We start from the raw sequence: 56,059 nt of genomic DNA on the forward strand, positions 1-56,059 counted from the left end.
CGCGGTCGCGCTCGGACTGTTCTGCCTGGCAACGGCAGCGCTGTTCCACACCAATTTCGCCAGTCAAAATGAGCTGCTGCATTTCGAAAAGGATTTTGCCATAGCCGGCGGCATGTTCGTCCTCGCCGTTTCCGGCGCGGGTGCGATATCCCTCGACAGGCTGCTGACCAGCTTGGTGAAGCGCCGGCAACAGGACAGTGAGACGGTTGCGGCACTCATGGCGGCGGGTAGCCCGCTGTCGGTGGGCGATATCAAGCTGCCGTTCTAAGCGGGAATGCTCGGGAAATGGCTGCTGCCGCTGCTAAGCATTGGCAGCAGCAGCCTGATTGTTGGGCAGCGGCAGCCTATTGTTGCGGACACCCTTCCGCTGCGGTAATCTGGAGCCCGATCGGACGAGAACCGTGCCCGCTGTCGCGATGGCTTTCACTCTGTTTCCGTCTCGGCAGATTGTGAACTCTTTAACAGACCTCGAAGCCGAAAGCTGCGTTGTTGTCGGCAATGGGGGTGCAGCGGTTAAGGGATTTGCCATGCTCCGACTTTGCGGATTCATTGCAGTCTTCATCCTCGCGAGCCTCGTGACTTTCGAGGCCTGCGCCGATCGAAGGGTTGCCCTGGTGATCGGCAATTCCGACTACCTAGAGATTCCGGCGCTGAAGAATCCGGCCCAGGACGCCGACGACGTGTCCAACACGTTTCGACTGGCCGGTTTCGAGGTTTTCGTCGCCAAGAACCTCACCAAGCAGCAATTCGAGGCCCAGTTCCGCGACTATCTGGCCGCCGTTGATGGCGCCGACCTGGCTGTCGTCTACTATTCCGGGCACGGCTTTCAGATCGGCGGCGAAAACTTCCTGATCCCGGTCGATGCCTCGTTGAAAAAGGCGGCCGACATCGAGGTCCAAGCCATCAAGCTCAACGATGTGCTGGAGCAGTTGCGTTCGAAATCGAAAATCCAGGTGATCATCCTCGACGCCTGCCGCAACAACCCCTTCCCGCGCAACAATTACTGGCTGCGGGACCAGCTTGTCACCGCGGGCACCAGCGGGCTGGCGCAGGTGAGAAGCTCGCTGAACACGCTGATCGCCTTCGCCACCGAACCCGGCGCGGTCGCCTATGACGGCAGCGGCGACGTCAGCCCGTTTTCGTCGGCGTTTTCGCGGCGTGCGCTTGCCCCGAACCAGGAGATCCACACGGTCATGTCGGCGGTGCGCCGGGATGTGGTGGAGGCCACGAAGGGCTTGCAGGTGCCTTGGGAGAACTCGTCGCTCATCGATGACGTTGTGCTGATGCGCCGCAGCAACCGGCCCTCGCTGCCGCCGGTACTGGAAAAGGTGGTGTTGTCGGGGGTCGGCCCTGTCGATCTCGGCCTGCCCGAACCCGTMGATGTCGACGGCGGCAGCATCACCATCAGCATCGAAAGGCCGCCCGCTTTGGGACGGCTGATGCTGGACGGCAAGGCTGTCGCGACGGGCGAGCCGATCCAGGGCAAGGACATGCCGCGCCTGCAGATGGACGTCCCCAAGGGGGGCGCCGCGCAGGATGAGGTGGATATGCTGGCCTATGCCACGCATGACGAGTGGGGCAACGGAACCCAGGGGCTCCTGATATTCCGCGTCAAAAGCGGCGAAGGTGCTGCGGGCCAACAGGTCATGGCCTCGCTAGAGGCGAAGCAGAAGCAAGAGGTGCTGGAGCGCGGCATTCATATCACCGGTGCCGCCGAGGCCATCGAAAACCGCAACATCGATGTTCCCGTCGGCGTCGGCCCGGTTGCGCTGAATCTCGATTTCCCGACGGACGATCCGGCGGTCAGCCTGAAGGTTTCGGGGTATCCGGCCACCGGAACGCTGTCGCTGCCGGATCGAACGCTGTCGCCCGAGTCGAGCCTGATGGCCGGTGAAGTCGACCGCTTGCGCTACGAACCCCAGATCGGGGCCGGCGCGCCGGTCGAGGTCGGCTTCGAAATCCGGGCCGACAGCAGCACAGCCAGACCTGCCGCGATGAAACTGTCGCCGACTGTCGATCCGTGCGATACGGCCGCCGGCGAACCGCTCGACCTGCAAGGGGTGGTTCCCGGCCTGCTGCCCAATGAAATCGGCACCAAAGCGGTGGAGGTCTGCGAGGCCGCGGTGAAGGCCTATCCCGATGTGCCGCGCTTCCGCTACGAACTGGGGCGTGCGCTGCTTGCGGCCGGCAAGGTCGAGGAAGCAAAGACAGCCGTCGAAGACGCCGCCAAGAAGGGGCACGTGCGCGCGCTCTATGAACTCGGCTACCTCTACGCGACAGGCACCGCAATGGCCATCGACCGTACACAAGCCAACTCCCTCTACAAGGCGGCAGCCGACAAGGGCGATCCCTACGGGATGATGGCGTGGGGCCGCGCTCTGTTCAACGGCCACGACGTCAAGCCCGACGCCTCCAAGGGTCTGGATCTGCTGCTGAAGGCGGCGGCAATGGGGCACACCTATGCCATGAACGAGCTGGCCGCGATCTTCACCGAGGGCCGCAACGGTGTGCCCGCCGACGCGGCGCGCGCCGTTGCCTTCCTGCAGGCCGGCGTGCAGCGGCAGGACATGTATTCGATGAATCTGCTCGGCCGCAACTACCTCAGCGGCCAGGGTGTCGACAAGGATCCGAAGACGGCGCTGGGGCTTTTTCAGAAAGCGATGGACCTCGGCCAGCCCTATGCTCCGGCCAGCCTTGGGCGCATGTACCGGGACGGCATCGGCGTGGAGCAAAACCTCGCCGAAGCGCAAAGACTGTTTGAACTGGCAACCACGCGAGGCGATCACTCCGGCGCTTATGATCGCGCGGCCCTCGAAATGCAAAAGGGCGACAAGGCCGATCAGACCGTCGCCGTGCGTTTCCTTGCATTCGCCGTAGCGCTCGATCTCCGCAAGGAGCTGCCGGACGCCCCGAAGGTCCTGGCGCAATTCGGCGCGAAGCCGAAAACGGCGGCGTTGAAAGAGTTGCGCCAAGAGCTCAAGTCGAAGATCGCCGCGTCCGGCTCGCTGGACGCTCAGTTGGTCAATGCGGCCAGGGCAGTCTGGGAAGAAGCCAATCCGCGTCGGGACTTGTTTTGAACAACGAGGAGGCAATCGTGGGCAGGGCATTGAAGCAAGCATTCATCGGGACAATTCTATCCGGCCTCCTGGCAGGGCTCATGGGCTGCACGTCCTTGTTGCCCACGGCTGAACCAGCACCGCAGCCGACGAAGTATCGGAAGGTCGTTCGCACGACGCCTCCACCAAAGGTCGTCAAGTATAAGAAGGCGGTCGCCAAAAAGGTGGTCACCAAGAAAGTGATAAAGCCAGTCGAGGAAGCCCCCGAAAAGCCACCCCTCATTCCCGCTCTCGGCGGCGGTAGCGGAGGCGGAAGCTCCGGAGGCAGCAGTTGGTGACAAGGTCGCCCGAGACCGCAGGTCGTCCATCAGCGGCAGCTAATTGACAGCTCAGAAGAAACGGCGCTCACTCGCTGCGTAGGTGGATCGCAGCAAAGGCGGGCGATTTTCGACCCGCGGCGTCACCTTGGGAGGATGCCATGCCGACCGTTATTGGCCATCACAACATCATAAAGGACAGCGAGCACTGGCTCTCGTCACCGAAGCGCAAGGAAATCTTCGGCTCACTCGGGATCACCAACATCCGCACGTTCGTCGATCCGCAGAACCCGAAACGGGTGGCTGTGATGATGGACGTACCTGATATGGATAAGCTTGGGGCCCTGATGCAGAGCAAGGCAGCCGCCGACGCGATGGCCCACGATGGCGTGGTGCCGGAGTCGCTGGTGATCCTGGTGGAAGCGAAAGGATAGTTCGCTCAGCCGCTAGGGTCTGTTCCGATATTACAGTGAAGCCAGCCGGCGCGAGCGCKCGCGCCGGGTCCGTGGTGTCGTACGGCTACGCCCCTGTCTTCATCACCCACGCCCGTTGGCACCCTTGGCGGCCCCAAACCGCAAGCCGTCCATCAGCAGCGACACCAGCCGGCGCGAGCGGTCGCGCCAGTCCTTGGTGTCGGGAGCCGAGTAGATGCCGCTCAGCGCGTGCAGCACATCGGAGCTGTCGACGTCGCCACGGATCGAGCCGTCGGCGACCGCCGCGTCGACCAGACGCCGCAAGGCGAGCGTCACCCGGCCCGAGCTATCGGAGAACAGGGTCGAGTTGGTGGTGAGCAAGAGGCGCAGGCTGGTGGCAAGGCCGCGCTTGGTGGCGATGTAGTCGACGAAGCGCTGCATCCATTGTTCCAGCGCGACATCGGCCGGATGATGGCTGGCGAGTTCGTCGGCGGCCGCGCAAAGCCCCTCCACTTCGCGCCTGTACACCACCTCGACCAGATGCTCGCGCGTCGGAAAATGCCGGTATAGCGTGCCGATGCCGACACCGGCCTGGCGTGCGATCTCCTCCAGCGAGGCATCGACGCCTTCAGCGGCGAAAGCCTTTGCCGCAACCTCGACCAGCGCGTCGCGATTGCGCTGCGCGTCGGCGCGCAAGGGTTTTGCTCCGGCGGCTTCGGGTTTGTCGGCAAGCGTGGCGGGCGGCTCTGCGGCCAATTTTTTCTCCAATCGCATTTCCGGGCTTGAACAGCTTACCGCAAGCCCCCAATTAAATAAACGGAGGTGCCTCCGATTTGTGGAGTGCCTTCATCATATAATCAGGGGGAACCGGTATGTCACGTGCTGAGAGCTTGCAAGCCGGCCGCACTGCCCGCTGGAGATTGGCGCAGACGGCGGAGAGCATAATCTCCCCCCTCGAGGGGGAGATGTCGCCAAAGGCGACAGAGGGGGTCGGTTCGACCGGGCGCGACCTCCCGTGGCAGATGGAGGTTAGCGCTCCATGCGAGGCGACCCCCTCTGGCCGCTTCGCGGCCATCTCCCCCTCGAGGGGGGAGATTACGCTCTCCGCCGCCCCTCGCCCGCCCCGACACCAGATCATTCCCCATCCGCGTCAAGCAACTGGAGCCAGACGCCCATGACCACCACAATCCCCATCCATCTCGACATCAACGGACACCACCACGAGCTGGAGGTCGAGCCGCGCGTCACGCTGCTCGACGCCTTGCGCGACCGTCTCGACCTGACCGGCACCAAGAAAGGCTGCGACCAGGGTCAGTGCGGCGCCTGCACGGTGCATGTCGACGGCCAGCGCGTGCTCGCCTGCCTGACCTTGGCCGCCCAGGTCGACGGCCGCGCGATCACGACCATCGAAGGGCTGGCCGAGGCGGACGGCACGCTGCACGCTGTGCAGACCGCTTTCCTCGAACAGGACGCCTTCCAGTGCGGCTATTGCACGCCCGGTCAGATCATGTCGGCGGTGGCCTGCATCCGTGAAGGCCATGCCGGCTCGGATGACGAGATCCGCGAATACATGGCCGGCAATCTCTGCCGTTGCGGCGCCTATCCGCACATCGTCGCCGCCGTGCGCCAGGCGGCACTGGAGGTCGCATCATGAGGGACTTTTCGTATTTTCGCGCCGGCTCGGTCGACGCGGCACGTCAGGCAGCCGCCCTGCCCGGCGCCATGCTGCTTGCGGGCGGCACCACGCTCATCGATCTCGCCAAATGCGGTGTCGCCGAACCACAGACGATCGTCGACATCACCCATCTCAGGGGGCTCGACGCGATCACCGTCGATGAGCGCGGCGCCACCATCGGCGCGCTGGCTAAAATGAGCCACATCGCCGACCATGCCGACATCAAGAGCCGCTTCCCCGCCGTCTCGGAAGCGCTGTGGCAGGCCGCCTCGCCGCAGATTCGCAATATGGCGACCATCGGCGGCAATCTGATGCAGCGCACGCGCTGCCCCTACTTCCGCGATCCCGAAAATTTCCCCGCCTGCAACAAGCGCACGCCCGGCAGTGGCTGTTCGGCGCTCGGCGGCGTCACCCGCGGCCATGCGGTGCTCGGCACCAGCGATGCCTGCATCGCCATGTATCCCGGCGATCTCGCCGTCGCGCTGGTCGCCTTCGACGCAGTGGTCCATCTCGGCGACCGTCAGCTCGCGGTCGACGACTTTTTTCTCCTCCCGGGCGCCTCGCCCGACAAGGAGCATGCCATCCAGCCCGGCGAAGTGATCACCGCAATCAGCATTCCCGGCTCCGCCGCCGCACGGCGTTCGACCTACCTGAAGGTGCGCGACCGGCAATCCTATGAGTTCGCCGCGGCGAGTGCGGCTGTCGGCGTCGAGTTCGAGGCTGACGGAAGGACGATCCGCGACCTGCGCGTGGCGATGGGTGGCGTTGCCACCAAGCCGTGGCGAGCGCGGGCCGTGGAAGCGGCATTGAAGGGCAAGGTGCTGGAGCCTGACACAGTGCGGGCCGCCAGCCTGCTCGCCATGGAAGGCGCCGTCGACCATGGCGCCAACCACTACAAGATCGAACTGGCGCCGCGCGTCGTCGCCCGCGCCATAATCAAAATGGGAGAGACGGCATGACCGTTCACAACATCCGACATGGCGATGCCTCGGACGGCGGCGGCGATGCCGTCGGCGGGCGGCTGTCGCGCGTCGACGGCCCGGCCAAGATCACCGGTGCCGCCAAATATGCCGTCGAGCAGCAACTCGAAGGGCTCGTCTATGCCGTGCTGGTCGAGAGCACGATTGCATCAGGCAAGGTGCGCTCGATCGACACCAAGGCTGCCGAGGCAGGGCCCGGCGTGCTCAAGGTGTTGACGCCCGACACCATCGCGCCGCTGAAAACCGCCTCGGACTGGTTCGGCACACCGCCGCCCGATGTGCCTTATTGTCCGCTGGCGCGCGACATCACCTTCTCCGGCCAGCATGTCGCCGCGGTGGTGGCGGAAAGCTTCGAGCAGGCGGTCGCCGCCGCAGCGCTGGTCAAGGTCAGCTATTACGAGACGCCGGCCATTGTCGACCTCAGCGACGCGAAGGCCGGCGACGGCATACCGATCGCCGCCATGACCAAGGAATGGGGCGATGCGCAGGCGGCGTTCGCCGCCGCTCCGGTCAGGATCTGCGCCGCCTACAACACGCCGCGCGAATACCAGGCGCCGATGGAGCCGCATGGGCTGATCGCGCGCTGGGAGGGCGACCAGCTCACTGTCTGGGAGCCGAGCCAATGGCTGGACGGCATGGCGCGCACCTATGCCGAATGGTTCGGCGTGCCGTTCGAGAGTGTGCGGCTGGTCTCGCCCTATATTGGCGGCGGCTTCGGCTCCAAAGCGCTGGCGCTCGGCCACAGCGCGGTGGCTGCGGTGGCGGCCAAGATGCTCGGCCGACCGGTGAAGCTTGTCATGACGCGGCCGCAGACCTTCACTGGCTATGGCGGACGCGCCGCGACGCGCCAGACGGTGGCGCTCGGCGCCGATGCCGAGGGACAGATCCAGTCGATCGTGCATCGCGGCGTCAATGAAACCTCGATGGACGGCATGTGGGTCGAGCCATTGGGCGTGGTCACCTCGATCATGTATGCGACGCCCAATTTTTCGTCGAAGCAGAATGTCGTGCGAGTGAATTCGGTGGTGCCTGGCGCCATGCGCGCACCGGGAGAGAACCCGAGCGCCTTCGGCATCGAGTGCGCCATCGACGAACTCGCCTATGAGGTCGGCATCGACCCGCTGGCGATACGCCTGAAGAATTATGCCGAACAGGATCCGCACGCGAAAAAAGCCTGGTCGACACGGCAATTGCGCGAAGCCTACGCCACTGGCGCGGAAGCCTTCGGTTGGTCGAAGCGCACGCCCGCGCCGCGCTCGATGCGCGATGGCAACCAGCTGATCGGCTGGGGCGTCGCCGCCGGCACCTATCCGGTGCGGCGCGCCTATGGCGAAGCGATGGTGCGCATTCTCGCCGATGGCTCGGTCGAGGTCGAAAGCTCCTCGATCGACATGGGCCAGGGCACCTACACGATCCTGGCGCAGACCGCCGCCGAGACGGTCGGCGTGCCGGCAGAGAACGTCGTGGTGAAGCTCGGCGACTCGCGCTTCGCCCGCGCCGGTGTCGCCGGCGGCTCCAGGCTGGCCGGCGTCATGACCGGCGCCGTCTACAAGGCGGCGACCGCCGCGCTCGACCAGTTGGTCGGACTGGCGATTTCCGATCCGCGTTCGCCTTTCCATGCGCTGCAGGCCAACACGCTGGTTGTCGCCAACGGCCGCATTGCATCGCCGCGCGGCGACGGCCCTGATGTCTCGATCGCCGAGTTGCTCGCCAGCGTCGGCCGCGACCATATCGAGGCGCTCGGCGACACCATGCCGGTGAATTCGACGGCCGCCGATCGCTACAAGAACTACACCACCATTGCGGCTGCCCTGCCGCACACAGAAGGCGACTATTCCCGCCACAGCTGGTGCGCGCATTTCATCGAGGTGCGGGTCGACGAGGATTTCGGCACGGTGCGCGTGTCGCGCGTGGTGTCGGCGCTGGATTCCGGCCGGCTCTATAACCCCAAACTCGCCGAAAGCCAGTGGAAGGGCGGCATCATCATGGGCATCGGCCAGGCGCTGCTGGAAGAAGGCATCGTCGATCGCCGCCATGGCCGCATCATCAACAACAACCTCGCCGACTATCTGGTGCCGACCAATGCCGATATCCCGGATATCGAGGTGATCTCGGTCGGCATTCCCGACCTGCATTCCTCGGTGCTTGGCGGCAAGGGCGTCGGTGAGCTCGCCATCGTCGGCGTGGCGCCGGCAATCGCCAATGCCGTGTTCCACGCAACAGGCAAGCGCGTGCGCGATCTGCCGATCACGCTGGAGAAGCTGATCTAGGGTAGCGCCGGCGACGAAGCTGCCGATCTCTCCCGCAACGAGGGGATCGGCAACGTCGTCGTCTCTTCGCCCTACTTCGTGTTGATCGCAGAGGCGGGCCTGTAGGTGTCCATGGTCGCTCCGTTGCGGTCTTCGTCGAACAGCGAGGCGCTGCCGAAGCTGGCGCGCAGGCCGATGACGAACTTGTTGGCCCTGGTGTCGTGGCTGAACGTTTCGACTTTCGTCCGTTCGAATTGATAGCGACCGAACAACGACCAGGGCGTTTCGTCGAAACGGTACATTGCCTGGACAGCAACGCCGAACACGTCCTCTTTGACGCTGTATTGCGTTCTGTTGAAGGCGAGCTCGCCATCGAGGCGAAGGTTCTTCTGGACGAAATAGCGCGCCGTGGCGTGCACACCCCATTGGTTGCCACGAAAAGCGTTGATTGTGAGCTGACCTATGCTGGCCTGGCCGTAGAGGGTCAGATTGCCGAGATAGAGCTGGGCTTCCGGACCGACCGCATAATTATACGCCGTCACATTGCTGTCGATGCCGAATGACGTGTAGGCGGCGAAGACGCCGGCGGCGAAGCTGTCGGGATTGCGGTAATAGAAGTGGATCGCGCCGCGGGTCTCGTAAAGCGGGGCATAGTGACCCCATATGCTGTCGTAGGTCACGTCGCCCTGCAGGTTCCAGCGCTGCGCAAACGCAACGTTGACGCGCGCCGCACCCCCACCGGCCCGGGTCGTGTAGTCGTCGCCGACAAAGCGAAGCCCGCCGAGATAGAGTTCGCCGTAGCCGGAAATACGGGGTGTCGCCACCCTCTCCCCGGCTAGCGGCTGGACGGTCTCCTCCGCGTAGGCGGATGTCGCGGCGATCAGTGACGCGACGACGATTGAACAACGATGCATCGAGGCCCTCAAGTGCTAACTGCGATTCTGTTCCGGACAGGGCGCCCGGAGGTGGAAAATGAGCAGCGGATCAGAATTTGTAGGCGACACCGATGCGGATATCGTGCGTCGTCAATTCGATCGCATCCTTGTTGAGAGGAGCCCCGTTGAAGATAGCGTGACGCACAGAGGTGTGGCGGCCGAAATCGGCAAAGCGATATTCGCCGCGAACCAACCAATTGTCGGTAACGGCGTATTCGACGCCAGCGCCCAGCGTATAGCCCTTGATCGTATCCTTGACGTCGGCGTAGGGGACGCCGCCGGGAAGGAACACCGTGGTGTGCCTATACGATCCCACTGCCAGGCCGCCGGTGACAAAGGGTAGCCAGCGATCCACCGCGTAGCCGGCTCGCAGGCGAACGGTGCCAACCGAGTCCAGCTTGAGCACGCCACCGGCGGTAGGATCCTCGACGCCGAGGGCCTGATACACCGTGGTGTCTTTCACGCTGGCGAAGCTGTAGTCGCCCTCGATGCCAAGCACCAACCCGCCGTCGAACTGATGGTTGAAGCCGGCATACAGGCCGCCGAAGCCACCGGACGGACTGTAGTCCCATCCGTAGTTGTCGAAGCTGCCAGCCGCAAAGGTCTGCCCGACCCTTGCGTCTCCCCAGGCGTATCCGGCCTGCGCGCCAACGTAGGCGCCGGACCAGTCGTAGGTAGCGGCAATTGGGAGGCCCTCATTGGCGTCCGCCGCGGACGCCAGGGTAACAGGTGCCAGAAGAAAAGCCGTAGCAAGAAGAATGGTTTTCATCGTTGGTTGCTGTCCCAGAAATGCTTGGCTCCGCGCCGCGCAAACGCCCGGCGCGAGAGTTCTATTCGGTCCGTCAGATCAGAATTTGTAGCTCAGCCCGACCCGCAAGGCGTGCGTCTTGAGATCGATGTTCGACACCGTGCCAGGACCAGAAAGCGGCACCGAGATGTCCTTTTTGCCGAAGTCGGAGTAGCGATACTCGACGCTGGCGATCCACCTGTCGGTGAAGGCGTGCTCAACGCCAGCCCCGACCGTCCAGCCAAGATGGGTTTCGTCGTGGATCGTTATCGCAGCGACGGGGCTGGTGGAGACCACGCTCATTTCATACTTGGCCGCGCCCACGCCCGCAGTGATGTAGGGCAAGGTCCGATCGAAGGCGTAGCCAGCCCGCAGCCTCGCCGAACCTGACCACTTGAGATCGGTCTCGAGCAGCGCACCGGCGCCTGCGAAGGTGCCCACCCCATTTACATCATTGTACGCAAGATCAGCCTCGGCACCGAGCACGAAGCGGTTCGCCAATTCCTGATTGAAGCCGATATGGATGCCGCCAATAAAACCGCTCGGATCGAGGGGCGCGTTTACGTCGTTGCCCCCGCCGCCAGCGCCGATGAAGAGATTGGATTTTCCGGCCGCGTAACCGAAGTGAACGCCGGCTAGAGGCCGGACCAGTCGTAGGCGGCGACAGGCGCGCTCTCACTGATGTCGGCTGCGGATGCCAAGCCGACGGGCGCGAGAATGATGGCTGTCGCGAGAAGAATTGTTTTCATTGTCAATGTGCTGCCCCGAAATGTTGCGTTCCCCGCCGCCGAAATGCGTCGCGGAGATCCAGCTGTTGTCGACGCCCCGGTGTTGCATTGTCCGCCGCCCGCGTCTTGGGCTGGGCCGCACTGGAATTGTCCTGGAACGCGCCGCGGCACTTTCCCGGCCAGTGTGGCCGATCAGCCGCAGTAGATCAGTGCGCCCCGTGCGTGCGTCGGCAAGCTGGCGCCCCCTCCGCAAGGGGCGGTCGGCAGCCTCAGCCGGCCCACCATTGGACTATGACTCGGGAACCGCGAGGGGGGCGCCCATGTCCGAAATGAGTTTGACGAGATCGGCCTGGCGCCGCGTGCCGGTCTTGGCGAAGATCCGGTTGAGGTGCGTCTTGAGGGTGTTCTCGCCGATGCCCAGCGACACAGCGCTTTTGGGCGCGGACAGGCCGCTGCCGATCCTGAGCAGGACCCGCGCCTCCGCGGGGGTCAGGTCGAACAGCGTGGTGAGCACGGCTTCCGGCAGTGGCGAGGAGGACGTCGTGGTCGACACGAAGACAGCGGCACAGGCGGGCCGGAAAGCCGCGCGCGCGGTGCCTTCGGTCAACGGCAAGATATAGGCGACGGCGGGCGGCTGGCCCGGGGCCGAAATGGGCAGGCCTATGCCGCGCGAGCCAAGCGAGGCATCCGCGCTCGCGGCACCGGCGATCGCTTGCTGCAGGGCCACGACCACTGCCGGATTCTGCGCCTGGAGCAGGCCGTTCCTGGACAGAATGGGACCTTGCGCCAAAAGCATCTGTTGGGCAGCCCCATTGGCATGGAGGATTGCGCCATTGGCGCCGGTCAGCACGACAGGGACGGCCAGATGGTCGAGCGCCTGACGATAGAGACTGGCGGTCACGCGGGCCTGATCGAGCAGATCTCCAATCAGGGAAGCACGGCGCAGATGCGGCGAGAGCAAGGCCATGAAACGCTGCTCCTCGACGGATATGATCCCCCTGTCGGCCCGTATGGTGCATCCCATGAGGCCGATACGGTCCGGTGTGTGAACGAATTTGGTGATGCAGCCTTCGCGCAATCCCTGCGGATTGGCCCAATTCTGAAAAAACCGCGTCTGCTGCAGGTCGGCCTCGCTCATTTGCGATAGCGTCGTAACGGGCGTGTCGATATCGCCAACGACCGCGGCCTTCAGCCCGGGAATTGCGTCAAAATCATAATCCTCCTGGAGAACGCGCATCTGCTCGGCATCCCAGGGCGACTGGGCGGCGAAGCGGCCGTGGTTGTCGGCGGTGCTGGCAAGCGCGATGGTGGTATAGGCCGCGTCCATGGTTTCGGTGATCCGGATCATGACCTCGGCCCAGCCGTCCGGATTCAACACGCAATCGTAGATATCGCCTACAATGGAACCAAGGACTTCGCTGCTCAGCCTTTCCACCGTTTCTCCTACACCAGCATGCCCCGCCCCTCTTGATGGATGGCGGGCAAAAATGAAACCAGCAGCATTTTGACAGCGGCTCGATGCAAGGGCACCGATCCGCCTGGAGGATTTTGCTGGCGTCATACTTTCGGGTGACGCCAAGCGCTATTGGGTTCGATTAAGGGGTCCAATCAGCTGAACGCCAAGCCATCAATGTTGCCGGTTATTCCTGGAATGGAAAGCGTCGCGTTAGATTTTTTTGAGACTGCGGGTTTTGCGGAGCGCATCCTTGTCACGAAAGACGGCGTTTTCATCGGCGGATTTGCCGGAGCATCTTGGCGACCGCGATCGATTTTCCCTGCGGCAGGATATCCATGTCGCCGAGATCTGGTCGGTCGAATACGGCATCTCGGAAAAACCTGCATTCGAAGCCACGGCCATCTGATCGGTGGTGCTTGGCCAGATGGCAGGGACAATCAAGCCTATGAGGGATGCTTGCACAGGATTACCTACAATTCCAGCGACCTGATCGGCGGCGAACAAATCCAGAAAGAGCAATGGATCTCATCGCTGACATCCGGTTATGCCCGTCTGCGTGCCGATCCGGCCATCGGCAAATCGTTCGAAGGCGAGCTCAGGATTGTTCGAACTTGCGACGTTTCGGTGGGCACGATCCACGGCACTGTCAAATCGATATCGAGAACCCCTGAAGACATTGCGGCCCAAAGCACCAACAATGTCGTGTTGCTTCTCAATGCCGGGCACTCCCCGCTCAGCGTCGACCAGTCGGGAAGGAGCGTCGAGCTCAGTCCAGGCGCGTCCGTTCTTGTCGAGCAGAGCTCTCCCTCAATCATCCGAGTGAGCGACGGGCAATGCGGCCTGATCGCCGTGCAGACCGATCGCGAACGCGTTCGTCAGCGATATGCAGGGTTTGAGGATCGCCTGATGACGGTCGCGTCTAGCACGATGATGATCAACGCCCTTGTTCGTGCCTATGTCGGCGTTCTGGCCGATGAGAAAGAAGCCGTCTCAACTGACCATGCAGTTCGTGGCCGATCATATTGCCGATCTGATCGCCGCCACCGCTTCCATTGCCGCACCTGTAACGGCGCACGACAACGCGGACGCGCGAGGTCTACGTGCGGTGCGGACGCAAGCGATTCTGACTAGAATTCGCGGCGGCTTCACCGACCCTGTCGGCGCGCTATGTCCAGGATCTGCTTCAGGAGACGGGCGTCAGCTTCTCAGAGCGTGTTCTCGAACTGCGCTTGCAGAGCGCCCACAAGATGCTCTCGCAGAGGCACAATGATGCCATGCGGGTCAGCGAGATCGCCATGATGAGCGGCTTCAGCGACGTGTCGTATTTCAATCGCTGCTTTCGTCGTCGCTTCGGCTCCACGCCAACGGCCGCCAGATAGATCGCGACATGTCTGGAACCGGCCAGGCATTGTCGGCGTGGCGCCGGCGGGCGCCAATGCGGTGTACGACGCGACGGGCGAGGAGACGGGCAGGCGCCGCCGCCGGCTTTCGCCAATCTCCACTCACTTCTGCTCGCCGGGCTGCTTGATGAAATGACTGATAATATCCATCGGCACCGGAAACACGACCGTCGACGAGCGCTCGCCGGCGATGTCGTGCAGAGCCTCGAAATAACGCAGCTGCATGGCCTGCGGCTCCTGAGACAGCATCCTGCCCGCCTCGACGAGTTTTGCCGCCGCCTGCTGTTCGCCATCGGCGTTGATCACCTTGGCGCGGCGCAGGCGTTCGGCCTCGGCCTGCTTGGCGATGGCGCGGATCATGCTCTCGTTGAGATCGACATGCTTTATCTCGACATTGGAGACCTTGATGCCCCAGGCATCGGTCCGCTGATCGAGGATCTCCTGGATATCGCTGTTGAGCTTGTCCCGTTCGGCCAGCATTTCATCGAGTTCGTGCTTGCCGAGCACCGAGCGCAGTGTGGTCTGCGCCAGCTGGTTGGTCGCGGCCATGAAGTCCTCGACCTGAATGATCGCCCGCTCGGCGTCGACGATGCGGAAATAGAGCACGGCGTTCACCTTGACCGAGACATTGTCACGCGAGATCACGTCCTGCGGCGGCACATCCTGGACCACCACCCGCAGGTCGACCTTCACCATCTGCTGAACGAAGGGGACCAGGATGATGAGGCCGGGACCCTTCACCCCGGTGAAGCGGCCGAGCGTGAAGACCACGCCGCGCTGGTATTCCCTCAGGATGCGAATGGCCGCGGACAGGAACATGACCACGACAAGCGCCAGAACGAGATAGGCCACATAACCGATGCTCATTGCCTTGCTCCATCATCAGAGCATGTCGCCCAAAAATGTGCAGCGGTTGGGGACATGCTCAAAACAAAGACTCACCTCCGGCGCCGTACCGTCAGCACGAGGTCCTTGACCTCGGCCACCTCGACGCTGTCGCCCGGTGCGAGCGGTTCGTCAGCCTTCGCCCGCCAGCGCTCGCCCTGGGCCAGCACATGGCCCTCGCCCTGCGACCAGTCGAGGATCTCGGCCGGCAGTCCGTGCATGGCCTGCGCGCCGACGCGCGGAAGGCTCCTGCGCGCCGCCCACAGATAGCTGCCGGTCAACAGCGCCAGGCCAAGCGTCAAGGCCGCGGCGGCGCCGATGACGGCCCACGACATCTCGAAGCCGGGACCCTCGATCTTGAGCAGCATGGCTGCCCCCAGCAGAAAGGCGCTCACTCCTCCCAACCCAAGCACCACGGTAGGGTTGAAGGCCTCGACGATGAGGAAGGCGATGCCAAGCAGCATCAAGGCAAGGCCGGTATAGTTGATCGGCAGGAGATTGAGCGCATAGAGCCCGAGCACGAGGCAGATCGTGCCGATCACGCCGGGCGCGACCGCGCCCGGGCTGGTGAACTCGAAGATGATGCCGTAGACGCCGACCAGCATCAGGACGATGGCGATGTTCGGATCGGTGATGACGGCGAGAAGCCGGATGAACCAGCCCGGATCGAGCGTTTCGACCGGCAGCCCTTTCGTCGCCAGTACCTGCTTCTTGCCTGACACCTCGACCGTCCGCCCGTCGGCCAGCTGCAGCAGTTCTGTGGTGTCGCGGGCGACGAAGTCGATGACATGTTCCTGCAGCGCCGCGTTGGCCGAGAGGCTCGCCGCCTCGCGCACGGCCTTTTCACCCCAGTCGGCATTGCGCCCGCGCAGTTCGGCCAGCGAGCGGATCAAGGCAACCGCGTCATTCGTCACCTTGGCCATCATCGGGTCGCCCGCCGGCGGTGGTCCGGTGGCGTTCTTCTGGTCCTTGCCGGTGTCCTTGTCGCCGCCAGGACCGGGAAGAGACGGCAGCGGCCCGCCGAGCTCGACCGGCGTTGCCGCCCCCAGATTGGTGCCGGGCGCCATCGCCGCCACATGGGTCGCGTAGAGAATGTAGGTGCCTGCGCTGGCCGCGTGGCCGCCGGCCGGCGCGACATAGCCGATGACCGGAACCGGCGAGGCAAGGATGTCGGCGATCATCTCGCGCATCGACGTGACCAGTCCGCCGGGCGTGTCGATCTGCAGGATGACGACCTCGGCGTTTCGCCCTGTGGCGACCGCCAACGCTTCCTTGAGCTGCCTGGCGCTCGCCGGACCGATGGCGCCGTCTATCTCGACGTTCAACGCAACTCTTTCCCGGCCGCCCGCCTGTCCGGAAGAGGGACAAGCGACCACAGCGGCCACGAAAGCCGCGGCAAGAAGGGCCACATGCGCGCGTTTCACGCTCAAAGCTCCTTATACAAGATATGGGTGCGATTTCGCCGAAATCCATGATGCTGAGAGTGGCGCCGGCGATTGGTTGACGGCTGGGCGCGTATTCTCCCTTTCGTGGGGGAGATTTCGCCAAAAGCGACGGAGGCCTCACGTGGAGTGCCAACCTTCTGCTGCCGCAGCAGGTCGTGACCCGGTCGAACCGCCCCCCTCTGGCCGCTTCGCGGCCATCTCCCCCCTCGAGGGGGGAGATTGCGCGCGCAGCCGTTTTCGCCAATTATCGGCTCAGCGCCACGGCATCCGTTGTTCCGGGCAGCGGATGCCGCGATGGCTCGGGAGGGGAGATCATGAGAGGTAGATCAGCAAAAGTCATCGTGGCCGTCGCGGCCGCACTGCAAGCGGCGCAGCCGGCATTTGCGGCGTCCTGCACCTGGACCGCGAAGATGGAGGAAGACGAGGGCGGCAGCGTGCTGACGGCCGAGGTGTGCGGCGGGCCGAAAGCCGATGCGCATCTGATGCTGGCCTGTTTTGACAAGCCGATACTGAGCTACGATCTGGGCGCCGCCGGCCAGCAGCTGGAGCCCGGCATCAGCGCTTCCTTCACCTTCAAGGCCGCCGACAAGAGCATAACGAAGACGCTTCAGCTCGAGGAGATGTACAATTACTTCACGCTGGAATTGTCAGGCCCGACCGACCCGCTGCTCGCTTTGTTGCGGGGCAAGGGCGACGTCACGGTTTCGGCCGACAAATATGGCGAAAACAGCTTTCCGCTGACGGGCTCGAGCGGGGCTATCGGCAAGGTGCTGGCGCAGTGCGGCAAAAGCTCTGCCGGCGATGCCGACTGACGCCCTGCACTCATCCGCGCAGCCGGTCGCGTGCCTCCATCAGGGCGAAGCCCAGCAGATTTTCGCCGCGCCACAATAGCGGGTTTGCGGCACGCTCGTCATCGGCAGCAAGGCCGATACCCCAGACCCGGTCGACGGGGCTCGCTTCGACCAGGACCTGATCGCCGGTCGAAAGCAGAAACGCGCCGAGCGCCTTGCGCTGGCGGAATTTCTCAAAGCTCCCCTCGGTGACGATGCGGTATTTCTCCGCATCCCACCGCGCCGCATCGAAGCCGCTGACCTGGCGTCCAAGCTGTTTGGCCTGCTTCGGGCTGCCTGCGCCGAGGATCTGCGTTGCACGCAGCTCGTCGCCGAACAGGCGCGCCTTGCCGGCCATCATCCAGTGTTCGGCTGTCGGGTAGGTCAAGCCATCGACGCTGAACGGCGCCGGCCACCACTGGCTGAGGCAGGACGCGGTGATGCGGCCGTCCTTGGACGGCTGGTGGCCCCAGAAGAAGAGCAGCTTCGGCCAGGATTTTGCGCGAAAGGCTTCTTCAAGCCAGGATCGATCGTAGATCATGGCGCAGATGGATTGGGGCCAAAGGCTGGTTTGTCAAGGATCGGCCGACAACGCCATCTTGTAACCGAGATGGCTGGCGGTGAAGCCGAGGCGCTCGTAGAAGGCGTGCGCCTGTGTTCGCCCCTTGTCGGTGGTCAGCTGAACGAAGCTGCAGCCGCGGGCACGGCACTGTTCGATCGCCCATTCGATCATCAGCTTGCCGACACCGCGCGAGCGTAATTGCCGCGCGACGCGAACCGCTTCGATCTGGCCGCGCCAGGCGCCCTTCCTGGAAATGCCTGCTAGAAAGGTGAGCTGCAAGGTTGCGACCACTTGCCCGGCTTCGACCGCCACGATCAGCAGCTGGTTGGCATCGGCATCGATGGCGCTGAAGGCATGAAGATAAGAAGGCGCGAGCGGCACGGACGGGTCTTCCCGACCGGCGCCGAGCGCATCATCGGCAAGCATGGCAACGATCGCCGGCAGGTCTGACGCTTGCGCGCGACGGAACTCGATTTCGCTCATCGCGGGGAGACATACGGCGCGGGTTTGGACGTGGCAAGGTCGGTGGCTCGCTGGGTGGAACTGTTGCACACGGCCGTCCCGACAAGGCGTTGAATATTGCGCCCAATAACCTCATTCCTCACATCAAAATCCCTAGCCGCACTCAGTTCAAACTCTAATAGATTCCGGGCGAGATTCTAAAGAAGGATCGCTTAGAAAACATCGCACAAGTCCTGCCAGAAGAGGATGCCTTGATTAGTCGCTCCATTCTCGCCAGTATCGTGCTGGCCACCGCAATGGGGGCCATTGCGGTGGCAACAGCGGGCGCGCCGACAAAGCCGAAGGATAGTCTACCTGGCACCTGGACGGTCAAAGGCGAGTGTAAACGCCTTGTCGTGCGGAACGCGAAGCTGACCTCCGCTTGCACAGGGGAGGTCACGCGAACGAAATCTCCGGACGGAACGATCATTTTCAATTTTTCCGACGGCAAGAACTGGCTGACCTTTCGCACCAAGGAGGCTTCGGCCCGGCTGTGGCAAGGATACAAAACCACTCTCGAAGTCGATGGTGTTGCCTTCGGTCCAATCGGTAGTGAACCTGATTTTACTACCAAGATAGCCGGTGAGTGCTCATATGGAGCTCCTTACTTCGGCCAAGCCGCAATAGGGTGCAGCGCTCTTGTCGACTTCAGGATGTGGGCCTCTACGATCAAAACGGACGGCAGGCTGCCTCTGCCGGTCCGCGAATACATTGCGCCGACGCGCTCCGCACCGTAGCCACCCCTACACCTGCCCACCAATAAACGCCGCCGCGCGCGCCACATGAGTGTCCCTGTGTGTGCGGGCGGCCAGCGCCAGCCATTCGCGGCCGAAGGCGTCGGCGACTTCTGGCTGGCCCTGCTTGAGGCTGATCTCAGCCTGGCTGGCCAGGATTTCCACCTGCAGCGCGGCATAGACATCGGTGTCGCGCGCGCAGCGTCGGCCGGCCTCGCCAAGCCACTCCATCGCTTGCGGCAGCGCGTCCTCGGCGGCATAAGTCAGCGCCAGCGCGCGCGCCACCGCCCCTTCCCAACACGGGTCGTTCATCTGGCAGCTCAGCGCGAAGGCCTCTTCCAGCCTGGGCCTGAGTTCCCGCGCGGGCGCCTGCTGGCGGGTGCGAGACTCGCTCAGCACCGCGACCGGCCACGGCCGGAACGAAATCCAGCGCTGCTCGTCGACCAGCGTCAGGCAATCGCCCAGCCAGCTGTCGGCTTCCGCCAGCCGGTCGGCGGCAAGCAGGCCCCAGCCGCCCAGGCCCAGCGACCAAATCTCACGGCGGCGATTGCCGGCCAAGCGGGCATGCTCCAGCGAGACGGCATAGTGGTCCATGCCGGCTTCGACCCGGCCCCAGTCGACAAGGTTGAAGCCGATGACGCCATGGATGCCGGCCAACGCGTCGCTGTCCTCGGCGAGTTCCTCGGCTTGTGCCAGATAGGCGGCGGCCGTCGGCCGGCGCCCGGCCAGCGCCTCGACATAGCCGAGTTCCCGAAAGGCCGCCGACGCGATGTCGGCGCTGCCGGCCTTGCGTGCCAGCTCGGTGCTCTGGCTGAGCAGGATCGAGCCCTCATCGTCATAGCCCCTGACCGAATGCACCAGCGCGGTGCCGAGCTCGAACGTGGCTGTGGCGCTGAGATGCGGGTCCTTGATTTTCTCGGCGTCGCGGACGGCGCGGCGCAAGCAGTCGATGCCGGCGTCGGCCGCACCGGCGGCAAGCGCCGCGAGCCCGGACTGTATCAGCGACTTGACGAAGGCTTCCGGTGAAATGCCGCCAGGCTGCGAAGCGATGGTGCGCCGCGCGGCACTGCGCAAGGCGGCCGAAGGCTTTTCGCCAAGCTCGGCCAGGAACACCGCCTCGGTTGCTTCGACCTGCTCCAGCGCCGCAGGGTAGCGCCCGGCGAGCGCCAGGCTTTTGACCAGAAGGATATGAGAGCCCTCATCATAGGGGCTGCGCCGCACGCCAAGCTCCGCCAGCCTGACGGCGCGATCATAATCCTCGACCGCCATCGCCCGGATGGTTTCCTGCCTGATCCGGGCCTCGACAATGCCGGCAATACGCTCGCGCTCGACCAGCAGCCAGGTCGAGAATTCCGGGCTGCAGCGCGGCTCCAGCGCACCGAGCAGCGGGCCTGCAAGCTCGACGTCGAAATCGTCGCGATCGAGCCGCAGCACATCGACCTCAATATCCCCGGCAAAATTGCATTCGACCGGATCGCCGTTCAGGCATTCCGAAGCGTTGAGCGCCTTGCGCAATGAGGCCAGACACCAGCGCAGCGAGCCCAGCGGATCGACGGTTTCGGGAAACAGTTCCGACGCCAGGCCGCGGCGGTCGAGTGGCGCGCGCGCTAGCACCACGCGGGCGAGCAGCGCCCAGGCCTGATGGCCACGCACCGGCTGGCTTTGTCCATCGGCATCGAAGATCGCAGGTTCGCCGAGAAGCCTGATTTTTCTGCCCATCGAGTTCCCACCATTCGACAGCAACTGCCCTGCCCGTCGCCCGTGTGACCAAGCGTGTGACGGCCCCGTGCCGTTTTTTCACAAGCCGGCACGCGGGGTCCAACGGCGGCCGGTTCCAAGGCAGCGTCAACGCAATAAACGTCACCGTAACAATGGAGATCGGCACATGCCAACATTCATCATCGAGCGCGAGATCCCGGGCGCAGACAAGCTCAGCCCGGCCGAGCTCAGGGATATTTCGGCGAAGTCCAACGAAGTCGTGGCCGGACTGGGCGAGCCCTACACCTGGGTGACGAGCTATGTCGCCGGCGACAAGATCTACTGCGTCCACGAAGCCGACAGCGCCGACACCGTCGAGCGGCATGCCCGCGAGGGCGGCTTCCCCGCCAACAAGATCACCAAGATCGCTGCGTTCATCGGGCCGGAGACGGCGCACGCCAGGGGCTGAGCCATCGAAGGCTGATTCAGGATCCGGCTCTATCGCTTTGATTGAGCACGATCTTTCTGCGGCAGGCCGGCCCAACCGGCTTGCTGCATTCCCAATGGAGAAACCATGACCATCACGCTCAGAACCATGCTGGCCGCCGTCGGACGCGGCTGGCGCGCACGGCAAAGTCGCCGTCACCTGGAGGCGATGCCCGACTTCATGCTCAAGGATATCGGCATCAGCCGTTCCGACATCGACCGCGTCACCACACACGGCCAGACGCGCGGCAGGTCCCGAGGCTAGGCGGTGTCGCTCAAAGCGTCCCACGCTCCCCTTCCGGCGTCGCCACCAGCAAGGCGGCGGCGGCGTTGGCGGCGGCGATGGCTGCTTCCATCTGATGGCCACGGGCAAGGCCTGCCGCGAAGGCGCCGACGAATTCGTCGCCGGCGCCATGGGTGCTGACGACTTTGACCGGGATGGCGGCCAGCGCGAAGGCCGTGCCCGTCCGATCGCAATAGGCGACGCCCTCGCCGCCGGCGGTGACGATCGCTGAGGGGTAGGCATCGACAAGCCGCCGCGCGGCTTCGGTTGCCCCGGCAAGCGTGTCGACGACCGGGATGCCGGCCAAGAATTCCGCCTCGATGGCGTTAACGATGACGATGTCAGTCAGCGCGATCAATTCGCCGGAGAGTTTCCGCGCCGGCGCGGCGTTGAGCACGACGCGCCCTCCAGAGGCCTTCACCGCGCTCGCGGCAGCGACGTTAGCGGCTTCCGGCACCTCGTTCTGCAGCAAAAGCACAGAAGTCTGCGCGACCACCTCGCCTGCCGCCGCGATGTCGTCATCGCCCAGAATGAGATTGCTGCCGGAGACGATCACCGCGCCATAGTCGCCATCGCTGTCGAAGATCGCCACGCTCATGCCGGAGCCGACGCCTGCCGCCACCCGCACGAAGCGGCGGTCGACGCCGGCGCGATCGAGATTGGCGAGCAGCGCCGAGCCGAAATCGTCGTCGCCGACGGCGCCGATCATCGCCGCGCGCACGCCGGCCCGCGCCGCTGACACCGCCTGGTTGCCGCCCTTGCCGCCGCATTTCGGCTGCCAGGCATGGCCGGTTACCGTCTCGCCCTTGCGCGGGCGGTCGGGCGCGTCGACCATGATGTCGTAATGCAGACTGCCGAACACGGTGACCAGCGGAACCGTCATGTGCCCCGGTCTTTTCGTTTCGAGGTGACCGCAGACATGGTGCGGCCGAGATTTCGCTCCGCCGCCTGATAGTCGCGCTGCGCCACCGCAACGAACAGCGCGTCGAGAATGTTGAGCTGAGCGATGCGGGCCGCCGCGTTCTCGCCCATCAGCGGCGAGCCTTGCGCCGTCGAGCACAGCACGATGTCGGCAATCTGGGCCAGTGGCGAGTTGTCGTAGTTGGTGATGGCCAGCGTGCGGGCGCCGCTCTTGCGGGCGAGATGGATGGCGTCGATGACAGCTGAGGTGTTGCCGGAATGCGAGAAGCCGACGGCGATGTCGTCGGCGCCGAGCAGCGAGGCCGACATCAGCATCATGTGCGAATCGTCATAGACCGAGGCGCGAATGCCGATGCGCAGGAATTTGTGCGAGACGTCGCGCGCGATCTGCGCCGAGCCGCCGACGCCGTAGAAATCGCGGTTCTTGGCGCGGTAGAGCAGATCGGCGGCGCGGTCGAAATCGTCCATGTCGAGAATGGCGAGCGTTTCCTCCAGCGCCTGGATGGAGGTGCGGAACACTTTTTGCACGATCTCGGCCGAGCTGTCGTCGACCGACAATTCCTGGTGCATCTCGGCGGTCGGCAGGCGGCTGTACTCGTAGACGGCAGTGCGAAAGTCGCGGTAGCCGGAGAAGCCGAGTTTCTTGGCGATCTTGACCACCATCGCTTCCGACACGCCGGCCTCCTCGGCGATCTGCTTCAGAGGAATGGTGTCGTCAAAACCGCGCCGGCCAAAAACGGTTTCCACCACCTTGGCCTCGAGCGGGGTGAGATGCGGCATCATCATGCGGATGCGCGGCCCTACGGCTTTCAGATCGAGATTGCTCAACGTCATCCACGTCCCCTCGTCACGCGATCGATAAGCATCGCGGCGAGGATTATAAGGCCAGTTGCAAGCAGCTGATAGAAGGACTGGACATTCATCAGCGTCAGGCCGTTACGCATGGTGCCGAGGATGACGGCGCCCAGAATGGTGCCGACGACGCTGCCCTTGCCGCCCATCAGCGAGGCGCCGCCAATGGCCGCGGCTGCGATGGCGTCGAGCTCCCACAGATTGCCTAGAATGGGTTCGGCCGCACCCAGCCGGCCCATCAGGATCTGCGCGGCAAGTGCGGCCAGCAGACCGGAGATCATGTAGGCGGCGATCTTGGTGCGGGCGATCGGCACGCCGGCGATATAGGCCGCCTCCTCATTACCACCGACGGCGAGCAGATATTCGCCGAACGGGGTCTTCTTGAGGATGATCCAGGCAACCAGCGCGACGAAGGCGACGATGATAACCGACAGCGGCAGCCCGAACAGCGAGCCGTTGAAGATGGCGCGGAAATCGGCGGGCAGGCCGAGCACCGGATTGCCGCCGGTGTAGATCAGCGCCAGTGCGCGATAGGTGCTCAGTGTTCCCAGCGTGACGATGAAGGGCTGCAGCCCGACATAGGCGACGAGCACGCCATTGAGCAGGCCGCAAGCAAGGCCGATGGCGAAGCCGGCGGCGATTGCCAGCGGAAACGGAACGCCGGCGACCAGCATCGAGGCCGAGATGACTGCTGAAAGCGCTGCCGTCGGCCCGACGGAGAGATCGATGCCGCCGGAGATGATGACCAGCGTCATGCCCAGAGCCAGGCAGGCGTTGATGCTCGACTGCTGCAGGATGTTGATCAGATTGCGCTCGGCAAAGAAGCCGGGCACCAGCGCGCCGAAGACGGCGAGGATGACGACCAGGCCGATCAGCGTGCCGGCGTCGCGCATCGAGAAGCGGTGCAGGAAATTCGCCATAGGCCGCGTTGCCGTGTTTTCCGAAATGTCCGTCATCTACTGCCTTGCCTGCTGTCCGGTTTTGCCGGCCTGCATTGTCGTCTGTGGGATGGCGTGCGCGGCGATGGCGTGCTCGCTGAGGTTTTCGCGGCCGAGTTCGGCGGCGATCGTGCCGTCGCGCATGACCAGCACGCGGTCGGCGAGCCGGATCACTTCGGGCAGCTCGGAGGAGACGACGATGACGCAATGGCCTTCGGCGGCGAGTTCCTCAATCAGGTGGTAGATCTCGGCCTTGGCGCCGACATCGATGCCGCGCGTCGGCTCGTCGAACAAAAGGATGCGCGTTCCCGCCGCCAGCCAGCGGCCGATGATCGCCTTCTGCTGGTTGCCGCCGCTGAACAGGCGGATCGGCCGGTCGAGCAGGAAGGGCCGCAGGTTGACGCGCTTCATCTTCTCGCTCGCGACCTGCTTCAGCCTGGTGTGATCGATGACGCCGCGCGGCGCGAACACACCCATCGACGCCAGCGCCATGTTGCTGGAGATGGAGCGCAGCGGCACGATGCCTTCGCGCTTGCGCTCCTCTGGCACCAGGCCAATGCCGGCGGCGATAGCGTCGCGCGGGCTGGCTAGTTTGATCGCCTTGCCGTCGATCTCGACGGTGCCTGATGAGGCACGGTCGGCGCCGGCCAAGAGCCGTAGCAGTTCAGTGCGCCCAGACCCGACCAGGCCGGCAATGCCCAGCACCTCACCGCGATGCAGGTCGAAGGAGATATCACGGACCTTGGTCGCCGAGGCAATGCCGCGCACGCTGAGCCTGACATCGCCCGATGCGTGCGAGTGGTGCTGTTCCTGCGCCAGTTCGCGACCGACCATCATGGCGACGACGGCTTTCTCCGACACGTGCGCGAGATCGACTGAATCAACGACGACGCCGTCACGCATGATTGTGGCGCGCTGGCAGATGCCGAACACCTCGTCCAACTTATGCGAGACATAGACGACGGCAACGCCGTCTCGGGCGAGCCCGGCAATGACTTCGGCGAGGCGGTCGAATTCGCTCGGCGTCAGGCTGGAAGTCGGCTCGTCCATGGCGACGATTTTCGCGCGGTCGAGCAGCGCGCGGGCGATCTCGACGATCTGCCGCTGCGCCACCTTCAGGCTTCCGAGCGGGGCCGCCGGATCGATGGATGGATCAATGGTGGCCAGGGCTTCAGCGGCGCGCCGCTCCTGCTCGCGCCGGGCGACGAAGACACCGCCGCGCGTCAGCGGATGGCCGAGAAACATATTCTGGGCGACGCTGAGCCGCGGCACCTGCTGCAATTCCTGATGGATCATGGCGACACCGGCGGCGCGCGCCGCGACAGGAGTGTTCAGCGTCACCGGCCTGCCGTCGATCAGCACACTTCCCGCTGTCGGCCGGTAGACCCCCGACAGGATGCGCAGCAGCGTCGACTTGCCGGCGCCGTTCTCGCCGAGCAGGCCATGGATTTCGCCGGCGCCGACCGAGAAGGAAACGTCGTCGAGCGCCCGCACGGCCGGAAACAGCTTGGAAATGCCCGCGAATTGCAGCCGGGGTGACATTGGTTGGTTCTCCGGGCAAGGGTACCGACCGGTAGCAGCCGGCACCCGCCCTGTCTTTGTGCTACTGGCCTGCCGCAGCGTCCTCGAGCAGCGCCTTGCGCACGGCGTCGCCGGCGCCGGAATAGCGGTCGGCATTGTCCTTGGTGATCAGCGCCTGTGGAGTGGCGACGACGCGCGGCAGCTTCTGCCCGGCCACCAGTCGCAGCGCCGATTCCAGCGCCACCTCGCCGGTCAACACCGGGAAGCTATCGACCGTGCCGGTCAGCTCGCCGGCGCGGATCGAGGCGTAGGCGTCGGAGATGCCGTCGGTGCCGAAGACGGCGACCTTGTCCTGCAGGCCAGCGGCCTTGACCGCCTCGACAATGCCCAGCGCCATGCCGTCATTGTTGGCATAGAAACCGATCAGGTCGGGGTGCTGCTGCAGGATGTTGGTGGCGGCGTCATAAGAAGTCTGGCGGTCCCAGTTGCCGGGAACGCTGGCGACGACCTCGAACTTGCCGGCCTCGGTGATCGTGGTCTTGAAACCGTCGGTCCGCTGCACGGCGGCATAGACGCCGGCCTGGCCTTCGACAATGGCGACCTTGCCGCCATCCGGCCGGTTCTTGATGAACCATTTGGCGACGCGCACGCCATTGTCGCGCTGGACGTTGCCGACATAGTGCTCGGCCTGCGGGATGACCGCGTCATTGACATTGACCACCGGCACATTGGCAGCCTTGGCCTGTTCGATGATCGGCTGCAGATTGGAGTCGGTCTGCGGCGAGACGAGCAGCACATTGTAGCCCTGCGTGACCAGGCCTTCGGCGATGGTCAGCTGTCCGAGCTGGTCGCCCTCGCTCTGCGCCGCCTGGTAGACGACGGGCACGCCGACGCGGTCGCCGAAGGACTTGTAGCCCTCACCCAGCGAGCGCCAGTATTCGTTGGTCAGCGTCTTGGAGACAGCGCCCGCCTTGGTGCCGTCAGGCAATTTGGGGAACGCGCCGAACTTGGCTTCCAGTTGCGACCAGTCGATGCGGTCCTTCTCGGTGTCGGAATTCAGCGGCGCGAGATCGGCCGAGAAGGCCGAGCCGATGGACAGGACCATCAGGGCAGCGGCGGCAGTGGCAAGCAGAAGTTTCATGGTCATTCCTCCCTAGTGAAACGGCGTATGGCGACGCCGGGCGCTTCAGGTATCTCGTGGCGTGTCCGGTCCGAGCATGGCTTCCTGGACGATGGCCTGCGATGTCACGGCGTCCTGGCTGTCCATGGCGGCGGACAGGCGGTTGTCCTTTTCCAGCCGGTCGACCACGCGCAGCATGCGCTTGACGGTGGCGATGTTGACTTCGCATTCGCGCACCGGATCGAGCCCGGTCATGTCGGGGAAAGTGTCGAAGTAGATGGCGCCGGCATAGCCGTCGCGGCGGATCTGGCGCAGCAGTTCGATGGTCTGCAGCGTGTGCACCGCACCGACCATCAGGCCGTCGTCGCGCTTGGCGTAGCCGTCGTTGAGATGCACGCCGAGCAGCTTGCTGTGGCGCGCGATCAGCGCTGCGGCGAAGGCCGGCTGTTCGTCGGCATAGAGCACATGGGCGAAATCCAGGGTGACGCCGAGATTGGGCAGGCCGACATCGCGGATCGCCAGCAAGGTCGTCGCCGCATCCGGCATCAAACTGTAGGAGCGCGGCTCGTTTGGCTTGTATTCCAGACTGATCTGGCAATCGGGATCATGCTCGGTTACTTCACGAATCCCGTCGATTTCGTGTTGCCATAGCGTCGCATAATCGGCCTGGAAGGTGTAATCGAAGCCATCCTGGCCGAGCCACAGCGTCATCAGACTGGCGCCGGCCGCGCGAACGGCATCGATGCCAGCCTTGGTCAGGTCGATGGCTTCGCGACGCACCGCCGGGTCCGGATTGGTGAAGGCGCCGAGCTTGAAGGCCGGATTCGAGTAGTAACGCATGGCAAAGCCATTGATGGAGAGCCCGAGATCGCCAAGCTTTCTGGCGATTTCGGCGGGCTTTTCAGCGACATGGTCGGGAAAGTTGAGATCGAGGTCGGTCAGCCCGTCTACCTTGGCGGCGCGGGTGGCCATCTGCATCAGCGACGGCTTGCCAGTGAGATCAGGCCACTCGGCCTGCGGCCGCGAGGCAAAGGAATTCAGGCGGGTGGCGAAACGATTGGTTGTCATGGTTGACCCTTCGGTGGATATTACTTCACACAATCACGAATATTTGTAAAGTTGATATTTGCAAGAAGACACCGAATGACTGGAGTCAGCCATCGGCGACCAGGGCAAGACCATAGCCATCCCGCCCAAATTTCATCCAAGCGAATGTGGAGAAGCCGGCGCGCCCGCCGCTATCGTCGCCTGGTAAAACCATCCCCATCCCTTGCGTCCTGCCCGCCGATTGACCAATCTCTGTGACACTGTCATGAGCCGCGGTTGGGGGATCGCACATGCCGACGCTTTATGCTCTGAAACCGGCCTTTCAGGCCAAGCTGCGGCCGCTGGCCGACGGGATGGCCAAAGCCGGCGTCACCGCCAACCAGATCACGCTGCTCGCCGCCGCGCTCTCCATCGCCACCGGCCTTGTGGTCGCTGCCTTTGCCGAGCATCGCGCGGTCTTCTTGCTGATGCCGGTGGTGCTGTTTGCCCGCATGGCGCTGAACGCCATCGACGGGATGCTGGCACGGGAACATGGGCAGGCCTCGAAGCTCGGCATGTATCTCAACGAACTCTGCGACGTCGTCTCCGACCTGGCGCTGATCCTGGCCTTTGCCGCACTCTTCCCGGTCTGGGGTGTCGTCGGCTTCGCCATCGCGGCGGTCATTGCGGAATATGCCGGCGTGCTCGGCGTCGCCGCAGGCACGGGCCGCAACTATGCCGGGCCGTTCGGTAAGAGCGACCGGGCGCTGGCGCTCGGTGTCATCGGCTTCCTCCTCGCCTGCGGCCTGTGGCTGGAGGCGATCGCGCCGTTTGTGTTTCCGGCCATGGCTACACTGTCGCTGATAACCGCCATCAACCGGATACGCAGCGGCCTTAGAGCGGGCGGCAACTGATGACAAGTCGTCAGAGACCCATCCGCCAGAGGGAAGCCATGATCCACGAACAGAATATCGCCGCTGTACCGGCAAGCCTCGAGCGGGTGGCGCAGGAGCGCAGCTTCAAGAGCCATGACGGCACCGAGATCTTCTACCGCTACTGGCCGGCGGTTGGTGAAACGCCCAAGGGCGCCATTCTGTTGTTCCATCGCGGCCACGAGCATGGCGGCCGCATGGCGCATCTGGTCGATGAACTGGCCATGCCCGACCACGCCTTCTACGCCTGGGACGCGCGCGGCAATGGCCGCTCGGCCGGCGAACGCGGCTATGCGCCGTCCTTTGCCGCCCTGGTGCGCGACATCGACTGCCTGGTGCGCGAAATCGGCAGGGACGGCTTTGGCCAGCGCGACATCGCACTGATCGCGCAATCCTTCGGCGCGGTACTGGCCGCCGCCTGGGTGCATGACTATGCGCCTGACATCCGCGCGCTGGTGGTGGCCTCGCCGGCCTTTTCGGTCAAGCTCTACGTGCCCTTCGCCAAGGAGGGCATTGCGCTGTGGCAGAAGCTCAAGGGCCGCTTCTTCGTCAATTCCTATGTGAAGGCCAAGTTCCTGACGCATGATGCCGAGCGCATCGCCTCCTTCGACGCCGACCCGCTGATCACGCGGCCGATCGCCTCCAACCTGCTGGTCGAGCTCTATGCTCATGCCGCCCGCATCGTCTCGGATGCCCGCGCCATCACCGTGCCGACGCAGCTGCTGATCTCAGGCAGCGACTGGGTGGTGCGGCACGGACCGCAGCATGAGTTCTTCGTCAATCTGGCGAGCCCGGCCAAGGAGCGGYATGTGCTGCCCGGCTTCTTCCACGACACGCTGGGCGAGCGCGACCGCAGCCAGGCGCTCGATCTGATCCGGCCGTTCCTCGAAAAGCAGTTTGCGGCACCGGAAAAGAAGATCGACCTGACCAGCGCCGACCGCGCCGGCTACACACGCGACGAGTCCGACCAACTGGCCTCGCCGCTGCCGCTTTTGTCGCCAAAGGGCCTCTACTGGGCGATGAGCCGCGCATCGATCCGCATGGGCGCCTGGCTGTCGTCGGGCATGAAGACGGGGATCGCCACCGGCTTCGATTCCGGCTCGACGCTCGACTATGTCTATGAGAACGAAGCGCGTGGCATCAGCCCTGTCGGCCGCATGATCGACCGCACCTTCCTCGACGCCATCGGCTGGCGCGGCATCCGCCAGCGCAAGCTGCATCTGGAAGAGCTGATCGGCTCGGCCGCCAACACGCTGAAGGCCACCGGGAGATCCGTGCACATCGTCGATATCGCCGCCGGCCATGGCCGCTACGTGCTCGACGCAGTCGCCAAATGTGCCGAGCCGCCGGCGAGCGTGCGGCTGCAGGATTACTCCGAGCTCAATGTCGGGCTCGGCCGCAAGCTGATCGCCGCACGCCAGCTGCCGCAAAACGTTACCTTCCGCCAGGCCGACGCCTTCGACGCCGACATGCTTTCGGGCCTCGACCCGGCGCCGGACCTCGCCATCGTCTCCGGCCTCTACGAACTCTTTGCCGACAACGCGCTGATCGCCCGTTCGCTGGGTGGATTGGCCAGCGCCATGCAGCCCGGCAGCCTGCTGCTCTACACCAACCAGCCCTGGCACCCGCAGCTTGAAATGATCGCGCGCAGCCTGACCTCGCATCGCGGTGGACAGGCCTGGGTGATGCGGCGGCGTACGCAAGGCGAGATGGACCAGTTGGTGGCGGCGGCCGGCTTCGAGAAGATCGACCAGCGCATCGACCAGTGGGGTATCTTCACCGTTTCGGTCGCACGGCGCGTCTGAGACCATGGCCGCTGCCTTTCCTCCCCCTGGGTCTGCCCCTGCCCCGGCGCGAGAACCCTATTTTGGCATCGTGCTCAGGGCCGCACTTTGGCTGGCGTTGCTGGCGCCGCTGTTCTATTCGACCTATGGCTTCGCCAACTGGCTGGCGTCGCAGCGCGACCATGTCGGCAACATCGTCTTTGGCTGGGAACACGCCATCCCATTCATGGCCTGGACGATCGTGCCCTACTGGTCGATCAATCTGTTCTACGGCCTGTCGCTGCTGCTCAACGACACGAAGAGCGGCGTCAACCGCCTCGCCGGCCGTTACCTCACGGCGCAAGTCGTAGCGGTCACCTGCTTCATCCTATTCCCGCTGGCGGCGACCTTCGTACGGCCAGCGACCACAGGCCTGCCGGGCTTCCTGTTCGCGGTGCTCGGCGGCTTCGACAAGCCGTTCAACCAGGCGCCGTCGCTGCACATCGCGCTGCTGGTGATCATCTGGGATCACTGGCGCCAGGCTCTGGGGCGCTTTCGTCTCGGCGGCGTTTTCAAACCCGTCTGGCACGTCTGGTGTTTTCTGATCGGCGCCTCGGTGCTGACGACATGGCAGCATCATTTCATCGACATCCCGACCGGCTCGCTGCTCGGCTTTTTCGCGCTGTGGCTGTTTCCAGCCCAGGGCGACCTGCCCTTTGCCGGTTTCAGGCTGACCACCGACCCCAAGGCGCGGCGGCTGGCGCGGTTCTATGGCCTTGGTGCAGCCCTTGCGCTGGCCGCCGCCGCTGCCGGCGCGTTCGTCTCTCCGATCGCGCTGATCCTGTTGTGGCCGGCGCTGGCGCTGGCCATTGTCGCCTTCGCCTATGCCGGGGCCGGCCCGCGCGTCTTCCAGAAAGCGGTCGATGGCACCGCGTCGCTGGCCAGCCGCATTTTGCTGTGGCCCTACCGGCTTGGCGCCAGGGTCAATGTGTGGATATGGACGCGCAAGCTTGAGCCACAGGTGGCGGTCGCCGACGGTGTCTTCCTCGGCCGCTTTCCGACCCCCACTGAAGCCAACGGCTTCAGCACGGTGATCGACCTTGCCGGCGAACTGGAACGGCCGCGCGGCGCGACCAGCCGCTGGATCAGCCATGCCATGCTCGACCTGGTCGCGCCGCCCAGGGATAGGCTGGAGCAGGCGGTGGCGTCGATCGAGCTGGCGCGCAGGCGCGGCACGGTGCTGGTCTGCTGCGCGCTCGGCTTCCAGCGCAGTGCTGCCGTCGTCGCCGACTGGCTGGTTGTGTCCGGCCGCTCGCACACACAGGCGCAGGCGCGAAAAAAGCTCGCGGCATCCGGCCGTCCGGTGCATCTTCACAGCGGGGTGGACAAGCCGGCATGAGTGGCGAGACGTATCACGACAAAGCCGAGGCGTTCGCCGCCGGGCTGATGCTGCAGGCGGCATGGCCGATCCTGCTGGTGGTGGCCGCCTTGATGGCGGCGCCGATTATTGGCCTCGTGGCCGCGCCGCAGACGACACCGGTAGCGGTCGCGTGGCTGGTTGCCGCGGCGAGTGCCGTAGCCACCCTCGCCCTCTCCGCCTTGCTTGCCTTCGACGCGCTGCTGTTTCGGCTGATGGCCAGTCACGCCAGCGAGGCCGGCGGGGGTGCCGCAGTCGACGATTTGCTGGCGCGCATGCGGCTGAAACCAACCGCTGCCGGCGGCCGCACGCTCGACCAGCGCATCACAGGCACGCGCCACCTGCTGGTGGAGCAGCGAATCGCCTTCGCCCTGTTTGCGTTGGCCTCGTTCGTTGCGGCATTCCTTTGAGCCCGTCGATGACAAAGCTTCATATTCGCGCCAACACCTTTACCTTGCTGCAGACAGTGACCTCGGTCGGCCTGTCGGCGCTGGCTTGGGTGGTGACCGGCGTACGGCCGATCTGGAATGGCAGCCAGCCGTCGGAGCGGCAGCGCATCTATTTCGCCAACCATGCCAGCCATGGCGACTTCATCCTTTTGTCGGCCTGCCTCAGCGAAAAGGTGCGCGCCCGCACCCATGCCGTGGCGGCGGCCGAATATTGGGGCAAGTCGCGGCTGCGGCGCTTTATTGCCGAGGACATGCTGTCCTCCGTGCTCATCCACCGGCAATGGACCGACGAGACGCAGAACCCGATTTCGATCATGCTGTCGGTGCTCGACGACGGCCATTCGCTGATCCTGTTTCCCGAGGGCACCCGCAACACCACCGATGCGGAATTGCTGCCGTTCCGCTCCGGCCTCTACAATCTGTCGATGGCGCGGCCCGAGGTCGAGCTGATCCCGTGCTGGATCGAGAACATGTCGCGCGTGCTGCCCAAGGGCCAGTTCCTGCCGGTGCCGCTTCTGTGCCGCGTCGTCTTCGGCCCGGCGGTGACGATTGCGCCCGGCGAAGAGCGCCGCGCCTTTCTCGAGCGCGCCCGCCAGACGCTGCTTGCGCTCAACCCCCGCCCGGATCGAGACGACTGATGCCACTTTCGCTGCCGCCGATGCATGAAACCATGATCCTGGTAATCGGCCTGGTCGGCGTGCTGTCGACTGCGAGCCTCGTCGCCGGCATCCTGTCGTGGCGGGCGCCCAAGCCACTGTCGTCGGGGCTCACCAACCTCAACCAGCGCATCAACGCCTGGTGGGTGATGGTGGTGGCGATCACGGTTGCCTTCTTTTTCGGCCGCACCGGCATGACCATCCTGTTCGCGCTGATCTCGTTTGCAGCACTTCGGGAATTCGTGACGCTGACGCACAGCCGGCGCAGCGACCACTGGGTGCTGCTGGGCATGTTCGGCATCATCATCCCGTTCCAATACTGGCTGGTGTGGACCGCCTGGTACGGACTCTTCACCATTTTCATCCCGGTCTACTGCTTCCTTTTGATGCCGGCGATCACCGCGCTCAATGGCGACACCGAGCGCTTCCTCGAGCGCGTTTCGGCGCAGCAATGGGCGATCATGATCTCGGTCTATTTCGTCAGTCATGTGCCGGCGCTGCTGACGCTCAACGTGCCCGGCTTCGAAGGCCGCAACCTGTTGCTGATCGCCTTCCTGATCATCACCGTGCAAGGCAGCGACGTGCTGCAATATATTTTCGGCAAGCTGTTTGGAAAACACCTTCTGTCGCCGACCGTATCGCCGTCAAAAACCTGGGAAGGGCTGGTCGGCGGACTGGCGGCGTCGAGCCTGCTCGGCGCACTGCTGTCGTTCCTGACGCCGTTTTCGCCGCTGCAGGCGGCGGGCGTCGCCTTCATCGCCTGCCTGATGGGCTTTCTCGGCGGACTGGTCGCATCGGCCATCAAGCGCGACCAGGGCGTCAAGGATTGGGGCCATCTGATCGAAGGCCATGGCGGCATGATGGACCGCGCCGACAGCCTGGTCTTCGCCGCCCCGGTGTTCTTTCACACGGTCCGTTATTTCTGGACCGTGTGAGGGGTCCGCACTCAGACGCCTCTATGGTTTGACTGGCGATTTCACTCTAAGCTCTGCTAAGCCTCGTGCACCGGATGGCGCTTTGCTTGGCGGTGGGAATGATGACTTACAAGGCCCTCCAGATATGGTTTTACGCGGCCTTCTCGTTGGCGCTGTTGAGCAACCCTGCGTGGCCAACTGAAAAAGCAGGCAATCGTGAGCAAGCAGCCAAAGACGCAGCTCTTAGCTATCTACAATCGCTGCCGCACGACGGGAAAATCTACGTTTGGCCAACATGGCGTCGGCCATACGAAGTCGTTGCGGATCATCTTGATGTAGGCGGTTCGATCGCGCGATATAAAGTCCTCAGGGGCGATCTAAATGGCCTTTTCCCGGCCGTCGGTATGGCCCAAATCTCAATAATTTCTGGCAACGGCGCAAACTGGAAAAATGACATAAAGTCGGCCTTGGTCAGCTCCGCCCTCCTGCCATCCTACAAGGATTTCGTTGCAACAGCGAAGGTTGGCCAGGACGGATGTACGGCGTATAAATTTCTGAGCAGAGACACCTGGGCTTCCGTAGGAGTCATTCTCATAAATGAGACCATCTTCCGCGAAAAAGGGGAGGCAATTCTTGATGGTTGCGTCCACGCCGCACTTGATTATTTGCAGGGCTTTCCGACCACGGACAGGTACTTCGATTATCTGACACTTCCTGATGCGACGATTCGGGGCTTGGTGCTTGAATCAATCTACAAATGTGCTGCCGAAGAAGACGGGGCTCCGGAGCCAGAAGAAAGAAGCAAGGATGGTTTGGCGCCGCTTCCTTCGCTAGATTGCATCACGGCCAAGGTGGCTGAATAAGGTTGGCACAATTTCTCTGGCAACATGATGGGCCGGCCATCAAGTGCGACCAGAGACCGGGCCACCTCATTGACGGTCATGGCGGCATGATGGACCGCGCCGACAGCCTGGTCTTCGCCGCCCCGGTGTTCTTTCACACGGTCCGCTATTTCTGGACCGTGTGAAGCAGATGTGAGCCGCGAAACTAGCGGCTGAGGTCGAGCGCTGCGCTCAGATCACCCATCGGCGGCTGGTCGTTGTTGCGCAGCGCCTTGTCGCGAGCGACGATGCCGGGAAGCACCGGCAGATCGTAACGCGCGGTGATGAAGCGCAGGATCGATGTCGTGTCGTATTGCGTGTGGTCGACGGTTCCGGATTTCGCATAAGGCGAAATGATGAAGGCCGGGACGCGGTTGCCCGGTCCCCAGCGATCCGCCTTCGGCGGCGCGACATGATCCCAGAAGCCGCCGTTTTCGTCATAGGTGACAACGACCAGCATGTGGCCCCATCGCGGGCTTTTCTCCAGATGCGAAACGATGTCGGCGAGATGCTGGTCGCCGCTGCCGACATCGGCATAGCCGCCATGCTCGTTGAGATTGCCCTGCGGCTTGTAGAAGCTCACCGCCGGCAGCTTGCCGTCGTCAATGTCCTTGATGAAGGCGACGCCGTCGAGGCCGCCATCCTTCAGATGCTCGGCACGGGCAGTGGTGCCGGGCGCATAGGCGGCGAAATAGTTATAGGGCTGGTGATGGAACTGGAAGTTCGGCACCGGCGTCGCGTTCTTGCCGTCGAGCGCGGCCTGCCAGGCGCCGGAGTACCAGGCCCAGCCGATACCCCGCAGCGACAGGAGATCGCCGATGGTGATCTCCTGCTGCGGCGGCAACGTGGTCGGCGCCGCCGGATCGGCCAGCGCCTTGTCGCCGCCTTCGGCCGGCTTGTTGGCGCTCGGCTGATAGGGCGGCTGCATGGTGTTGACCGCGTAAAAATCAGGCGTGATGGCGCCGTCATTGACGAATTTCGGCGCGCCTCCGAGCGCCGAGGGCGGCGAGTTGTCGGCGACCTTCAGCGTCTTGCCGTCGGCGTCCACAACCGCGATCTGATCCTTGATCGGGCTGGTGTCGGCGTGCGGATAGACCGGCACGCAAGCGCAGGCCAGCTGGAAATGGTTGATGAAGGAGCCGCCGAAGGCGCCCTGGAAGAAATTGTCGGCCAGCACGTATTTCTTGGCCACCGCCCACATCGGCAGGACGGAGCCGTCATAGTGGCCCATGACGACGCTGCCCGAATCGGCCCAGGCGACGAACTTGTCGTTGCGGCCGCCATTGATCTGCATCTGCTCCTGATAGAAGCGATGCCAGAGGTCGCGGGTAATGACCGAGGTCTTCAAATTGAAGCCGTTGGGATCGTCGATGGCGAAGCTCGCATTGGCCAGATGCGCGGTCTGCGCCTCCGTCACCGGCGGGGTGACACCCTTGCCGGTCAGACCGCCCCAGGCCGGCGGCAATTCGGCCAGCGGCTTGCCGTCGCGGTCGAGCTGGCGAACCTGGTCGGCCGACGCGTTGGAGAGGCCATTGGCGCCGGGGAAGCCGCCATAAAGATTATCGAAGCTGCGGTTCTCGGCATAGATGACGACAACCGTATCGATCTTGTCGTAGCCGGCGGGAGCGGCGCTGGCGATGGTGGTGAAGGAAGCCAGCGCTGAGCCGGCCAGATAAAGCGAATTGAAGAGCTTGAGCCTCGACATGGAAATACCTCATGGCTGGGTGGTGGCTAGAGGGGCAGTGCATGGCCGGGGGGCGACGAACCACAGGCATGCAGGTACTTCGATGCCTTGTCACCTTTGTGACAGTCTCGACCTTTGCGAACACGGTTGCGTGAGCGCGGGGACCGGTCATCAATCCGTTGCAGTGCTTCCTTATTTCCGCAACGAAAATCGGACTGAGCCACATGAACGCTGGACCATGGAAAGACCAGGTGATCGCGATCGTCGCGGCATCGGTGGTTGGCCTCGCCGTGATCGCGCCGGGAGCCACGGCCGAGCCGGATGGCATGCATCCCGGGCCGCTGTCGCGCGCGCAAGCCTTTGCCAGGGCGACGGCCCTGACCGCGCTTGGCCGCAAACTGTTCCTCGATCCGTCGCTGTCGGCCTCGGGCCTGCAATCCTGTTCTTCCTGCCATGATCCAAAGCATGCCTTTGGTCCGGCCTCGGCCACCCCAGTCGAGATGGGCGGACCCAAGATGGATCAGCCGGGACTGCGCGCCGTCCCGTCGCTGCGCTATCTCCAGGCGACGCCTGCCTTCACCGAGCATTTTTACGATTCCGACGACGAAGGCGATGAGAGCGTCGACAATGGTGCGACCGGCGGCCTGACCTGGGATGGCCGCGTCGATCGCGGGCAGGACCAGGCGAAGATCCCGCTGCTGTCGCCCTTCGAAATGGCCAACAAAAATGCCGGCGATGTCACTGCGGCACTGCGCAGAGCCGCCTATGCCGACGACTTCAGGGCGGTCTTCGGCGACCAGGTATTCGACCATCCGGACGATGCTTTCGACGCGGCAGCCGAAGCACTCGGCACGTTCGAGCAGAGTGCCGCCGATTTCTATCCCTATTCCAGCCGCTACGACGACTTCCTCGCCGGCAAAGCGACACTGTCGGCGCAGGAATTGCGCGGGCGCGCTTTGTTCGAGGATGAAGCCAAGGGCAATTGCGCCAGCTGCCACCTCAGCGAGCCGGCCAATGACGGCGAGCCGCCGCAGTTCACCGATTATGGTTTCCTCGGCATCGGCGTGCCGCGCAATCCGGCGCTTCCCGCCAATGCCGATCCGAATTATTTCGATCTCGGCCTGTGCGGCCCGCTGCGCACCGACCTCAAGGGCCGGGCCGCGTATTGCGGCCTGTTCCGCACGCCGACATTGCGCAACGTCGCGCTGCGCAAGAGCTTCTTCCACAATGGTTATTTCCACTCGCTGCGCGACGCTGTCGCCTTCTATGCGAGCCGCGATACCGATCCCGGCCGCTGGTATCCGACGGACGCCGACGGCACGGTTCGCAAGAACGACGATCTGCCCAAAGCTTACTGGCCCAACCTCAACCAGGACCCGCCCTTCGGCAAAAAGCCCGGCGACAGACCGGCGCTGACCGATCCCGAGATCGACGACATCGTCGCCTTTCTCCAAACCCTCATCGACGCCGACCAGCAGGCCGACGCGGCGCGTTGAGTTTCGGATCGGCTCAGCCGCGGATCGCGCGCCCTGCCCGTTGTAGCAGTTCGAAGGCAGTGAAGCGCTTGTCGTGCCAGGCTTTCACTCCGCCGGCCGGACGATAGATCTCGCCGATGCGCGACATGCCGGTCATCGCCGATATCACGTCGGGATAAGTCTTCGCAGCCACCGCGCCCAACATGGCCGATCCCAGCAGTACCGGTTCGGGCGAGGTCGATCCGGCCACGGTCAGTCCTGTGGTGTCGGCCAGCAGTTGACGGACCAGTTCGCTCTGCGCGGCGCCGCCGCTGACGACGATGGTGTCGATGGCTATGTTTTTCCCCGCCATCGCCGCCACGATCTGGCGCACGCCATAGCCCAGACCACACAGGCCGGCGACATAGAGCGCGACCAGGTTCTCGATGGAATTGTCCATGCCGAGACCGGCGATCAGTGCCTTGGCCTCGGGGTCGGCGAAGGGCGAACGGTTGCCGAGGAATTCGGGGACGACGTGCAGGCCGTCAGCCAGACGCGCCGCCTCTGACAGGCCGCCAGACTGGGTTGCCGCTTGCTGGCCAAGCCAGGCGGCAAGGCTGGTGCCCTGCGCCTTGGCCTTTGCTGATGCTTCGGCCGAGGCGGGGTGAAAGGCGATGAGATGGTCGATCGCCGCGCCCGCCGCCGACTGACCACCTTCGTTGAGCCACAGGCCTGGCACCATCGAGGAAAAATACGGACCCCAGACGCCCGGCACGAAGGCGGGCTCGCTGGTGCTGGCCATGGTGCAGGCCGAGGTGCCGAAGACATAGGCCATGCGCGATTGCAGCGTACCGACGTCACCTTTGCCGCCGACGGTGCCGACGCCGCCGGCATGGGCATCGATCAGACCGGCTGCGACCGGCGTTCCCGGCAGCAGGCCGAGTTCGTTGGCAGCGGTTTCGGTCAACCCTTGAGCGAGTGCGGTGCCGCCCTCGACGATTTCGGTGCCGATCCGGGCAAAGCCCTCGTCGGCGAGCGCGCCGAGGCCGATGGCGCGGAAATACGCCTCGTCCCAGCGCCGCTCATGGCCGAGATAGGTCCATTTGCAGATGACGGTGCAGATCGATCGCGCCAGGCTGCCGGTCGAGCGCCAGGTGAGATAGTCGGTCAGGTCGAAGAAATGCTCGGCCGCGGCAAAACTCTCGGGCAGGTTTTCGTGCAGCCACAAAAGCTTGGGCGTCTCCATCTCCGGCGAGATGGTGCCGCCGACATAGTCGAGCACGCGGTGCTTGCCGGCATTGATGCGCTGCGTCTGGTCGAGGGCGCGATGGTCCATCCAGACGATGATGTTGCGCTGGCTGTCGCCCGAGCGGCCAACCGGCAACGGTGCACCGCCCTGCCCGATCACCACCAGTGAACAGGTCGCGTCGAAGCCGATGCCGGCAATATCGCGCGGACCAAGCCCGGACTTCGCAACCGCCTCGCGCACGCTGGCGCAGACCGCGCGCCAGATGTCGTCGCTCGACTGCTCGGCGATCTCGCCCGGCTCGATGAACAGTGCGATGTCGCGCTTGGCCGACTCCAGCATGGCGCCCTCAGCGTCGAACACCCCTGCCCTGGCGCTGCCGGTGCCGACATCGATGCCGAGGAAGTGTGGGGGCATGGGGGAACCTCGAGGAATTGGCGAATAGCGAATAGCGAATAGCGAATAGCGAGCGATAATTTTCCTATTCGCTATTCGCTACTCCCTATTCGCTCCTACAAATCATTGCTCTGCGGCAGGATCACCAGATCCCGGATGGTGATGTTCCTTGGCCGCGTCAGCATGAACAGCACGGCTTCGGCGACCTCGGCGGGTTGCATCAGGCCGCCGGCGGCCAGCTCCTCGTCGAGCTTCTCCTTTGGCCAGTCGCTGATCAGCGCCGTCACCACGGGTCCTGGCGCCACGGCGCCGACGCGCAGGCCGTGCTTGGCGACCTGGCGGCGGACCGTGTGAACGAAGGCCTGCACGGCATGTTTGGAGGCGGTGTAGATCGGCTCCCAGACGACGGGTACGAGCCCGGCGATCGAGCTGGTGACGATGATGTCGCCGGTCTTGCGTTCGACCATGTGCGGCAGCACGGCGTGCACGGAACGGAATACCGCATTGATGTTGAGGTTCAGCATGCGGTCCCAGGCATCGGGATCGCCGCCGAGGATCTCGCCGCCGACATAGGCGCCGGCATTGGCATGGAAGATGTCGAGCTGGCCGGCCTTCTCCAGAATCTCAGGCATCATGGTGGCGACGCTCGACGGCTTCATCAGATCGACCACCACCGGGATCGCCTGCGGCCCAAGCTCCGCGCAAACCTCCTTCAGCCTGTCCTCGGCGCGGTCGACCAACACGACCCGTACGCCGGCGGCGATCAGCGCCCTGGCACATTCGAGCCCAATGCCCGAGGCGGCGCCGGTGATTGCCGCGACTTTTCCACTCAAATCCTGAGCCATTTCGATGGTCTTCCTGTCTACTGGGTTCAGGCTCGGCCGTGGGAAACCCGCGAACGGCGCGCCAGGGAGTCGACGATGACCGCGATCGCCAGAACGGCGCCGGTGATCATGTAGCGAAGCGACGACGACAGGTCGAGCAGCGTCAGCCCGCTGGCGATCGACTGGATGACGATGATGCCGAGCAGCGCCGAATAGGCGCTGCCGCGGCCGCCGAACAGGCTGGTGCCGCCGATGACGGCCGCCGCGATGGCGTTGAGGTTGACGTCGCCGGTGCCGGCCTGCTGGCTGGCCGAGGCAAGGCGTGCGGCCGACAGCACGCCGCCGAGGGCGGCGAACATCGAGCACATCGCAAAGGCGCTGAGATAGATCAGCCGCACCTTGATGCCTGCGCGGCGCGCGGCTTCGCGATTGCCGCCGACGGCGGTCATCGAGCGGCCCCATTTGGTGCGGGTCAGCGCATAGTTCATCGCCACGACCAGGCCGACGAACAGGCCGAACATCCACGGGATGCCGCGTGCCTGGTTGAGATAGGCGACGATCAGCTCCAGCACGATGGTCAAGGCGGCGACCTTTACGATCAGGCCGCTGACCGACGGCGCCGACAGGTTGACGGCGCGGCGGCGGCTGACGGTGCGCAGGCCGGTGATCAGCATGACGATGCCGGGTACCGCCGCCAGTCCGAAAGACACCCATTTGGGCATGACCAGCAGCTGGCCGAAATTCACCAGGTTCGAACCGTAAGGCAGGTTGATCGAACCGGTGGAGCCGAGGATGTAGAGCTGCAGCCCGAGCACCGCGAGCAGGCCGGCCAGCGTCGAGACGAAGCTCGGCATGCCAAGTCGATTGAACAGCAGCGCATAGAGCGAGCCGATCAGCGCGCCGAAGGCGACGGCGGCAAGGATGGCGAGCGCCACCGGCCAGCCCTGGTTGACCCATAGCGTGCCGACAAGCGCCGAGGCAAAGCCGCTGATCGAGCCGACCGAGAGATCGATCTCGCCGACCATCAGCACGCAGACGATGCCGAGCGCAATGACGCCGACGGTCGAGCAGTCGAACAAAAGATTGACGAGATTGCTCGAGGAGACGAACACCGGATTGAGCGTGGTGAACACCGTCCAGATTATCACCAGCCCGACGACCACCGGCAGCGAGCCGAGATCGCCGGAACGCACGCGGTCGAGGAAGGCGCTGATCGTGCCGCCAACGCCTGTCGCATGCTTGACGCGCACGTCGCTGCGGTCGAGCGCTGTAGACGCCGAGGTGTCGTGCTTGGGCTCCGCGCTCATGGCCGCTGCTCCTGCTTGTGCTCTTGCACGGGTTTTTGCTCCAGCCTGCGCCGCTCGGCACGGCGCGACACCGCATTGTTGGAGGCGCCGGTGATGGCGCTGACCAGTTCCTGGTTCGAGGCGTCAGGTTCGAAGACGCCGTTGTTGCGGCCGAGCCTGAGCACGACGATGCGGTCGGCGACAGCGCGCACGTCTTCCATATTGTGGCTGATCATCAGCACACCGAGGCCGCGCTCGCGCACCCGGTCGATCAGGTTCAGCACCTCCGCCGTCTGGGCGACGCCGAGTGCGGCTGTCGGCTCGTCGAGCAGGATGAGTTTCGGCTCAAGCAGCAGCGAGCGGGCAATCGCCACGGTCTGGCGCTGGCCACCGGACAGCGAGGCGACCGCTTCGCGGACGCTCGGAATGCGCGCCGACAATTCGTTGAGCAGCGTCCAGGCGCGGATCTCCATCGCTACCTCATCCAGCCGCAGCGGATTGAGCTCCTTGCCAAGAAAAATGTTGGCGACGACGTCGAGGTTTTCGCACAGCGCCAGGTCCTGGAAGACGGTGGCGATGCCGAGCGTCAGCGCCGCACTGGGGTCGGGCATGGTCACTTGCCGGCCACGGAAATTGATCGTTCCCGAACTCGGTTGGTGGACGCCGGCAAGGATCTTGACCAGCGTCGACTTGCCAGCGCCATTGTCGCCGACCAGCGCCACCACCTCGCCGGCATGCACGTCGAGATCGATATCGGTCAGCGCCGACACGGCGCCGAAATTCTTCGAGATGCCGCGCAGGCTGAGCACCAGCTCGCCTGTGGCAACCGGTCCGTCAGAAATGTCGGTCATGGATGGCAAACCTTTCCGAAAGGCCGGTTGTTTTGACGTCCGGCCGCCGCAAGGGCGGCCGGACCTGATGATAGTGCTATTAGTTGGTGATGCCGAGCTTCTTGCAGCCTTCGACGTAACGATCGACGCAGAGCTCGGCGGCCGTGTTGATCTTCTTGTCGATGATCTCCGCCTTGAGGTTTTCCTGCGTCACCACCGCCGGCGTGAACAGCTGCGAGGGCGTATCGTAGAGCGTCATTTCGGCTTTCGGCGCCTCACCCGACAGCAGCTTGACGGCAACGTTGGCGGCGGCGGCCGCGACGATCTCGCTCGGCTTGGAGATGGTGTTGTACTGGTCGCCGGCGATGATCAGCTGCAGGGCAGCGATGGTCGCATCGTTGCCGGTGACCGGCGGCACTGGATCGACGCCGGCTGCCTTGAAGGCGGCGATAGCGCCGCCACCGGTGCCGTCATTGGCGGCGACGACGCCGAGGATCTTGGTCGAGAAGCGGGTGATCTGGCCGCTCGCCCACTGCTGTGCTTTCGGCGGCGCCCATTCCGGCGTGTCGAACTCGGCCAGGATCGGATAGCCGCTGTTGTCGAGGCTGGAATGGATGCCCTTCTTGATCAGGCCGGCTGCCGCGTCGGTCGGTGAGCCGTTGATCTGCAGCAGGCCACCGCTGGCGGGATCGACCTTCAGCGCCTTCAGGTGCTCGACCAGCGAATCCGCGATCGCCTTGCCGATGCCTTCATTGTTGAAGGAGACGTAGAAATCGGCCGGAGCGGTCGGGATCGGCCGGTCATAGGCGATGACCTTGACGCCCTGGCTCTGCGCCAGCTTGACCAGCGAGGCGGCGGCGGTCGAGTCGACGGGGTCGAGCACGATCGCCTTGGCGCCCTGCGAGATCACCGAGTTGAACTGCTGCTGCTGGCGCGAGGCGTCGGCATCGGCATTCTGGTAGAGCACCTTGCAGCCGGGGCAGAGTTTTTTCATCTCGGCGACGAAGCCGGGATAGTCGTGCTGCTCGTAGCGCGTCGAGGCCTGGTCTGGCATCAAGAAGGCAACCGTGGCGTCGGTGACCTCGGCGGCAAAGGCGGCGGTGCCGCTCAGGAGAGAGAGTGCCAGTGCTGCCGCACCGGTCGATTTCCAAGCAAATCTGGTCATTCGAATGTCTCCGTTTCAAGGAATGGTTTCACGAAAGCCTGGACGCCAAAAATGGCGCGCCGGGCCTTGACTGCAAGTCGAACAGTTGAGAGGATTTTTTGTCCTGAACTCGGCCGAATCCGCCTGGATCACCGCTCTGTTCTGGCTTCATCCTCTTGATATTGCTGGATTTCAAGACAAGCGATCTCCAGCACGGGGCGCCTCCAGCGCACCCCGCGTTTTTTCCTTCTGCAAATGTTCAGGCTCCTCCCGGTCCTCCCTGTTAGGCGGCAATCTCCGCGCTTATGTTTTCCGCCAGCAAGGCCCGAAAGCGCGAAGGCGACATGGCCTTCTGCACCAGGAACTGGCGGTTGAAATTCGAGATGTTGTTGTAGCCGGCGGCGTAGCAGATCTCGGTGATCGACATCTGGTCTTCGCTCATCAGCAGCTGGCAGGCGAGATTGATGCGCAGTCGGTTGACGTACTGGACCAGCGCCATGCCGGTGTGGCGGCGGAAGCTGCGCGAAAAGGCGCTGGGGCTGCGGCCGGCAATGGCGGCAAGGTCACTTTCGCTGAACGGCTCGGTCAGATGCGCATTGATGTAGGCAAGCGCCTTGTTGACGCCGGCCGACATGAAGCCGGAGGGGTCGGGCAGATAGTTGGCGCTGGTCAGCGGCCGCACGTCGGCGGCGCGGCTGAGGATATCGACCAGCGTCATGAACAGCGCGATGCGGCGCACGCCTTGCGCCTCGACCAGTTCGGCCAGCACCGGCCCGGCAAGCTCGGCCGTGGCAGCCGAGAACAGCGCGCCGCGACGGCTGAGTTCGAGAATGCCGGTGCAACCGGCGAGTTCGGGAAGTGCGGTGGTGGCGTCGGCGACGAACTCTTGCGAGAACTGGACGACGCGGCCGCGCAGCGGCACCACGGCGCCGGCAGGCACGTCGCTCACCCAATTGTGCGGCAGGTTGGGACCGGTCAGCACGAGGTTGCCGGGCTCGAATTCGCCGATGAAGTCGCCGACGAAATAGCGGCCTGTGGTGGCGACGACATGGTGGATTTCGTATTCGGGATGGAAGTGCCAGCGCACGGTGTGGAAGGGGTAGCCGTGGGCCCACGCCTTGAACGACTCGCCACGTCTGATCTGGACAACTTCCAAGTCCGGATTCATCTTCGTTCCTCCCGGCGCCGGTCCGGTCGTGCGACCAGTTGCAGTGCCTTGTCCCGCAGGCCGCGTATGCCGCTCTCCGCAGTGATCAAAGCTTAGGCGGCAATTGTTGCAGCCGCCACCACGGTCTGTCCATGTGACTGATACTTTTTTGACGTTTTGAAGACCGCGGCGACGCAGTTGCGAACACGCCAACGATGTCAGGCCCCCCAGATCACCGCTTGCTCGTGGCGCTTGATCAGGTGCTTGAGGTTGTCGAAGCTCTGGCGGATGTGGCGGGCGAAGGCATCGACGGCCGGCGCGCGCGGCGTGTCGGCGCGCCTGAGCAGGCCGAGCGCGCGCTCGGGATGCGGGATCGCCACCGGCAGAGCGGTGATCGATTTGTCCTTGCGAAAGGCGAAGACGACGCTGTGCGGCAAAACCGTCAGCGCATCGGTTTCCTTCATGTAGTTGATGGCGCTGGTCAGCGAACCGCCGGAATAGCGGATTTTTATTTCGGTGGCGCCGAGCGACAAAAGCAGGCTGCGCAGATCCTCCAGCAGCGGGCTGCCGGGCGGCGGCGCGATCCAGGGGTAGTCGAGCAGATCGACGGTTTTCAGCTTGCGGCGCAGCAGCAGCGGATGCGTGGCGCGGCAGGCGACGACATTGCGCCCGGGCAGGATTTCTCGGAACTCCATGCCGGACCCCTCCTCCAGAATATCGATCGGGCAGACGGCAAGGTCGATGCGGTCGGCATTGATGGCGGCGCGCAGGTCCGGCAGATAGCCATAGCTCTGGTCGACGCGCACATCCGGATAGGCGTTCTGGAAATCGGCGATCATGCCGGAGATCAGCGCATCCATGAAGAACGGTGTGCCGCCGACCCGCACCACGCCCGAGCGGCCCTGGCTGAAATTGGCGACGATGTCCGAGGCCTTGCGCGAGGCCGCCAGCATGACCTGGCCATGATCGGCGAGCGCACGGCCGAGCGGCGTCGGCTGCAACGGCCGGCGCCCCTTCAGGAACAGCGGCTCGCCCAGCCGCTTCTCCAGCATCGACAGAGTGCGCGACACCGCCGGCTGCGACAGGCCGATGAGCGCCGCGCCCTCGGTGACGCCGCCGGCCTGGACCACCGCCGCGAGCTGAACCAGATGCCTTTCGTCGAGTTTCATAACGATATGATATATTAATCCGAGAAGAAATCATCATCTTCATTCATGGCCTGCGTTATGGTCCCCCTCGTGAAGTGAAACCTGGGGAGGACCATGTCGCAGGCCGGCCCATCATCGTTCAACGAGGCCAACTCGTCCGAACTCGTCGCCCAGCGCCTGCTGAAGGCCAAGGCCGGGCCGCTGCCGCAATTCCTGGCCAGCGTCGTCGACCATCTCCACCAGATCGTCAGGGAAACCCGACCGACCGCCGCCGACTGGCGGCAGGCCATCGCTTTCCTCACCGAGATCGGCCATGCCAGCGACGAGAAGCGGCAGGAATGGGTGCTGCTCTCCGACCTGCTCGGCGTCACCGCGCTGGTCGAGGAGATCAACTCGCGCCGGCCAAAAGGCGCGACGCCCAACACCGGTCGCGGCCCGTTCTATCGCGCCGACGCGCCACGGCTGCCGCTCGGCGCCGACATTTGCCTCGATGGCGTCGGCGCGCCGCTGACTGTCTCCGGGCGCGTCGTCGATCTCGACGGCGTGCCGATTGCAGGCGCGACAGTCGAGACCTGGCAAGCGAATTCGCAAGGGTTTTACGAGAACCAGCAGCCGGATCTGCAGCCGGAATTCAATTTGCGCGGCGTCTTCACCACCGACAAGGATGGACGCTTCCACTATCGCACGGTGAAGCCCGCCGGCTACGGCGTGCCGGATGACGGACCGGTCGGACAATTGCTCGGCCGCATCGGCTATCCGCTCAGCCGCCCGGCGCACCTGCATTTTCTCATCCGCGCCGACAATTTCGAGACGCTGACGACGCAAGTGTTCGAGCGCGGCGACCCGCGCCTCGACGAGGACGCGCTGTTCGGCGTCAAGCCGGAACTGGTCGGCGACTTCAACCGCGTCACCGGGCAAGGCCGTGACAGCTGGGCGCTCGACTTCGGCTTCGTCATGGTCATGGCGCGCAAGGGGAGCCGGGCTGCATGACACGTTCCTTCATTTATTCCGGCAGCCCGGCGCATATCGTCTTCGGCAATGGCGCCTCGGCCGATGTCGCAAGCTGGGTCGAAAGACTCGGCTGCAAACGCGCGCTGGTGTTGTCGACGCCGCACCAGGCCGCCGATGGCGAAGCGCTGGCGAAGACGCTTGGCCCGCTGGCGGCAGGCACCTTTTCGGGCGCGGCCATGCACACGCCGGTCGAAGTGACCGAAGCGGCGATGGCCAAGGCGAGCGACGTCGATGCCGACTGCGTCGTCGCGCTCGGCGGCGGATCGACCACCGGCCTCGGCAAGGCGATCGCCTGGCGCACCGACCTGCCGCAGATCGTCATCCCGACCACCTATGCCGGCTCCGAGGTGACGCCGATCCTCGGCCAGACCGAAGCTGGCGTGAAGACCACGCTGCGCGACCCAAAGATCCTGCCGGAAGTGGTGATCTACGATCCGCAACTGACCATCGGATTGGCGGTGGCGATGAGCGTCACTTCCGGCCTCAACGCCATGGCGCATGCGGCCGAGGCGCTCTATGCGCAGGACCGCAATCCGGTGTCGACGCTGATGGCGACCGAAGGGTTGCGCGCCCTCAAGGCTGCCCTTCCCGTGCTGGTGAAAGAGCCCAGGAATCTCGAGGCACGCGGCGATGCGCTTTACGGCGCCTGGCTGTGCGGCACCGTGCTCGGCACCGTCGGCATGGCACTGCACCACAAGATTTGCCACACGCTGGGCGGTTCCTTCGACATGCCGCATGCCGAGACCCATGCGGTGATGCTGCCGCACACGATCGGCTTCAACGCCGCCGCCGTGCCTGAGTTACTGAAGCCTGTCGCCGACATCTTCGGCAGTGCCGGAGGCGGCCTGCACGATTTCGCCAGATCCATCGGCGCGCCGCTGACGCTCAAAGAGTTGGGCCTCAAGCAGGCAGACCTCGACCGCGCCGCCGGGATCGCGACGCAAAATCCGTACTGGAACCCGCGGCCATTCGACCAAGCTGCAATCCGCGCCCTGTTGCAGGACGCGTGGGAGGGAAGACGCCCGCAAGACTGAAGACGAGCAGAGCTGAAGGTAACAAAGGGAGGAACAGCAATGATCACCAGACGCGAATTCATCAGGAACACCGCCGCGACCGGCATGCTTGCCGGCACATCGGGGCTGGCGATGCCGGCGATTGCGCAGAACGCGCCGATCAAGCTCGGCTATGTCAGCCCGCAGTCAGGCCCGCTGGCGGCCTTCGCCGAGGCCGACAAGTTCATCATCGACGGTTTTCTGGCCGCCACCAAGGCGGCCGGCCTCAACTACGAGGTGGTGGTCAAGGACAGCCAGTCCAATCCGAACCGGGCGGCGGAAGTCGCCAAGGAACTGATCGTCAACGGCAAGGTCAATCTGATGCTTGTCGCCTCGACGCCGGAGACCACCAACCCGGTCGCCACCACATGCGAGGCCGAGGAAGTGCCCTGCCTGTCGACGGTGGCGCCGTGGCAGCCCTGGTTCATCGGCCAGCAAGGCAATCCCGGCGATCCCGCGTCGTGGAAGCCGTTCAACTATGCCTACCACTTCTTCTGGGGTCTGGAGGACGTCATCGCCGTGTTCACCAACATGTGGGCGCAGGTCGAGACCAACAAGAAGGTTGGCGGCCTGTTTCCCAATGATGGCGACGGCAATGCCTGGGGCGACGGCACTGTCGGCTTCCCGCCGGTGCTGGCCAAGGGCGGCTACGGGCTGACCGATACCGGCCGCTACCAGAACTTGACCGACGATTTTTCAGCCCAGATCAACGCCTTCAAGGGAGCGTCGTGCGAAATCATCACCGGCGTGATGATCCCGCCCGACTTCACCACCTTCTGGAACCAGGCCAAGCAGCAGGGCTTCACGCCCAAGGTGGCGTCGATCGGCAAGGCAATCCTGTTCCCGCAATCGGTCGAGGCGCTCGGCAAGTCCGGGCACAATCTGTCGTCGGAAGTCTGGTGGACGCCCAACCACCCGTTCAAGTCGTCGCTGACCGGCGAAAGCTCGGCGCAGGTGGCAGCGGGCTTCACCAAGGCCACCGGCCGGCAGTGGACGCAGCCGATCGGCTTTGTCCATGCGCTGTTCGAGATCGCCGTCGATGTCATGAAGCGGGCGGGCGAGCCCGGCGACGGCGACAAGGTGGCGGCGGCGATCGCCGCGACCAAGCTCGACACACTGGTCGGGCCAATCGCCTGGGACGGCGCCAATCTGCCGCCCTTCGCCGCCAAGAACATCGCCAAGACGCCACTGGTCGGCGGCCAGTGGCGGCTGAAGGAGGGCGACGGCTATGACCTCGTCATCACCGACAACAAGACCGCGCCCAGCATCCCGACCGGCGGGACGATGGAAGCTATCGGATGAGCGCGGCATCGCACCTTCCCTTCTCCCCGTTCACGGGGAGAAGGTGGCCCGAAGGGTCGGATGAGGGGCAGCGCCAAGTTCGGCAAGGCTGGCTCCGCCCCTCATCTGCCTGCCGGCATCTTCTCCCCGTAAACAGGGAGAAGAGAGGCTAACCATGCCTATCCTCGCGCTCTCCGATGTCTCGAAACGCTTCGGCGCCCTCACGGTCGCCGACGCGGTTTCGTTCGAGCTGCGGCAGGGCGAGGCACTCGGCATCATCGGTCCGAACGGCGCCGGCAAGTCAACGCTGTTCAACCTGATCACCGGCAACATCTCAGTCGATGCCGGCAGCATCCGCTTCGACGGCCAGGACGTGACCCGGCTGCCGCCGATGCAACGCTGCCTCGCCGGTGTCGGCCGTTCCTTCCAGATCCCGCAGCCATTCGAGAAGCTGACCGTGTTCGAGAACCTGCTGGTCGCCGGCGCTTTCGGCGCACGTAAGACCGAAACCGAGGTCGGCGACCGCTGCGCCGAAATCCTGGTCGAGACCGGGCTGATCGAACGCGCCAACCATCCGGCCGGCGGCTTGAGCCTTTTGCAGCGCAAGCGGCTGGAACTGGCCCGCGCATTGGCGACCGAACCCAGGCTGCTGCTGCTGGACGAGATCGCCGGCGGCCTGACCGAGGGCGAATGTGGCATGCTGGTCGAGACCATCAGAGGCATCCACAGAGGCGGCATGTCGATCATCTGGATCGAGCATGTGCTGCACGCGCTGAACTCCGTCGTCGAGCGGCTGCTGGTGCTGAACTTCGGCAAGATCATCGGCATGGGCACGCCCGACGCCGTCATGGCGTCGCGCGAGGTTCGCGAGATCTATCTCGGGATCGAAATCTGATGGCTTTGCTCGAAACCAAGGCCCTCACCGCACATTACGGCGACTTCCAGGCGCTGTTCGGCGTCGACATCGTGCTGGATCCGGGCGAGACCATCGCCATCATCGGCGCCAACGGCGCCGGCAAGACGACGCTGATGCGCTCGATTGCGGGCATTCTCGCCAACCAGGCGCAAGCAGTGCTGTTCGACGGCGAGGCGATCGGCGCCCTGCCCGCCCCCGACATCGTCGCGCGCGGCATCGCCATGGTGCCGGAGGGGCGAAAACTGTTCCCCTCGCTCAGCGTCGAGGAGAACCTGTTGATCGGCCGCTACGGGCGAGCCGTTGCCGGCCACTGGAGCCTTCAGAGCGTCTACGAATTGTTCCCGGTCCTGAAGGAGCGGCGCAGCAATCCCGGCACCGCGCTGTCCGGCGGCCAGCAGCAGATGGTGGCAATCGGCCGGGCGCTGATGTCCAACCCGCGCGTGCTTTTGTGCGACGAGATCAGCCTTGGCCTGGCGCCGGTGGTGATCAAGGATATCTACGCCGCTTTTCCCAGTATCCGCGCGGCCGGCGCCTCGATCGTCATGGTCGAGCAGGATATCGGCCAGGCGTTGAAAGTGAGCGACCGCGTCTATTGCATGATGGAAGGCCGCATCACGCTCTCCGGCGCGCCCTCGACGCTGACGCGCGAGGCCATCCACGCAGCGTATTTCGGAGCCGGCGCATGATGTGGCTCGACACCATCATCCAGGGCATCCTGCTCGGCGGGCTCTACGCCCTGTTCGCCGCCGGCCTCAGCCTCGTTTTCGGCATTATGCGGCTGGTCAATCTGGCGCATGGCGATCTCATCGTGCTTGCCGCCTTCCTGATCCTGGTGCTGGTTTCGGCACTCGGGCTCAATCCGTTCGTGGCAGCCCTTGTGGCGATGCCGGTGATGTTCGCCATCGGCTGGGCGCTGCAATTCCATCTGCTCAACCGCACGCTCGGCGCCGACATCTTGCCGCCGCTGCTGGTCACCTTCGGCCTGTCGATCGTCATCCAGAACGGCCTGCTCGAAGGTTTTTCCGCCGACAGCCGGCGCATCCCGGTCGGCGGACTGGACTCCGCCTCGCTGGCGCTGGGGCCGATCAATGTCGGCGTCATGCCGCTGCTCACCCTCGCCTCCGCCATCGCGGTGATTGTCGGTCTCAACCAGCTGTTCTACCGCACGTCGCTCGGCCGCGCCTTCCGCGCCACTTCGGACGATCCTGTCACCGCCGGGCTGATGGGCATCCAGCCGAAGCGGATCTTCGCCACCGCCACCGGCATCGCCATGGTGGTGGTGACGATTGCCGCGCTCTATCTCGGCACGCGCGCCAACTTCGATCCGACAATCGGCCCGGCGCGGCTGATCTATGCCTTCGAGGCGGTGATCATCGGCGGCCTCGGCTCGCTGTGGGGAACGCTGTTCGGCGGCATCGTCATCGGCGTCGCCCAGACTTTTGGCGCCGCGATCAACCCGGAATGGCAGATCCTGGCCGGGCATCTGGCGTTTCTGGTGGTTCTTCTGGTCAGGCCGCGCGGGCTGTTTCCGCGCGCGGTGGATTGAGCACCATGACCGACACCTCCCTCACAAGCTGGAAAGTCGAAACGCGAACCAAGGCGTCCTCCGCGTTCGCCATCGTCGCCGCGCTCATCATCCTGTTTGCCTTCGCCGCGCCGCTCTTTGCCTCGCGCAGCGTGCTGCAGGACCTGTTCTTCATCCTCACCATGCTGGTGCTGGCGCAGAACTGGAACCTGCTCGCCGGCTATGCCGGGTTGGTCTCTGTGGGACAGCAGGCCTTTGTCGGTTTCGGCGCCTACGCCATGTTCGCCCTCGCCATCCTCGGCGGTATGGACCCGCTGATCGCGATCCTGCTCGCCGGTGTCGCCAGCGCCTTGCTTGCCATTCCCACCGCCTTCTTCCTGTTTCGCCTGCAAGGCGCCTATTTCGCCATCGGCAGCTGGGTCATCGCTGAAGTGGTGCGGTTGGCGCTGGCGCAATGGAAGATGCTGGGCGGCGGCACCGGCACTTCGCTGCCGCGTGAAGCGACCCGCGACATGCCGGCGCTGCAACTGATCGGCGATTTGTTCGGCGTCAAATCATCCGGCGCCGGCGACATCCTGACCTACTGGCTGGCGCTGCTGCTTGCCATCGCCACCATCGGCCTCGTCTACCGTCTGCTGCGCTCGAAGCAGGGGCTGGGACTCGCCGCCGTGCGCGACAACCAGGAAGCGGCGCGCTCGGTCGGCGTCGACGCACGCCGGATGAAGACGCTGGTCTATCTGGCGGCGGCCTTCGGCACCGGGCTCGCCGGGGCGCTGATCTATGTGCAGAAGGCCCGGATCTCGCCGGACGCCGCCTTCTCCGTCGTCGACTGGACGGCCTATGTCATTTTCATCGTCGTCATCGGCGGCATCGGCACCATCGAAGGGCCGATCGTCGGCGTCATGGTCTTCTACATCCTGCAGAACCTGCTTGCCGACTACGGCTCCTGGTATCTGCTGATCCTCGGGCTGATCGGCATGGCCATCATGCTGTTTGCGCCGCGCGGCCTGTGGGGCCTGTTTGCCGAGCGCACCGGCATCCAGCTTTTTCCTGTCCGCCGCCGACTGACCGGCGGACCAGTACCATCAAGCAAAAAGGGAGGACCGCATGGCTGACATTTCCACCGACGTGCTGACCATCGGCACCGGGCCCGCGGGCTCGGCAACCGCGGCGCTGCTTTCGACCTATGGCGTCGAGAACATGGTGATCAACCGCTATCGTTGGCTGGCCGCGACGCCGCGCGCGCACATCACTAACCAGCGCACCATGGAGGTGTTGCGCGACCTCGGCACGGAGGTCGAGGCGGAAGCCTACATGCATGCCACCGAACAGGATCTGATGGGCGAGAACGTGTTCTGCACCTCGCTCGCCGGCGAGGAGATCGGCCGCATGCGCAGCTGGGGCAAGCACCCGCTCAGCCGCGCCGAGCATCTGCTCTCGTCGCCCGCGCACATGAACGATTTGCCGCAGACCTTTATGGAGCCGCTGCTGTTCAAGACCGCCTGTTCGCGCGGCACGCAATCGCGGATGTCGATGGAGTATCTCTCGCATGTGCAGGATGCCGACGGCGTCACCACCACCTGTCGGGATCGATTGACGGGGAAGGACATCACCATCCGCTCAAAGTATCTGGTCGGCGCCGATGGCGGCAATTCGCTGGTCGCCGAACATGCCGGCCTGCCGTTCGAAGGCAAGATGGGTGTCGGCGGTTCGATGAACATCCTGTTCAAGGCCGACCTCTCCAGATACGTCGCCCACCGCCCGTCGGTGCTCTACTGGGTGGTGCAGCCGGGCGCCGATGTCGGCGGCATCGGCATGGGCCTGGTGCGCATGATCCGGCCCTGGAACGAGTGGCTGATCGTCTGGGGTTACGACATCAACCAGCCGGCCCCCAAGGTCGACGACGCCTTCGCCAGGAAGGTCGCGCGCGACCTCGTCGGTGATCCCGAACTCGAGATCGACATCCAGTCGGTGTCGACCTGGACCGTCAACAACATGTACGCCACGCAGACCTCCAAGGGTCGCGTCTTCTGCATGGGCGATGCCATCCATCGCCACCCGCCATCCAACGGGCTTGGCTCCAACACCTCGATCCAGGACGGTTTCAATCTCGCCTGGAAGCTTGCCCATGTCATCAAGGGCAAGGCAGGCGAGAGATTGCTCGACAGTTATTCGCAGGAGCGGGCGCCGGTGGCCAAGCAGATCGTCACCCGCGCCAACAAGTCGATCGAGGAGTTTGGCCCGATCTTCAAGGCGCTCGGTCTGCTCGATTCCATCGATCCGGTGAAGATGCAGTCAAACATGGATGCCCGCTGCGACGACACGCCGGCGGCCGAAGCGCAGCGCGCCAAGATCCGCGAGACCATCGCCTCCAAGGTCTACGAATTTGATGCCCACGGCGTCGAAATGAACCAGCGCTACAGATCGAACGCCATCGTCACCGACGGACAGGAGGAGCCGGCCTTCGCGAAGGACGCAGAACTGCATCATCAGCCGACGTCATGGCCCGGCGCCCGGTTGCCGCATGTCTGGGTTCACTCCGACAGGGGCGACAAGGTCTCGACGCTCGACCTGACCGGTCATGGCAAGTTCACCGTGCTGACCGGCATTGGCGGCCAAGGCTGGCTCGATGCCGCCAAGGCGGTGGGCAAGGAATTGGGCATCGACATAACTGGCCATCTGATCGGTCCGCGCCAGAACTGGCAGGATTTTTCCGGCGACTGGGCACGCGCCCGCGAGGTGCGCGACAGCGGCGTGCTGCTGGTGCGCCCCGACCAGCATGTCGGCTGGCGCAAGGACGCAATCAGCAGCGACCCGACGGCTGACTTGCGCAAAGCCCTGACTGCAATCCTGGACAGGTGAGAGACATGGAAGCGCACGAAAAAGGCTTCTTCACCGAGGCGAATTCGGTCGAGGTCGTCACCGGCCGCAACAAGAACGCCAAGGACGCGCGGCTGAAGGCGGTGATGGAGGTCATCACGCGAAAGCTGCACGAGGCGGTCAAGGAGATCGAGCCGACGCAGGACGAATGGTTCGAAGCGATCCAATTCCTGACCCGGACCGGCCAGCTGTGCACCGACTGGCGGCAGGAGTTCATTCTTCTGTCGGATGTGCTCGGCGTTTCGATGCTGGTCGATGCCATCAACAACCGCAAGCCGTCGGGCGCTTCGGAATCGACGGTGCTCGGGCCGTTCCATCTCGCCGACGCGCCGGAACTGCCGATGGGCGCCAATATCTGCCTCGACAGCAAGGGCGAGGAGATGTTCATCCACGGCCGCATCCTCGACACCGAGGGCAGACCGATCGCCAACGCGGTGCTCGATGTCTGGCAGGCCAATGACGAGGGTTTTTACGACGTGCAACAGAAGGGCATCCAGCCCGACTTCAACCTGCGCGGCGTGTTCCGCACCAGCGCCGACGGCCGCTACTGGTTCCGCGCGGTGAAGCCGAAATTCTACCCGATCCCCGACGACGGCACGGTCGGCAAATTGCTACATGGGCTCGGACGGCACCCCTACCGCCCGGCGCATCTGCACTACATCCTCAAGGCCGACGGTTTCGAGACTTTGACCACGCATATTTTCGACCCTGACGACCCCTACATCAATTCGGACGCCGTGTTCGGGGTGAAAGAGAGCCTGTTGGCGGAGTTCAAGCGCATCGACGATCCGGCGCGCGCAAGAAAGCTCGAATTCGCCGGCCCGTTCTGGGAGGTCGAGCATGATTTCGTGCTGGCGAGGGCTAGCTGACACTGCAAGACATGCGGGCGGGAGGCAACCCACTGCATGCACCCTCAGGATCCCAAAACATTCCTGCAGCGGCAGGAAACTCTTGTCGCGGCGAAGTCGTTCTTGTCAGCAACGGGCGAGCGCATCGATCCTATCTGCGCAATCATCCCATGGGGATGGATCCACAAAACAAATATATAATTTAAACAAAACTCCTGACTTATTGGTTTTGTATTCCCTACATTGAAACTTTTGCTTTAAATATCCGTTTCTCCTTTCGATCGCATACTGGACGATCCCAAAGCAAACGAGAGGAACTGACGATGAATATCAAGATGATCTGCCTGGGCGCCGTGGCGCTTTCGATGGTGAGCGGTGCGGCTCTGGCCGGCGCGCTCGACAATCCCTCCACGTTCTCCACCGAGACCAGCATGAAGAGCATGTCGTCGCAAGCGAGCATGACCAACGTGGCGAAGCCCGGAACGTGGAAGGAATGCAGCAACCAGACGATCGACAAGCAGCACAATGATTTCTGCAAGTTGACCATGCAGCTGGGCGGCGCGAACTAAACGCAGCT

Annotated in this window: 55 protein-coding genes and 2 pseudogenes; 33 read left to right on the plus strand and 24 right to left on the minus strand. The window is 64.2% G+C overall.

Going from position 1 to position 56,059, the window contains the following annotated elements:
* From AC1DXN_RS27990 to AC1DXN_RS28005, 4 genes and pseudogenes are all read left to right on the plus strand, one after another.
* Positions 1-268 (plus strand): annotated as a pseudogene (locus AC1DXN_RS27990) (DoxX family protein); the annotation flags it as partial.
* Positions 269-527: 259 nt separating this feature from the next.
* Positions 528-3,077, plus strand: a complete 2,550-nt coding sequence (locus AC1DXN_RS27995; protein WP_477278084.1) for a caspase family protein — start codon at positions 528-530, stop codon at positions 3,075-3,077.
* Positions 3,074-3,394, plus strand: coding sequence for a hypothetical protein (locus tag AC1DXN_RS28000; protein WP_477278086.1), 321 nt, complete (start codon positions 3,074-3,076; stop codon positions 3,392-3,394). Before AC1DXN_RS27995 ends, AC1DXN_RS28000 begins: the two co-directional genes overlap by 4 nt.
* A 140-nt stretch (positions 3,395-3,534) precedes the next feature.
* Positions 3,535-3,807 (plus strand): hypothetical protein, encoded by a 273-nt coding sequence (locus AC1DXN_RS28005; RefSeq protein WP_477278088.1) that lies wholly within the window; start codon positions 3,535-3,537, stop codon positions 3,805-3,807.
* Positions 3,808-3,909: 102 nt separating this feature from the next.
* Here the strand turns inward: AC1DXN_RS28005 and AC1DXN_RS28010 are convergent, their stop codons facing one another.
* Positions 3,910-4,542, minus strand: a complete 633-nt coding sequence (locus tag AC1DXN_RS28010) for a TetR/AcrR family transcriptional regulator (protein ID WP_477242201.1) — start codon at positions 4,540-4,542, stop codon at positions 3,910-3,912.
* Positions 4,543-4,960: 418 nt separating this feature from the next.
* Here AC1DXN_RS28010 and AC1DXN_RS28015 point away from each other — a divergent pair, with 418 nt between their 5' ends.
* The 3 genes from AC1DXN_RS28015 to AC1DXN_RS28025 are packed head-to-tail and all read left to right on the plus strand — an operon-like array spanning position 4,961 to position 8,711.
* Positions 4,961-5,440 (plus strand): (2Fe-2S)-binding protein, encoded by a 480-nt coding sequence (locus AC1DXN_RS28015; RefSeq protein ID WP_477278090.1) that lies wholly within the window; start codon positions 4,961-4,963, stop codon positions 5,438-5,440.
* Positions 5,437-6,420, plus strand: coding sequence for an FAD binding domain-containing protein (locus AC1DXN_RS28020; protein WP_477278092.1), 984 nt, complete (start codon positions 5,437-5,439; stop codon positions 6,418-6,420). Before AC1DXN_RS28015 ends, AC1DXN_RS28020 begins: the two co-directional genes overlap by 4 nt.
* Positions 6,417-8,711, plus strand: coding sequence for a xanthine dehydrogenase family protein molybdopterin-binding subunit (locus AC1DXN_RS28025; protein ID WP_477278094.1), 2,295 nt, complete (start codon positions 6,417-6,419; stop codon positions 8,709-8,711). Before AC1DXN_RS28020 ends, AC1DXN_RS28025 begins: the two co-directional genes overlap by 4 nt.
* Positions 8,712-8,782: 71 nt before the next feature.
* Here the strand turns inward: AC1DXN_RS28025 and AC1DXN_RS28030 are convergent, their stop codons facing one another.
* The 4 genes from AC1DXN_RS28030 to AC1DXN_RS28045 all read right to left on the minus strand — a co-directional run bounded on the left by AC1DXN_RS28030 (position 8,783) and on the right by AC1DXN_RS28045 (position 12,719).
* Positions 8,783-9,604, minus strand: coding sequence for an outer membrane beta-barrel protein (locus AC1DXN_RS28030; RefSeq protein ID WP_477278096.1), 822 nt, complete (start codon positions 9,602-9,604; stop codon positions 8,783-8,785).
* 70 nt (positions 9,605-9,674) lie between these two features.
* A complete protein-coding gene (locus AC1DXN_RS28035) occupies positions 9,675-10,394 on the minus strand; it encodes an outer membrane protein (protein ID WP_477278098.1) in 720 nt (239 codons plus the stop codon).
* Between the two features lie 78 nt (positions 10,395-10,472).
* A complete protein-coding gene (locus tag AC1DXN_RS28040) occupies positions 10,473-10,946 on the minus strand; it encodes an outer membrane protein (RefSeq protein WP_477278186.1) in 474 nt (157 codons plus the stop codon).
* Positions 10,947-11,429: 483 nt separating this feature from the next.
* Positions 11,430-12,719 carry a helix-turn-helix transcriptional regulator gene (locus tag AC1DXN_RS28045; RefSeq protein WP_477278100.1) on the minus strand — a complete coding sequence of 430 codons (1,290 nt, stop codon included), beginning with the start codon at positions 12,717-12,719 and terminating at the stop codon, positions 11,430-11,432.
* A 127-nt stretch (positions 12,720-12,846) separates the two neighbouring features.
* Between AC1DXN_RS28045 and AC1DXN_RS28050 the strand changes: the two genes are divergently transcribed.
* Genes AC1DXN_RS28050 through AC1DXN_RS28060 form a run of 3 tightly spaced genes read left to right on the plus strand, consistent with a single transcriptional unit; the run spans position 12,847 to position 13,975 of the window.
* Positions 12,847-13,002 (plus strand): hypothetical protein, encoded by a 156-nt coding sequence (locus tag AC1DXN_RS28050; protein ID WP_477278102.1) that lies wholly within the window; start codon positions 12,847-12,849, stop codon positions 13,000-13,002.
* Positions 13,003-13,052: 50 nt separating this feature from the next.
* Positions 13,053-13,727 carry a hypothetical protein gene (locus AC1DXN_RS28055; protein ID WP_477278103.1) on the plus strand — a complete coding sequence of 225 codons (675 nt, stop codon included), beginning with the start codon at positions 13,053-13,055 and terminating at the stop codon, positions 13,725-13,727.
* A 47-nt stretch (positions 13,728-13,774) separates the two neighbouring features.
* The gene (locus AC1DXN_RS28060; protein WP_477278188.1) at positions 13,775-13,975 is read left to right on the plus strand and encodes a helix-turn-helix transcriptional regulator; all 201 of its coding nucleotides are present in this window, start codon (positions 13,775-13,777) and stop codon (positions 13,973-13,975) included.
* Positions 13,976-14,098: 123 nt separating this feature from the next.
* Here AC1DXN_RS28060 and AC1DXN_RS28065 read toward each other — a convergent pair whose 3' ends face one another.
* Both AC1DXN_RS28065 and AC1DXN_RS28070 read right to left on the minus strand, forming a co-directional pair.
* A complete protein-coding gene (locus AC1DXN_RS28065; RefSeq protein WP_477278105.1) occupies positions 14,099-14,863 on the minus strand; it encodes a slipin family protein in 765 nt (254 codons plus the stop codon).
* A 71-nt stretch (positions 14,864-14,934) separates the two neighbouring features.
* Positions 14,935-16,305 carry an NfeD family protein gene (locus AC1DXN_RS28070; protein WP_477278107.1) on the minus strand — a complete coding sequence of 457 codons (1,371 nt, stop codon included), beginning with the start codon at positions 16,303-16,305 and terminating at the stop codon, positions 14,935-14,937.
* A gap of 335 nt (positions 16,306-16,640) precedes the next feature.
* On the opposite strand from AC1DXN_RS28070, the gene AC1DXN_RS28075 reads away from it, so the two are divergent.
* A complete protein-coding gene (locus tag AC1DXN_RS28075) occupies positions 16,641-17,138 on the plus strand; it encodes a hypothetical protein (RefSeq protein WP_477278109.1) in 498 nt (165 codons plus the stop codon).
* A 10-nt stretch (positions 17,139-17,148) separates the two neighbouring features.
* Here the strand turns inward: AC1DXN_RS28075 and AC1DXN_RS28080 are convergent, their stop codons facing one another.
* Together AC1DXN_RS28080 and AC1DXN_RS28085 are read right to left on the minus strand one after the other, a co-directional pair.
* Positions 17,149-17,697, minus strand: coding sequence for an NADAR family protein (locus AC1DXN_RS28080; RefSeq protein ID WP_477278111.1), 549 nt, complete (start codon positions 17,695-17,697; stop codon positions 17,149-17,151).
* Positions 17,698-17,730: 33 nt separating this feature from the next.
* Positions 17,731-18,201, minus strand: a complete 471-nt coding sequence (locus AC1DXN_RS28085; RefSeq protein ID WP_477278113.1) for an N-acetyltransferase family protein — start codon at positions 18,199-18,201, stop codon at positions 17,731-17,733.
* Between the two features lie 230 nt (positions 18,202-18,431).
* Here AC1DXN_RS28085 and AC1DXN_RS28090 point away from each other — a divergent pair, with 230 nt between their 5' ends.
* Entirely contained in the window at positions 18,432-18,956 is a 525-nt protein-coding gene (locus tag AC1DXN_RS28090) for a hypothetical protein (RefSeq protein ID WP_477278115.1), read from the plus strand.
* A 6-nt stretch (positions 18,957-18,962) separates the two neighbouring features.
* On the opposite strand, the gene AC1DXN_RS28095 is transcribed toward AC1DXN_RS28090, so the two are convergent.
* Complete coding sequence (locus AC1DXN_RS28095; protein WP_477278117.1) at positions 18,963-20,672, minus strand: BTAD domain-containing putative transcriptional regulator; 1,710 nt, start codon at positions 20,670-20,672, stop codon at positions 18,963-18,965.
* Positions 20,673-20,838: 166 nt separating this feature from the next.
* Between AC1DXN_RS28095 and AC1DXN_RS28100 the strand changes: the two genes are divergently transcribed.
* Complete coding sequence (locus AC1DXN_RS28100) at positions 20,839-21,120, plus strand: DUF4242 domain-containing protein (RefSeq protein ID WP_477242181.1); 282 nt, start codon at positions 20,839-20,841, stop codon at positions 21,118-21,120.
* Positions 21,121-21,225: 105 nt separating this feature from the next.
* Positions 21,226-21,402 carry a DUF1127 domain-containing protein gene (locus AC1DXN_RS28105; protein WP_477242179.1) on the plus strand — a complete coding sequence of 59 codons (177 nt, stop codon included), beginning with the start codon at positions 21,226-21,228 and terminating at the stop codon, positions 21,400-21,402.
* 10 nt (positions 21,403-21,412) lie between these two features.
* Here AC1DXN_RS28105 and AC1DXN_RS28110 read toward each other — a convergent pair whose 3' ends face one another.
* From AC1DXN_RS28110 to AC1DXN_RS28135, 6 genes are all read right to left on the minus strand, one after another.
* Complete coding sequence (locus tag AC1DXN_RS28110; RefSeq protein WP_477278119.1) at positions 21,413-22,303, minus strand: ribokinase; 891 nt, start codon at positions 22,301-22,303, stop codon at positions 21,413-21,415.
* Positions 22,300-23,175 (minus strand): MurR/RpiR family transcriptional regulator, encoded by an 876-nt coding sequence (locus AC1DXN_RS28115; protein ID WP_477278121.1) that lies wholly within the window; start codon positions 23,173-23,175, stop codon positions 22,300-22,302. Before AC1DXN_RS28115 ends, AC1DXN_RS28110 begins: the two co-directional genes overlap by 4 nt.
* Positions 23,172-24,149, minus strand: coding sequence for an ABC transporter permease (locus AC1DXN_RS28120; RefSeq protein WP_477278123.1), 978 nt, complete (start codon positions 24,147-24,149; stop codon positions 23,172-23,174). The genes AC1DXN_RS28115 and AC1DXN_RS28120 overlap by 4 nt, the downstream gene beginning before the upstream one ends.
* Positions 24,150-25,673 carry a sugar ABC transporter ATP-binding protein gene (locus tag AC1DXN_RS28125; protein ID WP_477278125.1) on the minus strand — a complete coding sequence of 508 codons (1,524 nt, stop codon included), beginning with the start codon at positions 25,671-25,673 and terminating at the stop codon, positions 24,150-24,152.
* A 61-nt stretch (positions 25,674-25,734) separates the two neighbouring features.
* On the minus strand, positions 25,735-26,793 hold the full coding sequence (locus tag AC1DXN_RS28130; RefSeq protein ID WP_477278127.1) for a sugar ABC transporter substrate-binding protein: 1,059 nt from the start codon (positions 26,791-26,793) through the stop codon (positions 25,735-25,737).
* Positions 26,794-26,838: 45 nt separating this feature from the next.
* Entirely contained in the window at positions 26,839-27,840 is a 1,002-nt protein-coding gene (locus tag AC1DXN_RS28135) for a TIM barrel protein (RefSeq protein WP_477278129.1), read from the minus strand.
* 269 nt (positions 27,841-28,109) lie between these two features.
* On the opposite strand from AC1DXN_RS28135, the gene AC1DXN_RS28140 reads away from it, so the two are divergent.
* The 8 genes and pseudogenes from AC1DXN_RS28140 to AC1DXN_RS28175 form a co-directional block, all read left to right on the plus strand.
* Positions 28,110-28,712 carry a CDP-alcohol phosphatidyltransferase family protein gene (locus AC1DXN_RS28140; protein WP_477278131.1) on the plus strand — a complete coding sequence of 201 codons (603 nt, stop codon included), beginning with the start codon at positions 28,110-28,112 and terminating at the stop codon, positions 28,710-28,712.
* A 38-nt stretch (positions 28,713-28,750) separates the two neighbouring features.
* A complete protein-coding gene (locus AC1DXN_RS28145) occupies positions 28,751-30,535 on the plus strand; it encodes a bifunctional alpha/beta hydrolase/class I SAM-dependent methyltransferase (RefSeq protein ID WP_477421753.1) in 1,785 nt (594 codons plus the stop codon).
* A 4-nt stretch (positions 30,536-30,539) separates the two neighbouring features.
* Positions 30,540-31,892, plus strand: coding sequence for a phosphatase PAP2/dual specificity phosphatase family protein (locus AC1DXN_RS28150; protein ID WP_477278135.1), 1,353 nt, complete (start codon positions 30,540-30,542; stop codon positions 31,890-31,892).
* Positions 31,889-32,320 carry a hypothetical protein gene (locus tag AC1DXN_RS28155; protein WP_477242161.1) on the plus strand — a complete coding sequence of 144 codons (432 nt, stop codon included), beginning with the start codon at positions 31,889-31,891 and terminating at the stop codon, positions 32,318-32,320. The genes AC1DXN_RS28150 and AC1DXN_RS28155 overlap by 4 nt, the downstream gene beginning before the upstream one ends.
* Before the next feature lie 8 nt (positions 32,321-32,328).
* On the plus strand, positions 32,329-32,997 hold the full coding sequence (locus tag AC1DXN_RS28160) for a lysophospholipid acyltransferase family protein (RefSeq protein ID WP_477242159.1): 669 nt from the start codon (positions 32,329-32,331) through the stop codon (positions 32,995-32,997).
* Between the two features lie 20 nt (positions 32,998-33,017).
* On the plus strand, positions 33,018-33,950 hold the full coding sequence (locus AC1DXN_RS28165) for a phosphatidate cytidylyltransferase (protein WP_477278190.1): 933 nt from the start codon (positions 33,018-33,020) through the stop codon (positions 33,948-33,950).
* Positions 33,951-34,048: 98 nt separating this feature from the next.
* On the plus strand, positions 34,049-34,792 hold the full coding sequence (locus tag AC1DXN_RS28170) for a hypothetical protein (protein ID WP_477278137.1): 744 nt from the start codon (positions 34,049-34,051) through the stop codon (positions 34,790-34,792).
* A 59-nt stretch (positions 34,793-34,851) separates the two neighbouring features.
* A pseudogene (locus AC1DXN_RS28175) lies at positions 34,852-34,956 on the plus strand (phosphatidate cytidylyltransferase); the annotation flags it as partial.
* A gap of 20 nt (positions 34,957-34,976) precedes the next feature.
* Here AC1DXN_RS28175 and AC1DXN_RS28180 read toward each other — a convergent pair.
* Entirely contained in the window at positions 34,977-36,515 is a 1,539-nt protein-coding gene (locus AC1DXN_RS28180; RefSeq protein ID WP_477278139.1) for an acid phosphatase, read from the minus strand.
* 203 nt (positions 36,516-36,718) lie between these two features.
* On the opposite strand from AC1DXN_RS28180, the gene AC1DXN_RS28185 reads away from it, so the two are divergent.
* Entirely contained in the window at positions 36,719-37,990 is a 1,272-nt protein-coding gene (locus AC1DXN_RS28185) for a cytochrome-c peroxidase (protein WP_477278142.1), read from the plus strand.
* A 13-nt stretch (positions 37,991-38,003) separates the two neighbouring features.
* On the opposite strand, the gene AC1DXN_RS28190 is transcribed toward AC1DXN_RS28185, so the two are convergent.
* The 7 genes from AC1DXN_RS28190 to AC1DXN_RS28220 form a co-directional block, all read right to left on the minus strand.
* Complete coding sequence (locus AC1DXN_RS28190) at positions 38,004-39,611, minus strand: FGGY-family carbohydrate kinase (protein WP_477278144.1); 1,608 nt, start codon at positions 39,609-39,611, stop codon at positions 38,004-38,006.
* Positions 39,612-39,706: 95 nt separating this feature from the next.
* On the minus strand, positions 39,707-40,435 hold the full coding sequence (locus tag AC1DXN_RS28195; RefSeq protein WP_477242151.1) for an SDR family oxidoreductase: 729 nt from the start codon (positions 40,433-40,435) through the stop codon (positions 39,707-39,709).
* 26 nt (positions 40,436-40,461) lie between these two features.
* The gene (locus AC1DXN_RS28200) at positions 40,462-41,721 is read right to left on the minus strand and encodes a sugar ABC transporter permease (RefSeq protein WP_477242149.1); all 1,260 of its coding nucleotides are present in this window, start codon (positions 41,719-41,721) and stop codon (positions 40,462-40,464) included.
* The gene (locus AC1DXN_RS28205) at positions 41,718-42,551 is read right to left on the minus strand and encodes an ATP-binding cassette domain-containing protein (RefSeq protein WP_477278146.1); all 834 of its coding nucleotides are present in this window, start codon (positions 42,549-42,551) and stop codon (positions 41,718-41,720) included. Before AC1DXN_RS28205 ends, AC1DXN_RS28200 begins: the two co-directional genes overlap by 4 nt.
* 79 nt (positions 42,552-42,630) lie before the next feature.
* Positions 42,631-43,695: an ABC transporter substrate-binding protein gene (locus AC1DXN_RS28210; protein ID WP_477278148.1), complete on the minus strand. Its 1,065-nt coding sequence runs from the start codon at positions 43,693-43,695 to the stop codon at positions 42,631-42,633.
* A 262-nt stretch (positions 43,696-43,957) separates the two neighbouring features.
* The gene (locus AC1DXN_RS28215) at positions 43,958-44,842 is read right to left on the minus strand and encodes a cupin domain-containing protein (RefSeq protein WP_477278150.1); all 885 of its coding nucleotides are present in this window, start codon (positions 44,840-44,842) and stop codon (positions 43,958-43,960) included.
* A gap of 197 nt (positions 44,843-45,039) precedes the next feature.
* Complete coding sequence (locus AC1DXN_RS28220) at positions 45,040-45,990, minus strand: LysR family transcriptional regulator (RefSeq protein ID WP_477242141.1); 951 nt, start codon at positions 45,988-45,990, stop codon at positions 45,040-45,042.
* A gap of 93 nt (positions 45,991-46,083) precedes the next feature.
* Between AC1DXN_RS28220 and AC1DXN_RS28225 the strand changes: the two genes are divergently transcribed.
* The 10 genes from AC1DXN_RS28225 to AC1DXN_RS28270 all read left to right on the plus strand — a co-directional run bounded on the left by AC1DXN_RS28225 (position 46,084) and on the right by AC1DXN_RS28270 (position 56,051).
* A complete protein-coding gene (locus AC1DXN_RS28225; RefSeq protein WP_477278151.1) occupies positions 46,084-46,959 on the plus strand; it encodes a dioxygenase family protein in 876 nt (291 codons plus the stop codon).
* Positions 46,956-48,014: a maleylacetate reductase gene (locus tag AC1DXN_RS28230; protein WP_477278153.1), complete on the plus strand. Its 1,059-nt coding sequence runs from the start codon at positions 46,956-46,958 to the stop codon at positions 48,012-48,014. The genes AC1DXN_RS28225 and AC1DXN_RS28230 overlap by 4 nt, the downstream gene beginning before the upstream one ends.
* Positions 48,015-48,053: 39 nt before the next feature.
* Positions 48,054-49,334, plus strand: a complete 1,281-nt coding sequence (locus tag AC1DXN_RS28235; protein WP_477278155.1) for an ABC transporter substrate-binding protein — start codon at positions 48,054-48,056, stop codon at positions 49,332-49,334.
* Positions 49,335-49,488: 154 nt separating this feature from the next.
* Positions 49,489-50,208: an ABC transporter ATP-binding protein gene (locus AC1DXN_RS28240; RefSeq protein WP_477278157.1), complete on the plus strand. Its 720-nt coding sequence runs from the start codon at positions 49,489-49,491 to the stop codon at positions 50,206-50,208.
* Positions 50,208-50,915, plus strand: a complete 708-nt coding sequence (locus tag AC1DXN_RS28245; RefSeq protein WP_477278158.1) for an ABC transporter ATP-binding protein — start codon at positions 50,208-50,210, stop codon at positions 50,913-50,915. The genes AC1DXN_RS28240 and AC1DXN_RS28245 overlap by 1 nt, the downstream gene beginning before the upstream one ends.
* Positions 50,912-51,775, plus strand: a complete 864-nt coding sequence (locus AC1DXN_RS28250; RefSeq protein WP_477278160.1) for a branched-chain amino acid ABC transporter permease — start codon at positions 50,912-50,914, stop codon at positions 51,773-51,775. The genes AC1DXN_RS28245 and AC1DXN_RS28250 overlap by 4 nt, the downstream gene beginning before the upstream one ends.
* A gap of 5 nt (positions 51,776-51,780) precedes the next feature.
* Complete coding sequence (locus AC1DXN_RS28255; protein WP_477278162.1) at positions 51,781-52,869, plus strand: branched-chain amino acid ABC transporter permease; 1,089 nt, start codon at positions 51,781-51,783, stop codon at positions 52,867-52,869.
* The gene (locus AC1DXN_RS28260; RefSeq protein WP_477278164.1) at positions 52,862-54,616 is read left to right on the plus strand and encodes an FAD-dependent oxidoreductase; all 1,755 of its coding nucleotides are present in this window, start codon (positions 52,862-52,864) and stop codon (positions 54,614-54,616) included. The genes AC1DXN_RS28255 and AC1DXN_RS28260 overlap by 8 nt, the downstream gene beginning before the upstream one ends.
* Before the next feature lie 5 nt (positions 54,617-54,621).
* A complete protein-coding gene (locus tag AC1DXN_RS28265; protein WP_477278166.1) occupies positions 54,622-55,503 on the plus strand; it encodes an intradiol ring-cleavage dioxygenase in 882 nt (293 codons plus the stop codon).
* A gap of 302 nt (positions 55,504-55,805) precedes the next feature.
* Complete coding sequence (locus AC1DXN_RS28270) at positions 55,806-56,051, plus strand: hypothetical protein (RefSeq protein WP_477278167.1); 246 nt, start codon at positions 55,806-55,808, stop codon at positions 56,049-56,051.
* Positions 56,052-56,059: the final 8 nt, after the last annotated feature.

Source organism: Mesorhizobium sp. P2_H9, assembly GCF_056403215.1.

Bases quoted from the DNA above. Each gene is read 5' to 3' on its own strand.
- AC1DXN_RS28035 (WP_477278098.1), bottom strand. From the start codon at position 10,394: ATGAAAACCATTCTTCTTGCTACGGCTTTTCTTCTGGCACCTGTTACC.
- AC1DXN_RS28205 (WP_477278146.1), bottom strand. From the start codon at position 42,551: ATGACCGACATTTCTGACGGACCGGTTGCCACAGGCGAGCTGGTGCTC.
- AC1DXN_RS28270 (WP_477278167.1), top strand. From the start codon at position 55,806: ATGAATATCAAGATGATCTGCCTGGGCGCCGTGGCGCTTTCGATGGTG.
- AC1DXN_RS28135 (WP_477278129.1), bottom strand. From the start codon at position 27,840: ATGACAACCAATCGTTTCGCCACCCGCCTGAATTCCTTTGCCTCGCGG.
- AC1DXN_RS28230 (WP_477278153.1), top strand. From the start codon at position 46,956: ATGACACGTTCCTTCATTTATTCCGGCAGCCCGGCGCATATCGTCTTC.
- AC1DXN_RS28020 (WP_477278092.1), top strand. From the start codon at position 5,437: ATGAGGGACTTTTCGTATTTTCGCGCCGGCTCGGTCGACGCGGCACGT.
- AC1DXN_RS28075 (WP_477278109.1), top strand. From the start codon at position 16,641: ATGAGAGGTAGATCAGCAAAAGTCATCGTGGCCGTCGCGGCCGCACTG.
- AC1DXN_RS28100 (WP_477242181.1), top strand. From the start codon at position 20,839: ATGCCAACATTCATCATCGAGCGCGAGATCCCGGGCGCAGACAAGCTC.
- AC1DXN_RS28085 (WP_477278113.1), bottom strand. From the start codon at position 18,201: ATGAGCGAAATCGAGTTCCGTCGCGCGCAAGCGTCAGACCTGCCGGCG.
- AC1DXN_RS28170 (WP_477278137.1), top strand. From the start codon at position 34,049: ATGATGACTTACAAGGCCCTCCAGATATGGTTTTACGCGGCCTTCTCG.
- AC1DXN_RS28260 (WP_477278164.1), top strand. From the start codon at position 52,862: ATGGCTGACATTTCCACCGACGTGCTGACCATCGGCACCGGGCCCGCG.
- AC1DXN_RS28210 (WP_477278148.1), bottom strand. From the start codon at position 43,695: ATGACCAGATTTGCTTGGAAATCGACCGGTGCGGCAGCACTGGCACTC.
- AC1DXN_RS28015 (WP_477278090.1), top strand. From the start codon at position 4,961: ATGACCACCACAATCCCCATCCATCTCGACATCAACGGACACCACCAC.
- AC1DXN_RS28195 (WP_477242151.1), bottom strand. From the start codon at position 40,435: ATGGCTCAGGATTTGAGTGGAAAAGTCGCGGCAATCACCGGCGCCGCC.
- AC1DXN_RS28225 (WP_477278151.1), top strand. From the start codon at position 46,084: ATGTCGCAGGCCGGCCCATCATCGTTCAACGAGGCCAACTCGTCCGAA.
- AC1DXN_RS28115 (WP_477278121.1), bottom strand. From the start codon at position 23,175: ATGACGTTGAGCAATCTCGATCTGAAAGCCGTAGGGCCGCGCATCCGC.
- AC1DXN_RS28105 (WP_477242179.1), top strand. From the start codon at position 21,226: ATGACCATCACGCTCAGAACCATGCTGGCCGCCGTCGGACGCGGCTGG.
- AC1DXN_RS28180 (WP_477278139.1), bottom strand. From the start codon at position 36,515: ATGTCGAGGCTCAAGCTCTTCAATTCGCTTTATCTGGCCGGCTCAGCG.
- AC1DXN_RS28150 (WP_477278135.1), top strand. From the start codon at position 30,540: ATGGCCGCTGCCTTTCCTCCCCCTGGGTCTGCCCCTGCCCCGGCGCGA.
- AC1DXN_RS28245 (WP_477278158.1), top strand. From the start codon at position 50,208: ATGGCTTTGCTCGAAACCAAGGCCCTCACCGCACATTACGGCGACTTC.
- AC1DXN_RS28160 (WP_477242159.1), top strand. From the start codon at position 32,329: ATGACAAAGCTTCATATTCGCGCCAACACCTTTACCTTGCTGCAGACA.
- AC1DXN_RS28235 (WP_477278155.1), top strand. From the start codon at position 48,054: ATGATCACCAGACGCGAATTCATCAGGAACACCGCCGCGACCGGCATG.
- AC1DXN_RS28120 (WP_477278123.1), bottom strand. From the start codon at position 24,149: ATGACGGACATTTCGGAAAACACGGCAACGCGGCCTATGGCGAATTTC.
- AC1DXN_RS28095 (WP_477278117.1), bottom strand. From the start codon at position 20,672: ATGGGCAGAAAAATCAGGCTTCTCGGCGAACCTGCGATCTTCGATGCC.
- AC1DXN_RS28255 (WP_477278162.1), top strand. From the start codon at position 51,781: ATGACCGACACCTCCCTCACAAGCTGGAAAGTCGAAACGCGAACCAAG.
- AC1DXN_RS28025 (WP_477278094.1), top strand. From the start codon at position 6,417: ATGACCGTTCACAACATCCGACATGGCGATGCCTCGGACGGCGGCGGC.
- AC1DXN_RS28030 (WP_477278096.1), bottom strand. From the start codon at position 9,604: ATGCATCGTTGTTCAATCGTCGTCGCGTCACTGATCGCCGCGACATCC.
- AC1DXN_RS28250 (WP_477278160.1), top strand. From the start codon at position 50,912: ATGATGTGGCTCGACACCATCATCCAGGGCATCCTGCTCGGCGGGCTC.
- AC1DXN_RS28130 (WP_477278127.1), bottom strand. From the start codon at position 26,793: ATGAAACTTCTGCTTGCCACTGCCGCCGCTGCCCTGATGGTCCTGTCC.
- AC1DXN_RS28165 (WP_477278190.1), top strand. From the start codon at position 33,018: ATGCATGAAACCATGATCCTGGTAATCGGCCTGGTCGGCGTGCTGTCG.
- AC1DXN_RS28080 (WP_477278111.1), bottom strand. From the start codon at position 17,697: ATGATCTACGATCGATCCTGGCTTGAAGAAGCCTTTCGCGCAAAATCC.
- AC1DXN_RS28190 (WP_477278144.1), bottom strand. From the start codon at position 39,611: ATGCCCCCACACTTCCTCGGCATCGATGTCGGCACCGGCAGCGCCAGG.
- AC1DXN_RS28005 (WP_477278088.1), top strand. From the start codon at position 3,535: ATGCCGACCGTTATTGGCCATCACAACATCATAAAGGACAGCGAGCAC.
- AC1DXN_RS28265 (WP_477278166.1), top strand. From the start codon at position 54,622: ATGGAAGCGCACGAAAAAGGCTTCTTCACCGAGGCGAATTCGGTCGAG.
- AC1DXN_RS28240 (WP_477278157.1), top strand. From the start codon at position 49,489: ATGCCTATCCTCGCGCTCTCCGATGTCTCGAAACGCTTCGGCGCCCTC.
- AC1DXN_RS28140 (WP_477278131.1), top strand. From the start codon at position 28,110: ATGCCGACGCTTTATGCTCTGAAACCGGCCTTTCAGGCCAAGCTGCGG.
- AC1DXN_RS28185 (WP_477278142.1), top strand. From the start codon at position 36,719: ATGAACGCTGGACCATGGAAAGACCAGGTGATCGCGATCGTCGCGGCA.
- AC1DXN_RS28155 (WP_477242161.1), top strand. From the start codon at position 31,889: ATGAGTGGCGAGACGTATCACGACAAAGCCGAGGCGTTCGCCGCCGGG.
- AC1DXN_RS28215 (WP_477278150.1), bottom strand. From the start codon at position 44,842: ATGAATCCGGACTTGGAAGTTGTCCAGATCAGACGTGGCGAGTCGTTC.
- AC1DXN_RS28200 (WP_477242149.1), bottom strand. From the start codon at position 41,721: ATGAGCGCGGAGCCCAAGCACGACACCTCGGCGTCTACAGCGCTCGAC.
- AC1DXN_RS28110 (WP_477278119.1), bottom strand. From the start codon at position 22,303: ATGACGGTTCCGCTGGTCACCGTGTTCGGCAGTCTGCATTACGACATC.
- AC1DXN_RS28065 (WP_477278105.1), bottom strand. From the start codon at position 14,863: ATGAGCATCGGTTATGTGGCCTATCTCGTTCTGGCGCTTGTCGTGGTC.
- AC1DXN_RS28220 (WP_477242141.1), bottom strand. From the start codon at position 45,990: ATGAAACTCGACGAAAGGCATCTGGTTCAGCTCGCGGCGGTGGTCCAG.
- AC1DXN_RS28125 (WP_477278125.1), bottom strand. From the start codon at position 25,673: ATGTCACCCCGGCTGCAATTCGCGGGCATTTCCAAGCTGTTTCCGGCC.